Annotated in this window: 56 protein-coding genes (1 of these 56 running past the window's edge); 42 read left to right on the top strand and 14 right to left on the bottom strand. The window is 66.0% G+C overall.

Annotated elements, in window-relative coordinates:
- The 7 genes from GOSPT_RS08100 to GOSPT_RS08070 all read left to right on the top strand — a co-directional run.
- On the top strand, positions 1-43 hold the 3' portion of the coding sequence (locus GOSPT_RS08100; protein ID WP_005204991.1) for a ribonuclease HII. 659 nt of this gene lie to the left of the window's left edge; only the last 43 of its 702 coding nucleotides appear in the window; its start codon lies off the left edge, out of view; its stop codon occupies positions 41-43.
- Entirely contained in the window at positions 40-351 is a 312-nt protein-coding gene (locus GOSPT_RS08095; protein WP_005176689.1) for a DUF2469 domain-containing protein, read from the top strand. The genes GOSPT_RS08100 and GOSPT_RS08095 overlap by 4 nt, the downstream gene beginning before the upstream one ends.
- A 101-nt stretch (positions 352-452) precedes the next feature.
- Positions 453-866: a YraN family protein gene (locus GOSPT_RS08090; RefSeq protein WP_005204989.1), complete on the top strand. Its 414-nt coding sequence runs from the start codon at positions 453-455 to the stop codon at positions 864-866.
- Positions 867-875: 9 nt separating this feature from the next.
- Entirely contained in the window at positions 876-2,387 is a 1,512-nt protein-coding gene (locus GOSPT_RS08085) for a YifB family Mg chelatase-like AAA ATPase (RefSeq protein WP_005204987.1), read from the top strand.
- Positions 2,384-3,532 carry a DNA-processing protein DprA gene (gene dprA / locus GOSPT_RS08080; RefSeq protein ID WP_005204986.1) on the top strand — a complete coding sequence of 383 codons (1,149 nt, stop codon included), beginning with the start codon at positions 2,384-2,386 and terminating at the stop codon, positions 3,530-3,532. The genes GOSPT_RS08085 and dprA overlap by 4 nt, the downstream gene beginning before the upstream one ends.
- 47 nt (positions 3,533-3,579) lie before the next feature.
- On the top strand, positions 3,580-4,443 hold the full coding sequence (locus GOSPT_RS08075; RefSeq protein WP_005204984.1) for a siderophore-interacting protein: 864 nt from the start codon (positions 3,580-3,582) through the stop codon (positions 4,441-4,443).
- A 183-nt stretch (positions 4,444-4,626) separates the two neighbouring features.
- A complete protein-coding gene (locus GOSPT_RS08070; RefSeq protein WP_005204982.1) occupies positions 4,627-5,574 on the top strand; it encodes a tyrosine recombinase XerC in 948 nt (315 codons plus the stop codon).
- Positions 5,575-5,604: 30 nt separating this feature from the next.
- Here the strand turns inward: GOSPT_RS08070 and GOSPT_RS08065 are convergent, their stop codons facing one another.
- The gene (locus GOSPT_RS08065) at positions 5,605-6,201 is read right to left on the bottom strand and encodes a M23 family metallopeptidase (protein ID WP_005204979.1); all 597 of its coding nucleotides are present in this window, start codon (positions 6,199-6,201) and stop codon (positions 5,605-5,607) included.
- Between the two features lie 304 nt (positions 6,202-6,505).
- Here GOSPT_RS08065 and rpsB point away from each other — a divergent pair, with 304 nt between their 5' ends.
- Both rpsB and tsf read left to right on the top strand, forming a co-directional pair.
- Positions 6,506-7,342, top strand: coding sequence for a 30S ribosomal protein S2 (gene rpsB / locus GOSPT_RS08060; RefSeq protein WP_005204976.1), 837 nt, complete (start codon positions 6,506-6,508; stop codon positions 7,340-7,342).
- A gap of 98 nt (positions 7,343-7,440) precedes the next feature.
- Positions 7,441-8,265, top strand: a complete 825-nt coding sequence (gene tsf, locus GOSPT_RS08055) for a translation elongation factor Ts (RefSeq protein WP_005204975.1) — start codon at positions 7,441-7,443, stop codon at positions 8,263-8,265.
- A gap of 136 nt (positions 8,266-8,401) precedes the next feature.
- On the opposite strand, the gene GOSPT_RS08050 is transcribed toward tsf, so the two are convergent.
- Positions 8,402-10,108, bottom strand: a complete 1,707-nt coding sequence (locus tag GOSPT_RS08050; protein WP_005204973.1) for a DHA2 family efflux MFS transporter permease subunit — start codon at positions 10,106-10,108, stop codon at positions 8,402-8,404.
- A gap of 14 nt (positions 10,109-10,122) precedes the next feature.
- The gene (locus GOSPT_RS08045; protein WP_005204971.1) at positions 10,123-11,544 is read right to left on the bottom strand and encodes a condensation domain-containing protein; all 1,422 of its coding nucleotides are present in this window, start codon (positions 11,542-11,544) and stop codon (positions 10,123-10,125) included.
- A gap of 473 nt (positions 11,545-12,017) precedes the next feature.
- On the opposite strand from GOSPT_RS08045, the gene GOSPT_RS08040 reads away from it, so the two are divergent.
- From GOSPT_RS08040 to GOSPT_RS08020, 5 genes are all read left to right on the top strand, one after another.
- On the top strand, positions 12,018-13,076 hold the full coding sequence (locus GOSPT_RS08040) for an alpha/beta hydrolase (protein ID WP_005204970.1): 1,059 nt from the start codon (positions 12,018-12,020) through the stop codon (positions 13,074-13,076).
- Between the two features lie 50 nt (positions 13,077-13,126).
- Positions 13,127-14,074: a glucosyl-3-phosphoglycerate synthase gene (locus GOSPT_RS08035; protein WP_039855207.1), complete on the top strand. Its 948-nt coding sequence runs from the start codon at positions 13,127-13,129 to the stop codon at positions 14,072-14,074.
- Between the two features lie 160 nt (positions 14,075-14,234).
- On the top strand, positions 14,235-14,975 hold the full coding sequence (gene pyrH, locus GOSPT_RS08030; RefSeq protein ID WP_005204968.1) for a UMP kinase: 741 nt from the start codon (positions 14,235-14,237) through the stop codon (positions 14,973-14,975).
- Positions 14,976-15,053: 78 nt separating this feature from the next.
- On the top strand, positions 15,054-15,611 hold the full coding sequence (frr, locus tag GOSPT_RS08025; protein WP_005204967.1) for a ribosome recycling factor: 558 nt from the start codon (positions 15,054-15,056) through the stop codon (positions 15,609-15,611).
- A 20-nt stretch (positions 15,612-15,631) separates the two neighbouring features.
- Positions 15,632-16,534, top strand: a complete 903-nt coding sequence (locus GOSPT_RS08020; protein WP_005204966.1) for a phosphatidate cytidylyltransferase — start codon at positions 15,632-15,634, stop codon at positions 16,532-16,534.
- Between the two features lie 44 nt (positions 16,535-16,578).
- On the opposite strand, the gene GOSPT_RS08015 is transcribed toward GOSPT_RS08020, so the two are convergent.
- On the bottom strand, positions 16,579-17,181 hold the full coding sequence (locus GOSPT_RS08015) for a helix-turn-helix domain-containing protein (RefSeq protein ID WP_005204965.1): 603 nt from the start codon (positions 17,179-17,181) through the stop codon (positions 16,579-16,581).
- Positions 17,182-17,305: 124 nt separating this feature from the next.
- Here GOSPT_RS08015 and GOSPT_RS08010 point away from each other — a divergent pair, with 124 nt between their 5' ends.
- From GOSPT_RS08010 to GOSPT_RS07995, 4 genes are all read left to right on the top strand, one after another.
- Positions 17,306-18,232 carry a metal-dependent hydrolase gene (locus GOSPT_RS08010; protein ID WP_005204964.1) on the top strand — a complete coding sequence of 309 codons (927 nt, stop codon included), beginning with the start codon at positions 17,306-17,308 and terminating at the stop codon, positions 18,230-18,232.
- Positions 18,229-19,314 (top strand): PDR/VanB family oxidoreductase, encoded by a 1,086-nt coding sequence (locus GOSPT_RS08005; protein ID WP_005204961.1) that lies wholly within the window; start codon positions 18,229-18,231, stop codon positions 19,312-19,314. Before GOSPT_RS08010 ends, GOSPT_RS08005 begins: the two co-directional genes overlap by 4 nt.
- 103 nt (positions 19,315-19,417) lie before the next feature.
- Positions 19,418-20,908 (top strand): flavin-containing monooxygenase, encoded by a 1,491-nt coding sequence (locus tag GOSPT_RS08000; RefSeq protein WP_005204959.1) that lies wholly within the window; start codon positions 19,418-19,420, stop codon positions 20,906-20,908.
- Entirely contained in the window at positions 20,905-21,765 is an 861-nt protein-coding gene (locus GOSPT_RS07995) for a short-chain dehydrogenase/reductase (protein WP_005204957.1), read from the top strand. Before GOSPT_RS08000 ends, GOSPT_RS07995 begins: the two co-directional genes overlap by 4 nt.
- 3 nt (positions 21,766-21,768) lie before the next feature.
- Here the strand turns inward: GOSPT_RS07995 and GOSPT_RS07990 are convergent, their stop codons facing one another.
- Complete coding sequence (locus GOSPT_RS07990) at positions 21,769-22,170, bottom strand: LapA family protein (protein WP_005204954.1); 402 nt, start codon at positions 22,168-22,170, stop codon at positions 21,769-21,771.
- 30 nt (positions 22,171-22,200) lie between these two features.
- Between GOSPT_RS07990 and rlmN the strand changes: the two genes are divergently transcribed.
- The gene (gene rlmN / locus GOSPT_RS07985; protein ID WP_005204951.1) at positions 22,201-23,313 is read left to right on the top strand and encodes a dual-specificity RNA methyltransferase RlmN; all 1,113 of its coding nucleotides are present in this window, start codon (positions 22,201-22,203) and stop codon (positions 23,311-23,313) included.
- A gap of 4 nt (positions 23,314-23,317) precedes the next feature.
- Here rlmN and GOSPT_RS07980 read toward each other — a convergent pair whose 3' ends face one another.
- On the bottom strand, positions 23,318-23,590 hold the full coding sequence (locus tag GOSPT_RS07980) for a DUF2631 domain-containing protein (RefSeq protein ID WP_005204949.1): 273 nt from the start codon (positions 23,588-23,590) through the stop codon (positions 23,318-23,320).
- A 142-nt stretch (positions 23,591-23,732) separates the two neighbouring features.
- Between GOSPT_RS07980 and puuE the strand changes: the two genes are divergently transcribed.
- The 6 genes from puuE (at position 23,733) to GOSPT_RS07950 (ending at position 31,250) form a co-directional block, all read left to right on the top strand.
- Positions 23,733-24,698 (top strand): allantoinase PuuE, encoded by a 966-nt coding sequence (gene puuE, locus GOSPT_RS07975; protein WP_005204947.1) that lies wholly within the window; start codon positions 23,733-23,735, stop codon positions 24,696-24,698.
- A gap of 26 nt (positions 24,699-24,724) precedes the next feature.
- A complete protein-coding gene (gene dxr, locus GOSPT_RS07970; protein WP_039855205.1) occupies positions 24,725-25,888 on the top strand; it encodes a 1-deoxy-D-xylulose-5-phosphate reductoisomerase in 1,164 nt (387 codons plus the stop codon).
- Between the two features lie 55 nt (positions 25,889-25,943).
- On the top strand, positions 25,944-27,170 hold the full coding sequence (locus tag GOSPT_RS07965) for a M50 family metallopeptidase (protein ID WP_005204941.1): 1,227 nt from the start codon (positions 25,944-25,946) through the stop codon (positions 27,168-27,170).
- 91 nt (positions 27,171-27,261) lie between these two features.
- The gene (gene ispG, locus GOSPT_RS07960) at positions 27,262-28,446 is read left to right on the top strand and encodes a flavodoxin-dependent (E)-4-hydroxy-3-methylbut-2-enyl-diphosphate synthase (protein ID WP_005204939.1); all 1,185 of its coding nucleotides are present in this window, start codon (positions 27,262-27,264) and stop codon (positions 28,444-28,446) included.
- 82 nt (positions 28,447-28,528) lie between these two features.
- Complete coding sequence (locus GOSPT_RS07955; protein ID WP_005204938.1) at positions 28,529-29,365, top strand: GNAT family N-acetyltransferase; 837 nt, start codon at positions 28,529-28,531, stop codon at positions 29,363-29,365.
- A 49-nt stretch (positions 29,366-29,414) separates the two neighbouring features.
- Complete coding sequence (locus GOSPT_RS07950; protein WP_039855176.1) at positions 29,415-31,250, top strand: penicillin-binding transpeptidase domain-containing protein; 1,836 nt, start codon at positions 29,415-29,417, stop codon at positions 31,248-31,250.
- A 133-nt stretch (positions 31,251-31,383) separates the two neighbouring features.
- Here the strand turns inward: GOSPT_RS07950 and GOSPT_RS07945 are convergent, their stop codons facing one another.
- Genes GOSPT_RS07945 through GOSPT_RS07935 form a run of 3 tightly spaced genes read right to left on the bottom strand, consistent with a single transcriptional unit; the run spans position 31,384 to position 34,261 of the window.
- On the bottom strand, positions 31,384-32,175 hold the full coding sequence (locus GOSPT_RS07945; protein WP_005204935.1) for a heme ABC transporter ATP-binding protein: 792 nt from the start codon (positions 32,173-32,175) through the stop codon (positions 31,384-31,386).
- Entirely contained in the window at positions 32,172-33,251 is a 1,080-nt protein-coding gene (locus tag GOSPT_RS07940) for a FecCD family ABC transporter permease (RefSeq protein ID WP_005204933.1), read from the bottom strand. The genes GOSPT_RS07945 and GOSPT_RS07940 overlap by 4 nt, the downstream gene beginning before the upstream one ends.
- Positions 33,248-34,261: a heme/hemin ABC transporter substrate-binding protein gene (locus GOSPT_RS07935; protein WP_005204931.1), complete on the bottom strand. Its 1,014-nt coding sequence runs from the start codon at positions 34,259-34,261 to the stop codon at positions 33,248-33,250. Before GOSPT_RS07935 ends, GOSPT_RS07940 begins: the two co-directional genes overlap by 4 nt.
- 210 nt (positions 34,262-34,471) lie before the next feature.
- Between GOSPT_RS07935 and GOSPT_RS07930 the strand changes: the two genes are divergently transcribed.
- From GOSPT_RS07930 to GOSPT_RS07910, 4 genes are read left to right on the top strand one after another with little or no spacing between them, the layout of a single operon-like run.
- Complete coding sequence (locus GOSPT_RS07930; RefSeq protein WP_005204930.1) at positions 34,472-34,849, top strand: TA system antitoxin ParD family protein; 378 nt, start codon at positions 34,472-34,474, stop codon at positions 34,847-34,849.
- Positions 34,846-35,436, top strand: a complete 591-nt coding sequence (locus tag GOSPT_RS07925) for an ATPase (protein ID WP_005204928.1) — start codon at positions 34,846-34,848, stop codon at positions 35,434-35,436. The genes GOSPT_RS07930 and GOSPT_RS07925 overlap by 4 nt, the downstream gene beginning before the upstream one ends.
- Positions 35,433-36,296, top strand: a complete 864-nt coding sequence (map, locus tag GOSPT_RS07920) for a type I methionyl aminopeptidase (RefSeq protein WP_039855175.1) — start codon at positions 35,433-35,435, stop codon at positions 36,294-36,296. The genes GOSPT_RS07925 and map overlap by 4 nt, the downstream gene beginning before the upstream one ends.
- A 52-nt stretch (positions 36,297-36,348) precedes the next feature.
- Positions 36,349-37,362, top strand: a complete 1,014-nt coding sequence (locus GOSPT_RS07910) for a hypothetical protein (RefSeq protein WP_083837463.1) — start codon at positions 36,349-36,351, stop codon at positions 37,360-37,362.
- 28 nt (positions 37,363-37,390) lie between these two features.
- Here GOSPT_RS07910 and GOSPT_RS07905 read toward each other — a convergent pair whose 3' ends face one another.
- On the bottom strand, positions 37,391-38,110 hold the full coding sequence (locus GOSPT_RS07905; RefSeq protein ID WP_005204923.1) for an SDR family oxidoreductase: 720 nt from the start codon (positions 38,108-38,110) through the stop codon (positions 37,391-37,393).
- A 143-nt stretch (positions 38,111-38,253) separates the two neighbouring features.
- On the opposite strand from GOSPT_RS07905, the gene GOSPT_RS07900 reads away from it, so the two are divergent.
- The 3 genes from GOSPT_RS07900 (at position 38,254) to GOSPT_RS07890 (ending at position 41,151) form a co-directional block, all read left to right on the top strand.
- Complete coding sequence (locus tag GOSPT_RS07900) at positions 38,254-38,652, top strand: winged helix-turn-helix transcriptional regulator (protein ID WP_005204922.1); 399 nt, start codon at positions 38,254-38,256, stop codon at positions 38,650-38,652.
- Between the two features lie 4 nt (positions 38,653-38,656).
- Positions 38,657-40,216 carry a cobyric acid synthase gene (locus GOSPT_RS07895; RefSeq protein WP_005204921.1) on the top strand — a complete coding sequence of 520 codons (1,560 nt, stop codon included), beginning with the start codon at positions 38,657-38,659 and terminating at the stop codon, positions 40,214-40,216.
- A gap of 98 nt (positions 40,217-40,314) precedes the next feature.
- Complete coding sequence (locus GOSPT_RS07890; protein ID WP_005204920.1) at positions 40,315-41,151, top strand: alpha/beta fold hydrolase; 837 nt, start codon at positions 40,315-40,317, stop codon at positions 41,149-41,151.
- Between the two features lie 75 nt (positions 41,152-41,226).
- On the opposite strand, the gene GOSPT_RS07885 is transcribed toward GOSPT_RS07890, so the two are convergent.
- Both GOSPT_RS07885 and GOSPT_RS07880 read right to left on the bottom strand, forming a co-directional pair.
- Positions 41,227-42,642 carry a mycothione reductase gene (locus GOSPT_RS07885; RefSeq protein ID WP_005204918.1) on the bottom strand — a complete coding sequence of 472 codons (1,416 nt, stop codon included), beginning with the start codon at positions 42,640-42,642 and terminating at the stop codon, positions 41,227-41,229.
- Positions 42,639-43,718 (bottom strand): alpha/beta hydrolase, encoded by a 1,080-nt coding sequence (locus GOSPT_RS07880; protein ID WP_373278534.1) that lies wholly within the window; start codon positions 43,716-43,718, stop codon positions 42,639-42,641. Before GOSPT_RS07880 ends, GOSPT_RS07885 begins: the two co-directional genes overlap by 4 nt.
- A 176-nt stretch (positions 43,719-43,894) precedes the next feature.
- On the opposite strand from GOSPT_RS07880, the gene mqo reads away from it, so the two are divergent.
- Genes mqo through GOSPT_RS07850 form a run of 6 tightly spaced genes read left to right on the top strand, consistent with a single transcriptional unit; the run spans position 43,895 to position 51,713 of the window.
- The gene (gene mqo, locus GOSPT_RS07875) at positions 43,895-45,427 is read left to right on the top strand and encodes a malate dehydrogenase (quinone) (RefSeq protein ID WP_039855196.1); all 1,533 of its coding nucleotides are present in this window, start codon (positions 43,895-43,897) and stop codon (positions 45,425-45,427) included.
- Positions 45,428-45,467: 40 nt separating this feature from the next.
- On the top strand, positions 45,468-45,941 hold the full coding sequence (locus tag GOSPT_RS07870) for a GNAT family N-acetyltransferase (RefSeq protein ID WP_005204912.1): 474 nt from the start codon (positions 45,468-45,470) through the stop codon (positions 45,939-45,941).
- Positions 45,938-47,965, top strand: coding sequence for a VWA domain-containing protein (locus GOSPT_RS07865; RefSeq protein ID WP_005204910.1), 2,028 nt, complete (start codon positions 45,938-45,940; stop codon positions 47,963-47,965). The genes GOSPT_RS07870 and GOSPT_RS07865 overlap by 4 nt, the downstream gene beginning before the upstream one ends.
- A gap of 31 nt (positions 47,966-47,996) precedes the next feature.
- Positions 47,997-48,614, top strand: coding sequence for a cob(I)yrinic acid a,c-diamide adenosyltransferase (gene cobO, locus GOSPT_RS07860; RefSeq protein ID WP_005204908.1), 618 nt, complete (start codon positions 47,997-47,999; stop codon positions 48,612-48,614).
- Between the two features lie 19 nt (positions 48,615-48,633).
- Positions 48,634-50,046, top strand: coding sequence for a cobyrinic acid a,c-diamide synthase CobB (locus tag GOSPT_RS07855; RefSeq protein WP_005204906.1), 1,413 nt, complete (start codon positions 48,634-48,636; stop codon positions 50,044-50,046).
- Positions 50,046-51,713 carry a GAF domain-containing sensor histidine kinase gene (locus GOSPT_RS07850; RefSeq protein WP_005204904.1) on the top strand — a complete coding sequence of 556 codons (1,668 nt, stop codon included), beginning with the start codon at positions 50,046-50,048 and terminating at the stop codon, positions 51,711-51,713. Before GOSPT_RS07855 ends, GOSPT_RS07850 begins: the two co-directional genes overlap by 1 nt.
- A gap of 4 nt (positions 51,714-51,717) precedes the next feature.
- Here the strand turns inward: GOSPT_RS07850 and GOSPT_RS07845 are convergent, their stop codons facing one another.
- The gene (locus tag GOSPT_RS07845; RefSeq protein ID WP_005204902.1) at positions 51,718-52,434 is read right to left on the bottom strand and encodes a response regulator; all 717 of its coding nucleotides are present in this window, start codon (positions 52,432-52,434) and stop codon (positions 51,718-51,720) included.
- Positions 52,435-52,626: 192 nt separating this feature from the next.
- Here GOSPT_RS07845 and GOSPT_RS07840 point away from each other — a divergent pair, with 192 nt between their 5' ends.
- The 4 genes from GOSPT_RS07840 to cobA all read left to right on the top strand — a co-directional run bounded on the left by GOSPT_RS07840 (position 52,627) and on the right by cobA (position 56,865).
- The gene (locus GOSPT_RS07840) at positions 52,627-53,625 is read left to right on the top strand and encodes an acyl-ACP desaturase (protein ID WP_005204900.1); all 999 of its coding nucleotides are present in this window, start codon (positions 52,627-52,629) and stop codon (positions 53,623-53,625) included.
- Positions 53,622-53,963: a hypothetical protein gene (locus GOSPT_RS07835; protein WP_005204898.1), complete on the top strand. Its 342-nt coding sequence runs from the start codon at positions 53,622-53,624 to the stop codon at positions 53,961-53,963. Before GOSPT_RS07840 ends, GOSPT_RS07835 begins: the two co-directional genes overlap by 4 nt.
- A gap of 111 nt (positions 53,964-54,074) precedes the next feature.
- On the top strand, positions 54,075-55,409 hold the full coding sequence (locus GOSPT_RS07830) for a TerD family protein (protein ID WP_005204895.1): 1,335 nt from the start codon (positions 54,075-54,077) through the stop codon (positions 55,407-55,409).
- Positions 55,410-55,509: 100 nt separating this feature from the next.
- Positions 55,510-56,865 (top strand): uroporphyrinogen-III C-methyltransferase, encoded by a 1,356-nt coding sequence (cobA, locus tag GOSPT_RS07825; RefSeq protein WP_231894534.1) that lies wholly within the window; start codon positions 55,510-55,512, stop codon positions 56,863-56,865.
- Here the strand turns inward: cobA and GOSPT_RS24100 are convergent.
- A partial coding sequence (locus GOSPT_RS24100) for a hypothetical protein (RefSeq protein WP_217996114.1) occupies positions 56,842-57,023 on the bottom strand: 182 nt, incomplete at its 5' end. The genes cobA and GOSPT_RS24100 overlap by 24 nt on opposite strands.

The following is a 57,023-nucleotide window of genomic DNA, read 5'->3' as shown; positions in this document are numbered from 1 at the left end:
AGACCTCCCGCCAGAACCCGATCGCGATAGGCTTGCACGATGAGCGCTGAGGATCTCGAGAAGTACGAAACCGAGATGGAGTTGTCCCTGTATCGGGAGTACAAGGACATCGTCGGCCAGTTCACCTACGTGGTGGAGACCGAGCGGCGCTTCTACCTTGCCAATGCCGTGGAGATGGTCCCGCGCAATACCGATGGCGAGGTGTACTTCGAGCTCCGCATGAGCGACGCCTGGGTCTGGGACATGTACCGACCAGCTCGATTCGTCAAGCAGGTGCGGGTGATCACGTTCAAGGACGTCAACATCGAGGAACTCGAGAAGCCCGAGCTGCGGCTGCCAGACGAGCCGTGAGGGTCATGACCGTCTGTCCACAGGTGGCGGTCGCTCCACAACCTAGGCACTGATCCCGGTTCTCTCGCTGTCTCGTCGTCGTCGTCGGCCACTGTTGTGGCATGAGAAGCGAGTCGTCGGAGCGGCGTCCGGATCGGCGGGCCTTCATCGGGCAGCTGGGTGAAGATCTGGCAGCCAGATATGTCATCGGTCTGGGTTGGTCTGTCCTGGAACGGAATTGGCGTTGTCGGTATGGCGAGATCGATCTGATCGCCAACGACAACGATGACTTTGACCCGACGCTGGTCGTCGTCGAGGTCAAGACGAGGGCCAGTCGGGTGTTCGGCGATCCCGCGCAGGCGGTGACCGCCGACAAGTTGTCGCGCCTGCGCCGATTGACACGGATCTGGCTCACCGAGCAGGAGATGTACTGGCCGTCCATCCGATTCGACGTGATCTCGGTACAACTCGATTCACGCTATCCCGATCGCACAGAGTTCGCTGCGTTGCGCCACCACAGTGGCGTATTCGAGTAGGGACGTGCGATGTCGTTGGGGCGTTGTCATTCGGTTGGTCTGAACGCTTTTGAGGCAGGCGTGATCGAGGTGCAGGCATCTCTGAGTCAGGGGTTGCCGGGCTTTTCGTTGTCGGGCAACGTCGATTCGTCGTTGCGAGAGGCGCGCGACCGGGTGCGGGCCGCCATCTCGAATTCGGGGGTCAAGTTCCCCGAGAAGAAGGTGACGGTCAACCTGGCGCCCGCGGAGATGCCCAAGAGCGGGTCGGGACACGATCTGGCCCTTGCAGTTTCGATACTTGCCGCGACGGACGCTGTTCCCACGTCGAGGTTGGGCGGGACGATCTTTCTGGGCGAGCTGGCGCTCGACGGACGTCTCCGTCCGGTGCGCGGCGTGCTTCCGGCGGTGATCGAGGCGCGCAACGCGGGTTTCGCTCGTGCAGTCGTGCCGATCGAGTCGGTTGGTGAGGCGACCCTCGTGCGCGATATCGAGGTCGGCGGCGCGCATTCGCTGTCTGAGGTGGCCTCGTGGCTGCGCGGCGAGTGTGTGCTGGACACGGTGTGTGAGATCAAGGCGCTCCCCGCGGATCCGATCGCCGACATGGCCGATGTGATCGGTCAGAGCGAGGCGCGCCACGTACTCGAAATCGCCGCTGCCGGTGCACATCACGTCATGATGACCGGCCCACCGGGTATCGGGAAGACGATGCTGGCCCGCCGACTTCCGGGCATTCTCCCGCCCCTCGAGGAGGAGGAATCACTGGAGGTCACCGCACTTCACTCGATCGCGGGACGGTTGCGTCCGGGCCAGCCGCTGATCACGTCGCCACCGTTTGTGGCCCCACACCACAGCACCTCGACCACAGCCCTGGTCGGTGGCGGTACCGGCATCGCGCGGCCCGGAGCGGTATCGCTGGCACATCGAGGAATTCTCTTCCTCGATGAGTGTGCCGAGATGGGGCCCAAAGTGCTTGACTCCCTGCGACAACCACTCGAAGAGGGAGAGGTGCGGATCAGTCGTCGCGACGGGGTTGCCACCTATCCGGCGCGCTTCCAGCTGCTTCTCGCCGCGAATCCGTGTGCCTGTGCCCCGGTGCACGACGTCGACTGTGTCTGCAGCGCGGTCGTGCGGCGGCGCTATCTGGGCAAGCTGTCCGGACCGCTGATGGACCGTGTCGATCTGCGGGTGCAGATGGAGCCGCCGGGAAACGCCGCGCTGATGATGGCAGCGGAGGAGTCGAGCGCCGACATCCGGGCAAGGGTGACCGCCGCTCGTTCCGCGGCAATAGAACGCTGGCGTGAACACGGCTGGCGAACCAACTCCGAAGTGCCCGGTTCGGCACTGCGACAACAGTTTCGGCTGTCACCCAAGGCCCTTCGGCCCGTCGACGTCTGTGTTCGGGAGGGGCGCGTAACAACGCGGGGCGTCGATCGGGCTTTGCGGGTCGCGTGGACTTTGGCCGACTTGCGCGGTGGCGACGTACCGACCGAAACCGATGTGGCGCAAGCACTTCTGTACCGAGACCGAGGGGGATTTCGATGACCGTGTACGCCGACACCCACCACAACGATGAGCTGCTGCGTGCGTGGGCCTATCTGAGTGCTGTGGCCGAACCTCCGTGTTCTTCCATCCGACATCTCGTCGACGACATCGGAGCAGAGGCCGCGGCCGACGCCATTCGTCGTCGACGGGTACCGAGCGGTCACGAGGCGGTTCTGGGTCCGACAAGCGCTCGAGCCGAGAGTTGCACTCCCGCCAAGGATCTCGACACCGCGCACGCGGTTGATGCTCGCTTGATCACGTCCGACGACTCCGAATGGCCCGCCTGGTCGTTGCTTCCGTTGACGCGACTCGAGCCGAATGTGCACGGCGACGAACCCATCGCACTCTGGGTGCGCGGCCCAGCGCGCCTCGACGAAGTCGCGGCCGCTTCGATTGCGCTCGTCGGGTCGCGAGCGGCGTCGTCGTACGGCGAGCACGTCACCGGGAAGCTCTCCAGCGAGCTGTGTGCGCAGGGGTGGGCTGTTGTCTCGGGTGGTGCCTATGGCGTCGACGGCGCCGCGCATCGTGCCGCGCTCGCATCGGCAGGCATCACCGTGGCGGTCCTTGCCTGCGGGATCGACCGTGACTATCCGGCGGGACATGCCCGGCTGCTCGCCGAGATCGCGGGCAGCGGAGCCGTGGTGTCCGAGTACGCGCCGGGCACCACGGCCGCACGGCACCGGTTCCTCACGAGAAATCGGTTGGTCGCGGCGCTGTCGTCGGCGACGGTTGTCGTCGAGGCGGGCAAGAGGTCGGGCGCTGCGAACACGGCGGCGTGGGCGCGCGCGATAGACCGACCGGTCGGCGCGATTCCGGGGCCGGTCACATCGGCGACGTCGGTGGGCTGCCATCGCCTGATCGCCGATGGGCTCGGCGTGCTCGTGACCGACGCGGCGTCGGTCATCACACTGGCGGTACCCGACGGAGGCGGCGACCCCGGACGCGGTCGCGACAGGCCCACCGACACGCTGACCGACGACGAAAAGCGGGTCCACGACGCGATTCCCGGTCAGGGGAGTGCAACGATCACCGAGATCTCGTTCGCCGCGGGCCTCGACGTCGGTATCGTTCGTGCTGCGCTCGCGGGACTGGAGATTGCAGGTCTGATCGCCGGCGACGGTGCGGGATGGAGACTCGCGATTTAGGTAACCCTAATTCGAGTGGCGTAAGCTGGAACGCATTAGGAGGTTTCATGGCAAAGCGCGTGAATTCGATGACGGTGCTCCGGCGAGAGCAGATCACACCCCACATGGTGAGGCTCTATCTGGGTGGTGACGGCTTCGGCGATTTCGCCGTGGCACTACCGCCACGGGACGAGCGCGACACCGACATGTACGTGAAGTTGATCTTCATGCCCGACGGTGTCGACTTCCCGGACGACTTCGACCCGAGGGCGTCGCGGTCGCTACCGCCGGAACAGCAGCCCGTGTTGCGCACGTACACCATTCGCACTGTCGACGAGGACGCGCGCGAGATCGCAATCGACTTCGTGGTGCACGGCGACGAGGGCATCGCCGGTCCCTGGGCCGCGACGGTTGCTCCCGGTTCCACCGTGCACTTCCTCGGTCCGGGTAGTGGCTACCGCCCCGACAACGACGCCGCATGGCACCTGCTGGCCGCGGACGAAGCAGGCCTTCCCGCGCTGGCCGCGGCCGTCGAGTCGTTGCCCGAGGGTGCGATCGCGAAAGCGTTCATCGAGGTCGCAGGCCCCGACGATGAGGTTCCGCTCGACGTACCGTCCGGCGTGCAGATCACCTGGGTCCATCGCGGCGGTCCTGCGGGCGAGGTGTCCGACGACCGCGCGGGTGACAACGCCCCGCTGATCGCGGCGGTGCGCGAGACCGACTGGCTCGACGGCGAACCGCACGTCTTCATCCACGGCGAGGCGCAGGCCGTCATGCACAACCTGCGCGGCTATGTGCGCAAGGAGCGTGGCGTGAGCGCAGCGAGGGCGTCGATTTCCGGCTACTGGCGACGGGGCCGTACGGAAGAGGGTTTCCGGCAGTGGAAGTCCGATCTGCGTGCCGAGGAGGAGGGCGCGGGCGTCAACGGTTGAAGAGCGACGGCCGGTCGGGTGGCCGGACGGCTGCCCCGCCTGCGTGGCAGCCGTTGACGCAGGGGTCAGAGCCCCGAACGCCAAGGCGACGATCTGACCCCGTGACGATCTGACCCCGTGACAATCTGACAACGACGCGCGTGTGCGGTTGCGTATACGCGCGTCGTTCGTTGTCATCGATCGATGACCATGTCCGTGCTCGACGACTTCGCCGACCATCTGCGACACGAGCGCGGCCGCAGTGAGCACACCATCCGCGCGTACCTGTCGGATGTGCGAGGCCTGATCGCGTTCGCGGGCGCCAGAGGAGTTCCCGTCGGCGACATCGATCTGGCACTACTGAGGTCCTGGCTGGCCGAACACACTCGGCGCGGCGCGGCCCGAACCACCGTCGCGCGTCAGGTGTCGTCGGCAAAGACGTTCTGCGCCTGGGCCTCCAGAGAACAGATACTCGGCGACGATCCGTCGACCCGACTGCAGGCACCCAAAGCACATCGCACACTGCCACCGATCCTCGCGCCCGACGAGGCGGCCGCCGCGATTGCCGCTGCGGGGAAGCAGAGCCCCGCATCGGAGACCGATGCCGACGGAGGCGAAGAAGCCGTGTCGCTTGGCGAGAGCGACGAGCCCCTTGCGCTGCGAGACATCGCGATTCTGGAGTTGTTGTACGCCACGGGGATTCGCGTTGGCGAGTTGTGCGGGCTGAACATCGCGGACATCGATGGCCACCGCCGGGTGGTGCGCGTGATCGGGAAGGGCAACAAAGAGCGCACGGTGCCCTACGGGGCGCCCGCGGCGAAAGCCGTGGCCCGCTGGCTCCGCGACGGACGACCGTCGTTGGTGGGTCCACGATCAGGAGAAGCACTGTTGCTCGGTGCGCGCGGCGGACGCCTCGATCAGCGCATGGCTCGCAGCGTCGTGCACCGGGCCGTCGAGGCCGCGGGCGGGCCGTCGATGGGGCCCCACGGTCTCCGACATTCCGCCGCGACCCACCTCCTCGAGGGCGGGGCCGATCTCCGTGTGGTGCAGGAACTCCTCGGCCACGCGTCGTTGGCGACGACGCAGCTCTACACGCACGTCAGCGTCGAACGTCTGCGTGCGGCCCACCGTCAGGCGCATCCGCGGGCGTGATCCGGGAGAATCCCGAAAAGCCTTGGCGCGTCAGCCGTCGAGCGGTTTGAGGCGCACCCGTACCGCGCCGAGTAGTCCGAGCGGGTCGACGTAGTCGGCGCTGCGCCCCGCGCCGCGTCGTGCGCCCCAATGCACGCAGGCGGTCGTCGGACATCCGGGGTGTCCGCCAAGCGCTGTCCCAATGGATGCCCCGCGACTCACACGATCTCCGCGCCGAACCGTGGGGCGGACCGGCTCGTAGGTGGTGATCAGGCCGTCGGCATGCTGGATCGACACCGTCGACTTGCCGCCGACCTCGCCCGCGAACCGGACCACCCCGTCGCCTGCCGCGAGAACCGGCGTGCCCTCGACGACGGCGAGGTCGACGCCACGGTGGCCCGCGTGCCACCGCTGATCCGGCTCGTCGAATCCGGTGACCACCGTCGGCTTGGGAGCGAGCGGCGCGGTGTAGGTGGGCGGACGGGCGGCGGCAAGCGATGGAACGCCCAGCAGAAGTGCGCTGGTCAGGGCGATGTCGGTGAGGACGACGAGCAGTCGTCGAACAATCGGGAGGCGCCCGGTTAGGTCGTCGGAGTGTGAGTTGGTCGGCTCGTCGTCGGTGGTCGTGTCGACTCTGTGGGTGTCCATGCCGACTCTGACGCGCGCGCGACGCGGAAAGCTCCCTTGCCGCGAAAGAATTCTTCAAAGGTGGGCCGTGCAGGAGGCGTTTTGGGTTCTGAACTGCGGCGGCGTAAGCTGATGGGGCATCTCATCCGCGGATGAGGTGACTTCGCGCGCCTGCATCAGGCAATGCACCACGGCGACCACGGTCGCGTGTGAGAGCCGACAAACTCGCGCGGGCGGTCCCGGACACCCGGGTCCGCGCGACGCAGGCGCCAGGATCGTCATCACCCGATGGCGATGTCAACTGCACACAAAGGACAGAAGACTCATGGCTGTCGTAACCATGAAGCAGCTGCTCGACAGCGGCGCACACTTCGGGCATCAGACCCGCCGTTGGAACCCGAAGATGAAGCGATTCATCTTCACCGACCGCAACGGCATCTACATCATCGATCTGCAGCAGACGCTGACCTACATCGACAAGGCCTACGAGTTCGTGAAGGAGACCGTCGCCCACGGCGGCACCATCCTGTTCGTCGGCACCAAGAAGCAGGCTCAGGAGTCGATCGCCGCTGAGGCCACCCGCGTCGGCATGCCCTACGTGAACCAGCGCTGGCTCGGCGGCATGCTCACCAACTTCCAGACCGTCCACAAGCGTCTGCAGCGTCTCAAGGAACTCGAGACCATGGAGCAGACCGGCGGTTTCGAGGGTCGCACCAAGAAAGAAATCCTGATGCTGACCCGCGAGAAGAACAAGCTCGAGCGGACACTCGGCGGTATCCGGGATATGGCCAAGGTGCCTTCTGCCATTTGGGTGGTGGACACCAACAAGGAGCACATTGCTGTCGGTGAGGCACGCAAGCTCAACATCCCGGTCATCGCGATCCTCGACACCAACTGCGATCCCGACCTCGTCGACTACCCGATCCCGGGTAACGACGACGCGATCCGCAGTGCTGCACTGCTCACCCGCGTCGTGGCTTCGGCCGTCGCCGAGGGTGTTCAGGCTCGCGCAGGCCAGGCATCCTCGGACGCCAAGCCCGACGCCGCCGCAGGCGAGCCGCTCGCCGAGTGGGAGCAGGAACTGCTGACCCAGGCTGCCGCACCGGCAGCAGAGGTTGCTGCCGAGGCTCCCGCCGCAACGGAGCCGCCCGCTACCGCCTGACGCGCGTAGCCGATAGCCACCGGCGGGTGCTCGCAGGATCCCTCCGGATTCTGCGAGCACCCGCACCGTTTAACCCACTTGAAGGAGGCTCGCCAACGATGGCGAACTACACCGCAGCCGATGTGAAGCGTCTCCGTGAGCTCACCGGTTCAGGCATGTTGGACTGCAAGAAGGCCCTCGAGAACAACGACGGCGACTTCGACAAGGCTGTCGAGGAACTCCGTATCAAGGGTGCCAAGGACGTGGGCAAGCGCGCAGAGCGCTCCACCGCCGAAGGCCTCGTCGCCGCCAAGGGTGGCGCGATGATCGAGCTCAACTCCGAGACAGACTTCGTCGCGAAGAACGCCGAGTTCCAGGCGCTCGCCGACCAGGTTCTCGATTCCGCTCTGGTCGCAAAGACCAGCGACATCGAGGAGCTCAAGGCAGCCAAGCTCGGTGACGGCACCGTCGCCGATGCCGTGCAGGCGCTCTCGGCCAAGATCGGCGAGAAGCTCGAACTGCGTCGTGTCGTCTACTACGACGGACCTGTCGCCGTGTACCTGCACAAGCGTGCATCCGACCTGCCTCCCGCCGTCGGCGTTCTCGTGTCCTACGACGGCGACGGCGATGCCGCTGCCGAGGCCGCGCGCAATGCCGCACAGCAGGTTGCCGCTCTCAAGGCGCGTTACGCCACTCGCGACGAGGTCCCCGCTGACGTCGTCGAGAACGAGCGTCGTATCGCCGAGGAGACCGCCAAGGCAGAAGGCAAGCCGGAGAAGGCTCTGCCGAAGATCGTCGAAGGCCGTCTGACCGGATTCTTCAAGGATTCGGTCCTCATCGACCAGCCGTTCGTGAAGGACTCCAAGAAGACCGTCAAGAACGTTCTCGACGAGGCGGGCGCCACCGTCAAGGCGTTCACCCGCTTCGAGGTCGGCCAGTCCTAAAGCACTGGCGCCAACTGAAGGCGTAAGGCACGACCACCACCGCCCGCATCCGAAATCGGATGCGGGCGTCGGGTTTCGTGAGCCGTCCTGCTTGTTGGTTGCGGCAGTCTTTTGGTTGCTACCCGACTGCTGGGCGCTACTGCGGCTGTTGGTCGCCACTGCGACGCCCGAGCGCGAGCGACAGTACAGCGATCACACAGCCGAGGATCGCGAGCACCCAGAGGGTCGCGCGGAATGCGCCCATGAAACTCTGTGCCGCGACGTGCCGGCCCGCTGTCTTGAGTTCCGGCGCCGCCTGCCTTGCGACAGTGGCGGCCACGCCCTGCTGGGCAGACCCCGACGTCGAGCAACCCGGTGCGGGAGTTTCGGGATGCGCCGAGCTCAGTTGAGCCGACGCGCAGTCGGCGAAACGGTCGGCCACCGCACCGCGGAACATCGGGTCGACGTCGGTGTTCTCGAGCGCTGCAGACAATCCGGCGCGCGCGGCGGGAACCGCCTCGACCGACTGGGCCGAGACCTGACCGAAGAAGAAGATCGTGACCACAGCCAGTCCGATCGAGGCGCCGATCTGCTGCACCGTCGGTACACAGCCCGACGCGGAGCCGATGTTCTGGTCGTTCGTGTCGGAGAGGATCGCCGTCTGCAGTGGAGCGATGAAGAATCCCGTGCCGATACCGCCGACGACGAGCGGCGCGATGACGGCCGCCACCGACAAGGACGCGGTCTGTGGCTCCAATTCTGCTGCGAGCCAGGCGAGTCCCGCCGACAAGATCAGGACACCGAGGCACAGTGTGCGTGCCGGCCCGAGCCGACGAACCACAAGCGGCGAACCGACGGAACCCGCGGCCGCCCCGATCGCGAATGGAAGTGCGAGCAGCCCGGTGCGCAACGCCGAATAGCCGAGGCCGAACTGGGTCGCGACCGACACCGTGAAAAAGAACCCCGCGAAGACGCTGAAGAACAGCAGCGAGAGAAGCAGCCCCACGGAGAATCGTCGAGACGCGAAGAGATCGAGTCGGAGCAGGGGAGCGCCTCCGCTGCGGAGCAGACGACGTTCGACGACGACGAACAGGCCCAACAGGACCACTGCCGCACCCATCATGGCCCACAGACGCGGTGGCCAGTTCTGCTCGCGGCCCACCGCCAGCGGGTAGAGCAGCAGGAACAGGCCGGCGGTCGACAGCGCCACACCGACCAGATCGAGCCGCGGCGGGTCGGCGTCGCGCATCTGCGGAAGTCGACGGCCCGCGAGCACGCATGCCACGATGCCGATCGGAACATTGACGAAGAAGATCGCGCGCCATCCCCAACCGAACAGATCCCCGGTCACCAGGAGTCCGCCGAGGACCGGTCCCAACATGGCGGCCAGTCCCGCGACCGCGCCGTAGATGCCGAAGACCGCGCCGTGGCGCGACTTGGGGAACAACGCAGCGATCAGCGCCAACGTCTGTGCCGACATCAGCGCTGCGCTCATGCCCTGGGCGCCGCGGCAGATGATCAGCTCGAGCGGGCTGCGGGCCAGGCCGCACAGCACGGACGTGACCGTGAACGCGACCATCGCGAAGATGAACATGCGACGTCGACCGAGGCGACCACCCAGCGTCGCAGCAGTCAGGAGCGTGCATGCGAAGGCCAGCGTGTACACGCTCAGGACGAACAACTGCTCCGACGTCGACGCGCCGAGGTCGACGGTGAGGTCGGGGAGCGCGATGTTGACGATCGTCGTGTCCAGCATCTGCATGAACACGCCGAGGAGGCACCCTGCCAGCGCGAGCCACGCGGCCCGTGTCGGTGTGTCGGGTGCCGCATTCGACGACACCACAGGGGTGGTGTTGGCAGCCACGCGGCTACGACCGATCAGTTCGCGGCGGCTGGTTCGGGCCGGTAATCGCCCTGGTCGGCCACTGCTCGCATGATCTTCTTGACCTTCTCGGTGTAGAGCGCGAGCGAGTCGCGGCCCTCGTCGGTGTCGGGGAACAGGAAGGTCATCGACGTCTGATCGTTGAACCTGTTGACCCACATGAAGACCTCTTCGCTACTGCCGCGATTGCCGTAGAGACAGCCGTTGATGGCATCGAAGAGGTCGACTCCGGGAAGCTTGCGGACGTCGATGTAGGAGAACATCGGCACCGTCCACCCCACGGGGATGTCGACGGCGTCGTCGTCGGAGACCAACTGCGCCACCCGGTGCAGCGACACGTCGGTCAGATCCTTGCCAGCCTTGTAGCTCTGTCCTGCCAGGGCTGCGACATCGGTGAAGTTGGCACCGGGCGCGACCGCGATCGGCACGGGAATGAGGCTGGTGAACCATCCGACGGAGTTCAGTTCGGGACCGACGGCACGGGTGCTCTTCGGTGTCATCGCGAGATACTCTGCGGCACCGGTGAACTCGCAGTACGCAATGGCGGCCACCGCGAGGAGCCCCGCGGTCATGTTGGCGCCGTTCTCCTTGCAGATCTTCTCGAATCGTTGAGCGGCCGACTCGTCGAAGACGCTCTCCGTCAGATGCCCACTGCGTGTATAGCCCTCGGATTCCGTGCCCAGCGGCAGTGGGAAGTGTGGTAGTTCGCCATCATTGTTCCGGATCAATTCGATCCACCGGCGCACCTCGGGTGACTGCGCGGTCAGGTCGCGAGAGACGCTGCGCTCATGCTCGCAGTAACGGAGATAGCTACCTATCTCGGGAACCGGGTTCTTGAGTCCGAATGCTTCATTGGAATACAGGGTGATCAGTTCGACGCATGTCAGCGCCTGCGAAATACCGTCGGTATTGAGATGGTCGACGGCTGCGTAGAGGGTAAAGCCGCCATCCCATTCGATTGTTCCGAATGTGAAACAGTTCCAGTGAAATGGACCCGGTGTGATGTCCGAAATGAGAGCCCGGATCTCTTCTGCCGTCCCGACGGTGCCGTGGTCGGTCGCCGACAGCTCGACGATCTCGGGATCGACGACGTGCCGGGCGATCGATCCGTCCTTCTCCGCCGAGAACCAGGAGAGGTAGGTGTCGTGTCTGCGCAGGAACGTCGTGACCGCACGCTCGAGTGCGCCTCGATCAAGAGGCGTCTGGAAGTCGAAGGCTTCCAGACAAAGTCGCGAGAAACGGAATCCGGCGGACTCGTTGCGCAGTGCGGCTTTAAGGTATTCCTCTTGCTGATGTGACGCGGGTACCGGATGAACTGGTGCCTGTGCTCCTGCGGCGATTGCCTCGGGGGAGAGTGTCCAGCTCGTCACCGTTCCTACGCGGGGCTGCCACTCATCGATCAGGCCGAACTTGACCATCAGGTAATACCTCAATTCACTCTGGCGGTGGATGAGTGTGGACCCCGATTTCCCCTCACCTCACGACGGAAAATGACACGTCATGCAATATTGCAGCGACGGTACCGTAACAGGCTAATTGCCGCAATTGGCGGGGTGGCCTCGCGCGGGCAGTGAAAACCGTTGTCAGTCAAGTGAACTGAAGTGGGTCAAAAGACCAACACGTACATTTTCGCGACCGTGGGTATTGGGTCAAAAGACCAACTTTCCGGTCTTTCTTCAATTGGTGGACAACCAGTTATCGCGTACGGCACACTGCCGCATCGGGGGTCCTTCGCCGCTTATTTCGTGATCACAGATGTTCCGACTGCGAAGCGGGTGTCACGCGCGGGGCGAGGTGAAAGTCGGGTCGTGTCGATTCGAGTCGCGAGCGTGTGCATGGCCGGCGGCGATGGTCGCGGTACGTGCCAGATGGTGAATGTGGGGAGATTCGAGTGAAGTCAGCAAGGCTGAACGCCGACGTGGCGGCGTGTCGTGACAGGGCGCGCAGCAGACGCGCCCTGCGCACATGTGTCGTCGCGATCGCATCCGCGGCGTGTGCGCTCAGTGGCGCCGTTGTCGCGGGGCCGGAGGCGTCGGCCGAGCAGGGCGGAGCCCGCATCGTGTCGGAGAACGTCGTTGCTCCGACTGAGATCGACGTCGAGGTGGCTTCACCTGCGATGCGACGTCCGGTTCCGGTGAAAGTCATTCCCGCACGTAGCGGCGCGGCAGCTCCCACGCTCTACCTACTCAACGGTGCCGCGGGCGGCGAAGGTGGCAGCAGTTGGTTCGACCAGACCGATATCCGGACTTTCTTTGCGCACGAGGATGTGAACGTGGTCGTGCCGATGGGTGGTGCGGCGAGTTACTTCACCGATTGGCAGCGCACCGATCCCAAGCTGGGTGTGCAGAAATGGGCCACCTTCCTCACCGAGGAGCTTCCCTCGGTCGTCGACAAGCGGTTCAACGGCAACGGGCGCAATGCCATCGCCGGGATCTCCATGGCCGGTACATCGGTGTTCCAGCTGTCATTGCACGCGCCGACGCTGTATCGCGCACTCGGGTCGTTCAGCGGTTGTGCCCAGACCAGCGATCCGGCAGGCCAGGCGGCGGTTCGGTTGGTCGTGGAAGGCCGCGGTGGCGGCAACACGGTGAACATGTGGGGTCCGCCGACGGCTCCGGCGTGGCGCGACAACGATCCCTACCTGCACGTCGAGCAGTTCCGGGGCAAGTCCGTCTACGTCTCCAACGGTTCGGGGGTGCCCGGTCGCTACGACACGATCAACGGTCCCGGCATCGACGGCAACGGGCAGAAGCTCGCCGAGCAGGTCGCTGTCGGCGCGGTCATCGAGACGGCAACCGATCAGTGTTCGCGGAACCTGGAGCGGCGGATGCGCGAGTTGGGCGTACCCGCGACCTTCCACTTCTATGAGGGCGGTACCCACGCCTGGCCGTACTGGCAGGACGAGCTGCACCGGGCATGGCCGCAGTTCAAGGCGGCGCTGACGCGATGAGCGGGCAGCACTCGGTCAACGCGGCGTCGAATGCCGACGCTGCGTCGTCGATGACGATTTCGACGTCGGAGGGGTCGGCCACCTGGCTGGAGTCCAACACGTGGGAACGTCCTGATTTCTCGGTCGAGGAACTCGTCGAAGCGAAAGCCGGGCGGACGATCTCCGTCGTCCTGCCTGCCCTCAACGAAGAACGGACGGTCGGCAGCGTCGTCGAAGCCATCCTGCCGCTGGTCGGCACGTTGGTCGACGAACTCGTGGTGGTCGACTCCGGGTCCACCGATTCGACGATCGAGGTCGCGCGTGCGGCCGGAGCAAGGGTGGAGACGCGGGAGTCCGCACTCGAGGGCATCCCGGTTGCCGACGGGAAGGGTGAGGTGCTGTGGCGTTCGTTGGCGACGACGACCGGCGACCTCGTCGCGTTCGTCGACAGCGACCTCGTCGACCCGGATCCGACGTATGTGCCCAAGCTGGTCGGACCGCTCCTCACCACGCCCGACCTGCAGCTGGTGAAGGGCTACTACCGGCGTCCCCTCATGGGCGTCGACGGGGTCGATCCGTCGGGCGGGGGACGGGTCACCGAGCTCACCGTGCGGCCGCTGATCGCGGCATTGTGTCCGCAACTGTGCGGGTTGATACAGCCGCTCGCGGGTGAGTACGCCGCGACACGAGAACTGCTGACCTCCATCCCGTTCGCCCCCGGTTACGGAGTCGAGATCGGAATCGTGCTCGACACCCTTGCCCGCCACGGCATCGATGCCATCGGTCAGGTCAACCTCGGGCTGCGGATACATCGCAATCGTCCCCTTCACGAACTGGGGCCGATGTCCCGTCAGATCGTCGCAGCATTCCTGTCGCGAGTGGGTATCGCGGATTCCGGGAGCCCACTTGTCGCGTTCGTGATGGAGGGCGACGGTGTGCACAGTCCACGTCGGTCGTATCCGGTCCTCGACGACAGGCCTGCGTTGCGGAGCCTGTTCGCGGCCGCTCATCGGCGCTGAGCTGCTCGTTCACCTCCACGTCACTCTGTGTTGACCTGTCGTGCCCGCGTCGGCAGGGTCCGAGTCGCGCTCGACCGGAGTGCCGATCGGCGACCGCGATCACGAGGACCGCGACGTCCCCATAAGATGGACGAGGCGAACCGACGAGTTGAGGATGTTGATGAGCGAAACCCCCGAGTCCCAGGAATCCGCACGACCGGGCTACCACCGCGTACTGCTGAAGCTCGGCGGCGAGATGTTCGGGGGTGGTCAGGTCGGTCTCGATCCCGACGTGCTGAGCACCGTCGCAGATCAGATCGCCGAGGTGGTCACTTCGGGCGTCCAGGTCGCAGTCGTCATCGGCGGAGGCAACTTCTTCCGAGGTGCCGAACTCCAGCAACGCGGCCTCGACCGTGCCCGATCCGACTACATGGGCATGTTGGGTACGGTGATGAACTGCCTCGCGCTTCAGGACTTCCTGGAGAAGCGCGGGATCAGCACCCGCGTGCAGACGGCGATCACGATGGGCCAGGTCGCTGAGCCCTACCTCCCGCTGCGTGCCCAGCGCCACCTCGAAAAGGGTCGCGTCGTGATCTTCGGTGCCGGCATGGGTATGCCGTACTTCTCGACGGACACGACCGCTGCTCAGCGTGCGCTGGAGATCAAGGCAGAGGTCGTGCTCATGGCGAAGGCTGTCGACGGCGTGTACAGCGACGACCCGCGCACCAACCCCGACGCGACGCTGTATCGCGAGGTCACCCACCGCGAGGTACTCGACAAGGAGCTCAAGGTCGCCGACGCGACCGCGTTCAGTCTCTGTATGGACAACAAGATGCCGATGCTCGTGTTCAATCTCTTGGAGAAGGGAAACATCGCGCGTGCGGTGGCCGGCGAGCGTATTGGCACACTGGTCAGCACATAGGCCGACGGGGCCAACCCCCGACGCGGCGAGCGCGGTACGGACGAGAACCGGCAACAACGACGAGGACCAGGAATCGACATGATTGACGACGCATTGTTCGACGCCGAGGAGAAGATGGAGAAGGCTGTCGGCGTGGCGCGCGAGGACATGGGGTCCATTCGGACCGGTCGCGCGAATCCCTCGATGTTCAACAAGATCCACATCGAGTACTACGGCGCTTTGACCCCCGTCACCCAGGTCGCGTCGATCACGACGCCGGAAGCCCGATTGGTCGTCATCAAGCCGTACGAGCCGTCGAGTCTGCGTGACATCGAGACCGCGATCCGCAATTCCGACCTCGGCGTGAACCCGACCAACGACGGAAACCTGATCCGCGTCGCCATTCCGCAGCTCACCGAGGACCGCCGCAAGGAGCTCGTGAAGCAGGCGAAGGGCAAGGGCGAGGACGCCAAGGTCGCGATCCGCAACATCCGCCGCAAAACCGTCGACGAGCTCAAGCGCATCCAGAAAGACGGCGAGGCGGGCGAGGACGAGGTGTCGCGCGCCGAGAAGGAGCTCGACAAGACGACCGCAGGCTATGTGCACCAGGTCGACGAGCTGGTCAAGCACAAGGAATCCGAATTGCTCGAGGTGTGACCGAGGAGCCGACACATCCCATGTCCGACGATTCAGCGACGAATCACGACGACGACGGCAGTACGGCCAAGGCGGAGGAGACGACGACCGAGGCGGAGCCGAAGAAGTCGCGCGCGGGGCGTGATCTCCCGGCAGCCCTCGGGGTTGGGTTTTCCCTTGGTATCGGGATCATTCTGATCCTGCTGTTCGCGCCGAAACTCTGGTATGTCGTCGTCGCGGTGGCGTTCGCGATCGCGACGTGGGAGGTGGCCAAGCGCCTGCGTGACGGCGGTTACGACGTTGCGTTGCCGCCGCTGCTCGTCGGCGGGCAGGCGATCATCTGGTCGAGCTGGCCGTGGGGGACGACCGGCGTCCTGGTGGCGTTCGTGGGCACGCTCCTGGTGCTGATGGTGTGGATGTTGTTGGCGCAGGGCATCAATCACGCGCCGGTGAACTATCTGAAGAACCTGTCGGTGAGCGTGCTGGTGCTCGCCTGGCTACCTCTGCTGGCGTCGTTCGGCGCGATGATGGTCGTCCAGGACCACGGCGCCGCTCGCGTCGCCACCCTGATGGTTGTCGTGGTCTGCTCCGACGTCGGCGGTTACGCGGCCGGCGTGCTCTTCGGCAAGCATCCCATGGCACCGGCAATCAGCCCGAAGAAGTCGTGGGAGGGCCTCGGGGGTTCGCTGGTTGTGGGCACTGCGGGTGCGATCGGCTGTGTGGTGGGGCTGCTCGACAGCCAGTGGTGGATCGGACTGATCCTCGGGCCTGTTCTCGTGGTCTGCGCGACGCTCGGCGATCTCGTCGAGTCCCAGATCAAACGCGACCTCGGCATCAAGGACATGGGCACGCTGTTGCCGGGTCACGGCGGGATCATGGATCGCCTCGACTCGCTGCTTCCCTCGGCATTCATCGTGTGGTGCGTGCTCACCGCACTGCTCTGACCGCCTTCGCCGCGACGTCGTGTCAGTGGTCCCATGGGGGCCTTTCAGCCCGGGCCGGCGATCGCGAGTAGGTGGTCGCGCGCGAATTTCTCGACGTCGTCGTAGTTCGCCAGCGGCACGCGCACCTCGGGCGTCAGCAGGATGGAATGTGTGATGCGCACCAGGATCTCCGCGCGTGACGCCAACTCGTCGTCGTCGAGCGCGACGTCAGGGGTGCGCAGGATGTCGGCGGTTGCCTCCACGGCGGCCGCGAGGATGAACGATCCGTTGAGCGTCAACTGTTCGAGCACCGACGCGGGCTCGAGTTCGAGGAGCCGATTCCACACCGGGTTGCCCCGTACGGTCGTCACCGTGGTGGCGAATGCGGTGACCACCCTGTCGGCGTAGGTATCCGCTGCGTCGGCTGCGGCGCGTACGTCGGCGAACAGGCGCGTCGCCTCGCGGATCAGGACCGCGGTCAGGACCTCGTTGCGCCCGCCGATCCGGCGGTAGACGGTGACACGTCCGACACCCGCTCGCTTGGCGATGTCGTCAACCGTTGCACGACGGATGCCGATATCGGCGAAGACGTCGAGCGCGGCGTCGAGGATCGGGTCGGATGCGGCGTCGACGCCCGCCCCCGCGGCGAACAGACCGAACACGGACATGGTGTCAGCGTAAACGACATTTGGCTATTGAAACACTGAATCAAAATGTGTTTCACTGTTCGCGTCAGGGAGGTGACGTGACTCACGCAGGCGTCGCCCCGAGTTGGCACGACGAGGAGGGGCCGTGACGCACGCACAGCCACAGGAGCAGGCGCAGGAGCAGGCACACCGGGCGCGCACACACGAGTACGACGAGGAAGCGTTGGCGATCAACGCACGTCCCGTTCGGTTCGACTGGAGCGGAGTGCCACTGGAGTACATACCCGGCGAGCCGTACGCGACGCACTTCTGGAACGTCATGCACCTGGCCCTGCCCGAGGGTGAACGGGCCATGGCCGACGTGTTCGCGCAGGCACTTGTGTTGATCGACGACCCTCGACTACGGGAGGAGGTCGTCGGATTCGTCGGTCAGGAGGCCACGCACGCGTCGTCGCACGAGGGGTTCCGAAAGTACCTGATCGCCAACGGGGTCGAGATCGGGCCGGTCATGGCACGCATCGAGTTCGCGGTCGAGAAGATCTTCGGCGATCACGGGATCACCGACGGCCGCGCGAGCAGGGCGTGGCTGTCGGAGCGTCTCGGAATCTACGCGGCAGCAGAGCATTTCACCGCGGTGGTGGGTGAGTGGCTGCTCGACAACACGGCCTTCGACGACGTCGGCGTCGACCCAACCATGCTCGATCTACTCCGGTGGCACGGTGCGGAAGAACTCGAGCATCGAAACGTCGCGTTCGATGCATTCCAGTACGTCGACGGCGGCTACTTCCGTCGTGCTCGCACCGCGCTGATCGCCTCGACAGGGCTTGCCGCACTGTGGTTTTCGACTGCGGCGTACCTCTACCGCAACGACGCGACCATTGCTCGACGCCGTCCGTGGCCCGTGGCATTCGCGCTTGCGGCACGTCGGCACATGATTCCCGGAATCTCGTTCCTGTTCGAGCAGATCTACCTGTACCTCCGCCCGGGGTTCCATCCGTCGAGCATGGGCGATATCGACAAAGCCGTTCGCTACCTGGCGATCTCACCTGCGGCGCGGGCGGCGGAGCAGTGAACTATCTTCCGCCACCCACCACAGACGTAGACAATCCGACGCCGGTCCTGCGTGAGATCCACCGGTTGGCGCGGGGCTATTCTCGTGTGTTCGCGCAGGCGCGTCTCGCCGACCGACTCTCGCGTCCCAATCCGGTGCGGCGGGTCGGATTCGACATGCGACTCGACGTGGTCGAGAGTGTCGAGGCGGTCGACGGGGTGCGACTCATCACGCTCGCCCGACCTGACCGATCAGCCCTGCCCATGTGGAGCCCCGGCGCACACATCGACGTGTTCACCCCGTCCGACCGTCAACGCCACTACTCGCTCACCGGCGATCCCGCCGACACCAACACCTATCGAATCGCGGTGCGGCGCATACCCGATGGAGTCGGCTCGGCGGAGATGCACGTGCTGCGAGCTGACGATCAGTTACGAATCCGGGGACCGCGCAACGCATTCAACTTCGCCGCCACCGCACAGTGTCTCTTCGTTGCGGGCGGGATCGGCATCACCCCGATCCTCGCGATGGTCCGCGAAGCACACGCGCGCGGCCTCGACTGGCACCTCGTCTACACGGGCAGGTCGCGGGCGACGATGCCGTTCCTCAACGAGCTGCTCGCGCTCGATCGCGACCGGGTGCGTATTCACGCCGACGACGTCGACGGCCCGCCCGACATGGCCGACCTCCTCGGCGTGGGCATCGGGAGCGGCAGCGACACCGCGCCGATCTACCTGTGCGGACCGTCGAGCATGCTCGCCGCGGCGCGACGCCTCGTGGTGGAGCACGCCCCCGGACGTGAGCTACACAGCGAAAGGTTCAGTCCGCCACCGGTTGTCGACGGCTGGCCGTTCCGGATCGACTTCGCCTCGGGCGGCTCGGTCGGTGTGGCCGCAGACGAGAGCGCCCTCGCGGCGATCCGCCGTGTGCGACCCGACGTGCGCTACTCATGCCAGCAGGGCTTCTGCGGGGCGTGTCGCGTGCGGGTGCTCGCCGGTGCCGTCGAGCACCACGACCGCGTGCTGATCGGTGACGAACGCGACGATTCGATGATGATCTGCGTCTCGCGCGCAGCAGACGACCACGTTGTCGTCGACCTCTAGGAGGAACCACACAGTGCACGATTCAGCCCGACAACAGCCTGTCCACCACGATTCAGGCCGGCAAGCCCCAACCCAACACGATCCGGCCAGGCGGCACTTCCGCGTGGCGATCATCGGCGCGGGATTCGGCGGCATCGGCGCCGCGATTCGATGCTTGCAGAACGGATTCGACGACCTCGTCGTGTTCGAGCGCGCCGCAGCCGTCGGTGGAACCTGGGAGGTCAACACGTATCCCGGTGCGCAGTGCGACATCCCGTCGGTTCTGTACTCGTTCTCGTTCGCACCCAACCCGGACTGGACGCGCCTGTATCCGTTGCAGCGTGAGATCCAGGCGTACATCGCCCGGTGCGCCGCGGACTTCGGCGTCACACCCCACATCCGGTGCGGTCACGACGTCACCGATGCGTCGTGGGACGACCTCGCGCAGGTGTGGCGACTGACGGTCAACGGATCGTCGTTCACCGCTGATGTCCTCGTCGGCGCGACGGGTCCGTTCAGCGAGCCGTCCCGTCCCGACATTCCCGGACTCGACGACTTCGACGGCGACGTCTTCCACTCCGCGCAGTGGGATCACGACTGGTCGCCGACCGGCAAGCGGGTGGCCGTCATCGGAACCGGCGCATCCGCGGTGCAATTCGTGCCTCAGATGCAGCCACAGGTAGCGCATCTGACCCTGTTCCAGCGCACGCCCACGTGGATACTCCCGCATCCGGATCGGCCGATTTCGCAGCGCGTACGGACCATGTTCGCGCGGGTACCGGCCACCCAACGTGCACTGCGCGGAGCCTGCTCGCTCGTGCAGGAAATGATGGTGCCCGGCCTGGTGAGCTATCCTGCGCTACTGAAACCTGCTGCAGCACTGGGCCGGTGGCATCTGCGTCGGCAGGTGGCCGACGAGACGCTGCGGGCGGAGTTGACTCCGACATACTCCTTCGGGTGCAAGCGACCGACCTTCTCCAACAGGTACTACCCGGCGTTGACCGCACCGAACGCTGCGGTGGTCTCCGAGGCGATAGTCGGGGTACGGGCCGAGGGCATCGAGACGGCCGACGGTCGCGTCCACGAGGTCGACACCATCCTCCTCGGTACCGGCTTCAAACTCGCGGCGGGGGAGGGCTTCTCGCGCATCCACGGTGCGGACGGCCGCAGCCTGTCGCAGGTGTGGGGCAACGGCGAGATGAAGGCGTACCGCGGCACGAGCGTCGCGGGGTTCCCGAATCTCTTCATGATCCTCGGACCCAACTCGGTGGTCTATACCTCGCAGGTGGTCACCATCGAAGCGCAGGTCGACTATCTGATCGACGCTCTGAAGACCATGCGCCGGAGGGGAATCCGCAGTTTCGATGTCACACAGTCGGCCCAGGCCCGGTTTGTGAACGAGGTCGATAAAGGCCTCGAGGACTCCGTGTGGAACACCGGTGGCTGCTCGAGCTACTACCTCAGTCCGTCGGGGCGCAACTTCACGTTCTGGCCGGGTTACGTCTTCACCTTCAGGCGGGCGATGAAACACGTGAACTGGGATGACTTCGACGTCCGAACGGGCGTATCACATCGACACGGGGCGTCGCCGACGCGTGAGGCGGTGTTCGGATGAGTTGCACGGACATTCGGGGTTCGGTGGTGCTCGTCACCGGTGCGGCACAGGGCATCGGCTTGCGCACCGCGCACCGCCTCGTCGACTCCGGAGCGCAGGTGGTGCTGACCGATGTCGACGCTGCCGCATTGGAATCCGCGAGTACCGGTTTCCCCAACGACTCCGCCCACGCGGTGGAAGCTGATGTGCGCCAATTGGATTCGATGGCCGCCGCCGTCGACAAGGCAGTCGGCAGGTTCGGCCGTCTCGACCACGTTGTCGCCAACGCAGGTATCACGCCACCGACGGCGACGCTACGCGGGGTCGACCCGGCAGCCTTCGACCGCGTCGTCGACGTCAACCTGCGCGGAGTGTTCAACACCGTGCGCGCATGCATGGAGCCGGTGATCGCCGCACGTGGACACATGCAGCTGATTGCCTCGTGCGCGGCCTTCGCTCCCGGGATGGGAGGGTCGGCATACATGATCACCAAATCGGGGGTGGAACAACTCGGGCGTGCGTTGCGCATCGAACTGTCGGCGTACGGCGCCTCCGCGGGCATCGCGTACTTCGGCATCGTCGAGACCGATATGACGCGGGCGACGCTCGACGACGACCCGATCGGAAAGGAGATCGGCGGTCAACTGCCGTGGCCGCTGAATCGTCGGATCACAGCGGACGACGCCGCCACAGTCCTGGTCGACGCAATCCATTCACGAAGGGGACAGGTCGTCGCACCCCGGCAGTGGTCGGTGTACTCGGCACTTCGAGGACTCATCAATCCGCTGCTCGACGAGAAGCTCACACGCGACGCGTCGATTCATCGGATCGTCAGGCACCTCGACGACGCCGTCGCGCCGAGATCAGAGGGTGCGTGAGGTTCACGCCGCCGGTGGCGGATCCGTCGCGACCTTGGCCTTCTTCAGCGTCCGGTTGAGCTGGTACATCCGCGCGCCTCCCGCCATCGCGACGATCAACGCGCCTGCGATCGCCGCGATCAGCAGGCTGACGCCGACAGGCAGGTTGACCTCCCAGAACAGGATGTCGATGCGTTGCGATTCCAGGTTCTGCAGGATGAAGACCAGCAGCAGGATCGTGATGATCGCCCCGACTACCAGGCCTGTGAAGGCAGCGCGCGTACGCGTGTGCTCGACCTTCTCGATTTTGGTCCGCAACTCCTGCCGTTCGGCCAATAGAGCCTGATGCTCGGTCGGGTCGACGGTTGGCGTCACGTCGGGTTCGGTCACGTCGTGGTTGGCCCTGCGCTTGTCGCCGTGGTTCATACACCCATGATGACATGCGACAATGGATTCATGACGTCATTGCCGCTCGTGTTCACCGCGCCCAAGAAGGGACTTCCGCCGACGCACTTCGCTGATCTCGATGTCGACGGTCGGCGCGCGGTCATCACTGATCTCGGCCTGCCGAAATTCCGTGCAGACCAGTTGGCTCGGCAGTACTACTCGCGGCTCAATGGCGACGTCGAGGAGATGACCGATCTTCCGGCTTCTGCGCGCGCCGCTGTCGCGGAGGCGCTGTTTCCGCAGCTGCTCACGCCTGTTCGTCATATCGCCTGCGACGACGGCAGCACACGCAAAACCCTGTGGCGCCTGCACGACGGCACCCTGCTCGAGAGCGTCCTGATGCGATACAGCGATCGCAATACCCTGTGCATCTCCAGCCAGGCTGGATGCGGAATGGCCTGCCCGTTCTGCGCGACCGGGCAGGGCGGACTCGACCGCAACCTGTCGACCGGTGAGATCGTCGATCAGGTGCGGGTGGCAGCGCGAGCGTTGCGCGACGGCGAGTTCGGCGATGCAGGCAGGCTCTCGAACGTGGTCTTCATGGGCATGGGTGAGCCCCTGGCCAACTACAAGCGCGTCGTCTCCGCTGTCCGACAGATCACCGCGCCGAGTCCGGAGGGACTTGGAATCTCTGCACGCTCGGTGACCGTGTCGACCGTCGGCCTCGCGCCCGCGATTCGACGCCTCGCCGACGAGGGATTGTCGGTGACGCTTGCGGTGTCTCTGCACACCCCGGACGACGAACTGCGCGACACCCTTGTGCCGGTCAACAATCGCTGGTCGGTGCAGGAAGTTCTCGACGCCGCCAGGTATTACGCCGACACCACCGGCCGTCGGGTCTCGATCGAGTACGCCTTGATCCGCGACGTCAACGATCAGCCGTGGCGAGCCGACATGTTGGGCAGCAAGCTACACAAGGCACTCGGGTCGCTGGTGCACGTGAACCTGATCCCGCTCAACCCGACGCCCGGCTCGCAGTGGGATGCGAGCCCGAAGGACGTCGAACGGGAGTTCGTTCGACGCGTGCGCGCGCAGGGGGTCTCGTGCACCGTGCGCGACACACGTGGGCAGGAGATCGCCGCGGCGTGCGGCCAACTCGCTGCCGAGGAGACGAGCGGTTAGACGCTCAGCTCCACTTCTTCTTCTTGAACATCTTGTAGAGCAGGATGCACGCGAGCGCGACCGCGATGACGATCAGGTAGATGTCCTCGACGTGGCCGACCTGGTTGCCGATCAGCATGAACAGCAGCGCTGCGACGCAGAACCAGCCTGCGGCGTACATCGACTTCGTCGCGGTGCCGTGCCAGCCGAACCGCGCCGAGGGTGCATCCTCGGGCTCGTGCTTCCAGCCGGTGTCGATCTGCTTGTGCTGCTCGTGCTCGACCTCGGTGCTTGCCACGGTGGCTCCTCACTGCGAAACAACTGACACTTCTGCCCAACTACAGATGTCCGACGACGATCAGTAGTAGTTCACGATGAGCATAGCGGCCGCGTCGTTGCCCCGTCGCACGGCCACGCGCGATCTGGGAGAGAATGCCGGGATGCTCCCGACGACACGCTCGCTGACCGACTACCGCACCGAGAACTACCCCCGCGACATGATCGGGTACGGACGTACCACCCCCGATCCGCAGTGGCCGGGCGACGCGAAGATCGCGGTGCAGTTCGTCCTCAACTACGAGGAGGGCAGCGAGAACAACGTCCTCGAGAATGACCGCGGCAGCGAGACCTTTCTCTCCGAGATGGTCGGTGCGCAGTCGTTTCCCAATCGGCACATGAGCATGGAGTCGCTCTACGAGTACGGCTCGCGCGCGGGGGTGTGGCGCATCCTGCGCACGTTTTCTCGACGCGGATTGCCGCTGACGATCTTCGCCGTCGCACAGGCGATGGCGCGCAATCCGGAGGTCGCGGCGGCATTCGTCGAGCGCGGCGACGAGATCGCGTGTCACGGGTATCGCTGGCTGAACTACCAGATGGTCGACGAGCACGTCGAGCGCGAGCACATGCGCGCGGCAATCGAGCTGCTGACCGAGATCACCGGGTCGCGCCCGCTCGGTTGGTACACCGGCAGAGACTCACCGAAGACGCGCGATCTGGTCGTCGAGTACGGGGGATTCGCCTACGACTCCGACAGCTACGCCGACGACCTGCCGTACTGGGTCAAGGTGCCCAGGCGCACCGCTGGTGTGATCGAGGACGTCGACCATCTCGTCGTGCCCTACACGATGGACACCAACGACATGCGGTTCGCGTCGCCCGGCGGTTTTCCCTCCGGCGAGCAGTTCTACGCACAGCTGCGTGACGCCTTCGACGTGCTCTATCGCGAGGGACTCGACGGATCACCCAAGATGTTGTCGGTAGGCCTGCACTGTCGGGTCGTCGGACGTCCGGCACGGTTGGCCGCGCTCGAGCGTTTCCTCGACCACGTGCAGTCTCACGACGGCGTCTGGATACCTCGACGCATCGAGATCGCCGAACACTGGCGAAAGGTCCACCCGCCTGCCTGAGTTGCCCGGTGAGTGACAATGGTCCGGTGAGCACACGCGTACTGATTCTCGGCTCGACCGGCTCGATAGGGGTTCAGGCCCTCGAGGTGATCGCCGAGCATCCCGACCGATTCGAGGTGGTCGGTCTCGGTGCAGGCGGCGGCAACCTCGACCTTCTGGCCGAGCAGGCGCGCTCGACCGGCCTGACAGCGGATCGGATCGCCGTCGCCGACCCGGTCGCCGCGGAGAAGCTCGCAGCTGAACTGGGCGACGGCGTCCTCGGTGGGGCGGAGGCCATGTGCAGGCTCGTCGAGAGCGTCGACGCCGACGTCGTGCTCAATGCGATCGTCGGATCGATCGGGCTGCGGCCCAGTCTCGCCACGCTGGAGTCCGGCGCTCGGTTGGCGCTCGCGAACAAGGAGTCGCTTGTCGCGGGCGGGTCACTGGTTCTCGACGCCGCATCCCCGGGGCAAATCGTCCCCGTCGACTCCGAGCATTCGGCGATCGCACAGTGTCTGCGAGCGGGGGCAGCCGACGAGGTGTCGCGGCTGGTGCTGACCGCATCCGGTGGGCCCTTCCGTGGGTGGACCAGCGAGCAACTCGTCGACGTCACGCCTGAGCAGGCCGGTAAGCATCCGACCTGGTCGATGGGTCCGCTCATCACGTTGAACTCCGCGACGCTGGTCAACAAGGCGCTCGAGGTGATCGAGGCACACCTGCTGTTCGACGTCGACTACGACCGGATCGACGTCACGGTGCACCCGCAGTCGATCGTGCACTCGATGGTGACCTTCATCGACGGCGCGACCATCGCCAAGGCGTCTCCGCCGTCGATGAAGCTGCCGATCGCGCTGGCGCTCGGCTGGCCCGACCGTGTTCCCGGCTCGTCGAGTCCCTGTGACTTCTCGACGGCGTCATCGTGGACGTTCGAACCGGTCGACAACGCCGTGTTCCCCGCGATCGAGCTCGCCAGGGAGGCCGGGCGCGCGGGCGGAAGCCTCACCGCGGTGTACAACGCCGCCAATGAAGCGGCCGCCGCCGGGTTCTTCGCGGGACGCATCAGCTTTCCGCGCATCGTCGAGATCATCGCCGATGTGCTCGCCGTCGCAGATGAATGGCGTGCGCAGCCGGGTACTGTGGAGGAGATCCTTGCCGCCGACGCATGGGCACGAGAGCGCGCTGCGCAGTTCGTCGCACACGCTTCCGCGTGAGAAGGAGACCAGCCCGTAGATCCTGCTGCGGGGACGTCGAATTGGAGTTGAGTACGTGAGTTTCGCGATCGGCGTCGTGCTGTTTGCGGTTGCGCTGGTGTTGTCGGTCGCCTGGCACGAATGCGGTCACATGTGGGCCGCGCAGGCCACGGGCATGAAGGTCCGACGCTACTTCGTCGGATTCGGCCCGACGCTGTGGTCGACCAAGCGTGGCGAAACCGAATACGGCATCAAGTTGATTCCCGCGGGCGGTTTCTGCGACATCGCGGGCATGACTCCCTACGACAAGCTCGACGACGACGAGCGCGACCGTGCCATGTACCGCCAGAAGCCGTGGAAGCGGTTCGTGGTGTTGCTCGCGGGTCCGGCGCAGAACATCATCCTCGGCCTGGTCCTCGTGTTCATCGTGGCGGTCGCGTTCGGCCTGCCCAAGATCGGTCCCGACGCCAACAACGCACCCGTCTACGTCGACAAAGCGACGTGCGTGGCACCGAGCACCGACGCCAAGGGCGAGCCGGTGGCCTGTTCGGGACCCAGCCCCGCCGCGCAGGCAGGGCTCCGGTCGGGCGATCAGGTCGTCGCGATCAACGGGCATCGAGTCGACAACAACGCCGACCTGATCACGACCACGTGGAAGACCTCCGGCACCGCACAGCTCGAGGTCCTACGTGATGGCCAGACCGTGACGGTCGACGTGCCCGTCACCCAGGTGCAGCGGATGAAGAAGGCCGACGACGGGTCGCTGGAGCCGATCACCGTCGGCGCCATCGGTGTGCAGCTCAATACGCCTCCGGAGCCGGTCAACCACTACAACGTCGCGACAGCGGTACCGGGGACGTTCTCGTTCACCGGCCAGCTGCTCGTCGAGACGTTCAAGGCGTTGGTCTCGCTGCCGTCGAAGGTCAGCGGGCTGTGGGCCGCGGTGACCGGCGGTGAACGTGCAACCGATTCCCCGGTGAGTGTCTACGGGGCATCGGTGATGGGCGGGCAGACCGTCGAACACGGGCAGTGGAGCGTCTTCCTGCTACTGCTGATCAGCGTCAATCTGTTCCTCGGGCTGTTCAATTTGGTCCCGCTACTACCCTTGGATGGTGGGCACATGGCGATCGTCGGCTACGAAAAGGGCCGCGATACCGTGCGCCGGTGGTTCGGCAGGGCGCCTGGGGGCGTCGTCGACTACTACAAACTGATGCCGATCACTTACGCGGTGGTCATCGTGATGGCCGGGTTCATGGTCCTGACCTTGACCGCCGACATCGTCAACCCGATCAAGATCTTCTGATGCGCGGCCCCGTCAGCCCAGATGCGACGGCCGCGAGCGGCCCCGATTCGACGGCCGCGCAGACAACCGAATCCGCTTCGAGGAGTACGAGATGAACGCACCTGCCACGGGTGGGGCCACCGCCATCGGTCTCGGTATGCCCGCGGGACCGCCCCCGGTACTGGCGCCGCGTCGCAAGACCCGTCAGATCCACGTCGGGTCGGTGGGCGTCGGCAGCGACTATCCGGTGTCGGTGCAGTCGATGACCACCACCAAGACGCACGACATCAACGCGACGTTGCAGCAGATCGCCGAACTGACGGCGTCGGGATGCGACATCGTCCGTGTGGCGTGTCCGCGGCAGGAGGACGCCGAGGCGCTGCCGATCATCGCGAAGAAGTCGAAGATCCCGGTGATCGCCGACATCCACTTCCAGCCGAAGTACATCTTCGCTGCGATCGACGCCGGGTGCGCGGCGGTCCGTGTGAACCCCGGCAACATCAAGGAGTTCGACGGTCGTGTCAAAGAGGTCGCGAAGGCGGCCGGCGACGCGGGTATCCCGATCCGGATCGGTGTGAACGCGGGATCGCTGGACAAGCGCATCATGCAGAAGTACGGCAAGGCGACACCCGAGGCGTTGGTCGAGTCTGCGCTGTGGGAGGCGGGACTGTTCGAGGAACACGGGTTCGGCGACATCAAGATCTCGGTCAAGCACAATGACCCGGTCATCATGGTCGAGGCGTACCGGCAGCTCGCGGCGCAGTGCGACTATCCGCTGCACCTCGGGGTGACCGAGGCGGGTCCGGCATTCCAGGGGACGATTAAGTCGGCGGTGGCGTTCGGATCGCTGCTCAGCCAGGGCATCGGCGACACCATCCGGGTATCGCTGTCGGCACCGCCCGCCGAGGAGATCAAGGTGGGCGACGCGATCCTGCAGTCGCTCAATTTGCGCCCACGCAAGCTCGAAATCGTGTCGTGCCCCTCGTGCGGCCGCGCGCAGGTCGACGTCTACAAGTTGGCCGAGGCTGTGACCGCCGGGCTCGAGGGTATGGAGGTTCCGCTGCGCGTGGCCGTGATGGGCTGCGTCGTCAACGGTCCGGGCGAGGCCCGCGAAGCCGATCTCGGCGTCGCCTCAGGCAACGGCAAGGGCCAGATCTTCGTCAAGGGCGAGGTCATCAAAACGGTTCCCGAAGCCGAAATCGTGGAGACGCTGATCGAAGAAGCGCTGCGGATTGCAGAGGAATCGGGAGAAACTGGTGAGGGTGCGGTGGGATCACCTACCGTGACCGTTTCCTGACGACAGTCGGCTGGCCCTGCTCTATTGGCGACCGGGTCGGCACGTCGTCGGAACGTAACCCCCGGGTCGATGGAGGAATGACGTGCTGAGGCTGTTGGGCGACAAACCGCTCGGCGCACGCGACGCCCCCGTGGTGGCGCGCGTCCTCAATGCCGATCCGGTCGCCAGTTGCATGGTTGCTGCCCGCTTCGAGACGCACGGTATCGACCCGAGGCTCCTCGGCGGCGAACTGTGGACCGCCGACGATCCCGCCACGTCGCTGTGCTTTTCGGGCGCCAACCTCATCCCGCTGCTCGGTACGAGCGCCGACATGACCTACTTTGCCGAGCGCGCCCTGTCGAGTTCGCGGGTCTGTTCGTCGATCGTCGGCGACTCCGAACACGTGCTCGCCATGTGGGATCGGCTGTGCTCTGCGTGGGGTCCCGCTCGCGAGGTCCGACCGGCGCAGCCGCTGCTCGCGCTGTCGGGTCCGCCGCTGGTTGCACCCGATCCGGGCGTGCGCCTGGTCACCCTCGACGATCTCGACGTCTACCTTCCCGCTGCCGTGGAAATGTTTATCGGGGAGGTCGGGGTCGACCCCTGCGCGGGGGATGGTGGCCGGTCGTATCGTCGACGTCTGGCCGCGTTGATCTCGGCGCAGCGGGTGTTCGCACGTTTCGACGGCTCCGCGGTGGTGTTCAAAGCCGAGATCGGTTCTCTCTCACGCCGAGTCGGCCAGATCCAGGGAGTCTGGGTCGATCCGACGCGGCGCGGACAGGGATTCGGTGCGGGTGGCACTGCCGCGGTCGCCGCGGCGGTGCAGGCACAGGGCCGGATCCCGAGTCTGTATGTGAACAGCTTCAACCTTCCCGCACGGTCGGTCTATCAGCGGATCGGATTCACCGAGGTCGGCACGTTCGCCACCGTCCTCGTCGACTAGGGCGAGCCTCCCCGGCGGGTGGTCCTCGCGGCCCTATCATCAGCTACCGATGGTGCTTTTGAGACGTCGCGTCGCTTCCCTGATTCCCGTGGCGATCAGTGCTGCGCTCATCGTCGGGGCCACCGCCTGTACCTCGGCGGACGACGGTCCGCGTCAGGCGGCACAGCACTTTCTCGAGGAGTTCGGCAAGCGAGATGTCGACGCCGCCGCGGCGCTGACCGACAATCCCGGTCAGGCTGCGCAGGGACTCGGGGGCGCATGGTCGGGATTGGGTGCCACCTCGATGACCGCGGAGGCCGGTCGTGCCGACATCAACGGCGACACCGCCGACATCGACGTCACCTATCGCTGGAAGTTGCCGCGCGGTCGCGAATGGACCTATCCGGCCACGGTCAAGATGGGGCGGAGCGATTCCGGCTGGTCGGTCCGCTGGACGTCGACCGACGTACACCCGGATCTCGGTGCGAATCAACGCTTGTCGATGCGGATCGTCGAGGCGCCGCGAGCGACGGTCAACGAGGCCGATGGCTCGCAGGTGATGGTCAACGGAACGGTCGTCGGCGTCAACTTCGACGCGAAGAAGGCTGCGGAGCAGGGGTCCGTCGCCGATTCGGTGACCCGGCTGACCGCTGCGCTCAACGCGACGGGCATGTCGCTCAATGCACAGAAGATCGCCGAGGATTCGACGGCCACAGACGGCGAGTACCCGATCACGCGCCTCGACCAAGCCCAGTTCGACCGTCTCCGTGACCAATTGGCGATTCCCGGAGTCGTCACCAATGAGCAGGCCGAGCTCGTCTCCAAGGACCCGGGTTTCGCGCCCGCACTGCTGTCTCAGGTCAAGAAGGTCGTCGACAGCGAGGTCGACGGCAACGTCGGCTGGCGGGTCGTCACGGTCAACCCCAACGGACTCGACGCGGACGTCCTGACCGACCACGCGGCCACACCGGCGCCGTCGATCTCGTTGAGTCTGTCGCGCGCCGTCCAAGACGCCGCACAGCGGGCAGTCAACGCCACCAACCGTTTTCAGATCGCGATGGTCGTGATTCAGCCGTCGACCGGACGCATTCTCGGAGTGGCGCAGAACCAAGCCGCCGATACGAGCGGACCCATCGCCACCACCGGGCTCTACCCGCCCGGTTCGACGTTCAAGATGGTCACCGCGACCACGGCGATCAGACGCAATCTGGCACAACCGGATTCGCTCGTTCCGTGCCCGGGTGAGATCGAGATCGGCCCGCGAACCATTCCGAACTACGACAGATTCTCGCTCGGCACCGTGACGATGCTGAAAGCGTTTGCGGCGTCGTGTAATACGACGTTCGCCCATCTGGCCAGCATGATGGGGCCGTCGGACCTCGCCAACACGGCAGCGGCGATGGGCGTGGGGGAGCAGTACAAGATTGCAGGCCTCGACGCCGTGTCGGGGTCTGTCCCGATCGCCAACGAGCTCGTGGCCCGTAGCGAGGACGGCTTCGGTCAGGGCAAGGTCTTGGTCAGCCCGCTGGGCCTGAGCCTGGTGGCGGCGACCGTCGCCAACGACGGCAAACGTCCTGTCCCGCAACTCATCCTCGGCAAGCCCACCACGGTGACCGGACCGACGCCCGCCCTCGAACCCGGCGTCGTGGACAAGCTCCGCCCCATGATGCGTGCGGTGGTCACCGAGGGAACGGGCACGACGATCGCCGAACAGGGCGAGATCTACGGCAAGACCGGTGAAGCCGAATTCGACGGTGGATCGCACGCCTGGTTCGCGGGCTACCGCGGCGACCTCGCCTTCGCGACACTCGTCGTCCGCGGCGCCGACTCGAACAACGCAGTCGCGGTGACGCGCGACTTCTTCAACTTCCTGCCGCCGGGCTACGCGACGGCCACCCGCCCCTAGACGCGCTACCCAGTCGGCAGGCTCGAGCGCCCAGTCGGCGTGCTCGAGCGCCCAGTCGACGCTGCGCGGCATGGCGAGTGGGCGCTTCTGAATGCCGACTGTGCGCTTCTGAGCGCCCAGTGGGTACCCGCGCTCAGCGGCGCCGCGGGATGATCACCGGTTGGCCGGTCTCGGGGTGGTCCCAGATCTCGACGGGGTGGTCGTAGGTCTCCGACAGTCGGTCCGCGGTCATCACGTCGCGCACCGAGCCGACCGCCAGCAGATGGCCCTCCTTCATCAGGGCCACGCGGTCGGCGTAGGCGGCGGCGAGTGAAAGGTCGTGGACCACAAGCAAAATGGCGGCGCCGTTGTCGCGGTGGCTGCGCAAGATGTCGAGGACGCCCTCTTGATGGTGGATGTCGAGGGCCGCGGTCGGTTCGTCGAGAAGCATGATCGGGGTCGATTGTGCGAGCGCACGACCCAGCGAGACGCGCGCCTGCTGGCCTCCGGAGAGCTGTCCGAATGAGCGCTCGGCGATGTCGTCGAGATGGCACAGGCGCATCGACTCGGCGATGATCCGCGGTGAGTCGGCGGCCTGCGGAGTACGCAGCCACGGATACCGACCCATTTCGACGACCTCCGCGACCGTGAACGGCGTATCCGGACGATTCTGCTGGGTCACCAGCGAGCGTGCCCGCGCCAGATCCCGTGCGTGCATTCCGCCGATGTCGACGCCGCCGACCGTCACACGGCCCGCCTGCGGAGTTCGCAGACCCGCCATCACCGACAGCAGCGTCGACTTACCGCATCCGTTGGGGCCGACCAGCACGACGAGTTCGCCAGGCGCGACCTCCAGGGTGACGTCGCGGACCACGGTTCGCCCGCCGAGCTCGACGTCGATGTGCTCGCCGAGCAGCCCGGCCGGTGTCGGGGTGTCAGCGCTCACCAGCCGGCTCCCGCATTCCGACTCCGGCGTAGGAGCAGGAAGAAGACCGGCCCGCCGACGATCGAGGTGAACAGGCCGAGCGGCAGGCTCGCGGGAGGCATCACGGTCCGGGCCGCGAGATCGGCGGCAGCGAGGACCAGTGCGCCGCCGATGACGCTGGTGGGCAACAAGATCGAATGTCTTGGTCCGACGATCAGCCGCATGAGGTGCGGCACGATCAGTCCGACGAACATCACGATGCCGGTGAACGCGACGGCGGCCGCGGTCAGGATGGCCACCAAGACGATGACCTGCCGACGCACCACTTCGACGTTCACGCCGAGCGACGCGGCCTGCACCTCGCCGAGCGCGAGCAGATCGAGCTTGTGCACCAACAGAAACGACGCCGCGACGGCCGCGACGACGAGCGGCAGCGCCACCCACACCGGCCCCCAGCCGATGCCCTCGAGTGAGCCGAGTTGCCAGAACACGATCTGCTCGCGGGCCGTCGTCGACGCGATGAATGTGAGGTAGGCGATGACGCCGAGTGCGAAAGCGTTGACGGCGATCCCGGTGAGTACCAACATGATCGGCGACGACGAGCCGTCGCGCAGCGAGAGTACGTACACCGCTGCGGAGGTGGCGAGCGCGAAGACGAAAGCGACAGCGGCGAGTGCCCACCCGTTCACGCCGACGCCTCCGACGACGATCATCAGTGCCGCGCCGACGGCGGCTCCCGACGACACTCCGACGACGCCGGGCTCGGCGAGGGGGTTTGCCAGGACGCCCTGCATGAGACACCCGCCCGCACCGAGCGCGGCACCGACGATGAGGCCCATGACAATTCGGGGGAAGCGGACGTTCCAGAGCGTGTACTCACCGATGTCGGCCGGAAGCGGTCCGATCGACACGTGAAGGTGGTGTGCGAGGCTGCCGAGGACTTCGACGGGTGACACGCTGACCTGCCCGACGGCCGCCGACGTGATCACCACCAGGACGGTCAACACCAGGAGCGCCACGATCACGACGACACCCGATGCGCGGCCGCCGTGGGTGGTGAGATGTCGCGATCGCGACGGTGAGCGCTGCAGGGTCATACGTAGATGGCCCGGGCGAGCGCGCCGAGCACCTTCCCGGTGTCGGGTCCGAACGAGAGCATCTCGGTCTCGTCCATCTGGACGACACGATGCGCTTTGCCCGCACTGGTCTGCGAGACACCGGGGAGCGCGAGGACGCCGTCGAGTCCGCCGACCGAGTCGGCCCCCTGGGTCATCACGAGGATCACATCGGGGTTCGCGGTGAGCAGTGCTTCCGTGGTGACCTGGGTGAACCCGGGCTTGAGCCCCGATGCGGTCCCGGCGTCGGTGCCGCCGAGCGCTGCGATCAGATCATCGGCCCCCGATTGCGGTCCGGACATGAGCACCAGTCGTGGGCCGCGGATGTAGAGAAACGCCATGCGCGGATTGCCCGACGGATTGGGCACCGCTGCTCGGGCGTCGGCGATCTCCTTCTCGGTCCGCGTCACGAGTTGCTCACCGGCCTGCCGGACACCGAGGGCGGCGGCGACGTCGCGGATGAGGGCGGGGGTGGTGGCAATCGTTCGAGTGGAGGTGAACGCGACAACCGGGATGCCGGAGTTGCGGATCTGGTCGACGGCGCCGGGCGGTGTCGTGTCCTCGTCGACGAGCACCACGGTGGGGTTCAGCGCGAGAACCGCCTCGGCGCTGAGCGTGTGCCCGTTGGTCGTGACGAGGGGGAGTATCGACGCCGACGGAAACGTCGTCGACGTGTCGCGGCCGACCACCCGCGATCCGAGACCAAGCGAGAACACGGTGTTGGCAAGCGTTCCGTTGCGATCGATCGCGATGATGCGGCTGGTGTCGGCAACCGTCACCCTGCCGTGTCCGACGGAGTCGACAGTCGTGGGCAGTGTGGCGCTCGGGGTCGTGGTGACCGGCACGACGTCGGGGTCGGGGAGCGTCGCCGTCGATGGACCGTTGCGTAGATGTGCGGTCGCGGCAACCGAACTGCTCGTCGACTGCTGGATGGGTACGGTGCTACATCCCGCAATAAGCGCGACCAGCGCTCCCAGCAACACCGCGAGCACCCGTGAAGACCTCAATCGCCCGCGACCTCCCGCTTTCCCCGACATGTCATTCGTGCCACCTGGGGCAATGCGTCGGCTTAGTCTCACCTTAGTCGTCGCATCGACTGGGGCGTCCGACGGATCTGGCTCTCGACCAGCTCTGGCCGTAGCAGATTGCTACACTGGGTAGAGGTTCGTGGTCAGGACGAGACTTCGAGGTCAGGAGGAGACATGGCGAACGTCGCCGACAAGGTAACTCGTTTCTCGTCGGAGCTCGTCGACGCCGCGGCGTCGGAGGGTCGACGCGAACAGCGCTCTGCGCGACAGCAACTCGAGCACTGGGTGCGGGTCGGTCGTGAGGTGTCCGACCAGCGGCAGGTCGCCCGCCGTCGAGTCGAGGCCGCACTCGCCGGACGGCTCCCGCTCGGCGATCTGTCGATCGAGGAGGGGGCGGTGTTCAACGCGGAGATCGCCGCATCGCTCGAGGAGTCGCTCGCCACCGGCAATCACGTCGCCGATCGTGCGGCTCGCGGTCTCGCGACGGTCGCACTCGACGACCAGGGCCGCGTCGTGAAGCATCTGCCTGACGGTACGCAGATCGTTCTGTGAAGCGGCTCGACCTCGTCGTCGGGCCGAACGGTGCTGGTAAGACGACGTTCGTCGAGCAGCGCCTCGCGCCGCTCCTACCGGGCAGCGTGTTCGTCAATGCCGACGTGATCGCCCGCGAGCGCTGGCCCGACGCCCCCGAGGCGCACTCCTATGAGGCAGCCCGGATCGCCTCGACGATCCGCGAGACGCTGATCGAGCAGGGCGAGTCGTTCGTCGCCGAGACCGTCTTCTCTCATCCGTCGAAGCTGCACCTGATCACCCGTGCGCGACGATCGGGCTACGTCGTGGTCCTCCACGTCGTACTCGTTCCCGTCGATCTGTCGGTGGCACGTGTCGCCGAACGGGTCGTCGAAGGCGGGCATTTCGTGCCGGAGGACAAGATCCGCGGCAGGTATACGCGGCTGTGGGCTCTGGTGTCTGCCGCGATCGGCATGGTCGATCACGCGACCGTGTACGACAACTCGGCTCCCGACATCACGCGGATCGTCGCGCGCTTCGTCGACGGCGACCACGCGGGCACCGCGCAGTGGCCGTCGTGGGCGCCCCACGAACTGGTCGAGATCACGGAGCCTAGTCTGGAGGTATGACCGTGCGCACTGCTCTTCGACCAGGAAAGCCGACACCCCTCCGTCAGGTGCCCGACTCCATCGAGCGTCCCGAATATGTGTGGAAGCCGACCGTCAACGAGGGCCACGAGCCGTGGGTGCAGAGCCCCGAGGTCATCGAGAAGGTTCGTGTGGCGTCGAAGATCGCCGCCAACGCGCTCGCCGAGGCGGGCAAGGCTGTGGCCCCCGGTGTCACGACCGACGAACTCGACCGAATTGCACACGAGTACATGATCGACCACGGTGCATACCCATCGACGTTGGGCTACAAAGACTTTCCCAAGTCGTGCTGCACATCTCTCAACGAGGTCATCTGTCACGGCATCCCCGATTCGACGGTCATCGAAGACGGCGACATCGTGAACATCGACGTGACCGCGTACATCGACGGCGCGCACGGCGACACCAATGCGACGTTCCTGGCGGGCGATGTCTCGCAGGAGGTGCGGGATCTGGTGGAGCGCACCAGAATCGCCACCGAGCGAGCGATCAAGGCGGTCAAGCCCGGTCGCGAGCTCAACGTCATCGGACGGGTGATCGAGGCCTACGCCAACAGGTTCGGCTACACCGTCGTTCGTGATTTCACCGGACACGGGATCGGCGAGACGTTCCACAACGGGCTCGTCGTGCTGCACTACGACCAGCCCAACGTCGACACCGTGATCGAACCCGGCATGGTGTTCACGATCGAACCGATGATCAACCTCGGCGGCCTGCCGTGGGAGATGTGGGACGACGGCTGGACCGTCGTCACCGCAGACAAGAAGTGGACCGCACAGTTCGAGCACACGCTCGTCGTCACCGACGACGGCGCCGAGGTTCTGACGATTCCCGACGCGTAGTGTTTCGCCCGGATCAGGCGATGGCGCTTGTGATGGTGTGAGGAGTCGAGACGTGGGCCAGCCCCCATGCGGTCAACCGCAATACGGTCCACCGCAGGATGGTCAACCGCAATACGGTCAACCGCAATACGGCCAAACCCCATACGGCCAGCCGCAATACGGCCATCCCCAGTTCGGTCAAACCCCGTACGGCCAGCCGCAACACAGCCAACCCCAGTTCGGTCATCCCCAGAACGCTCAAACCCCCTTCGGCGCGACCGTTGCGGGCTATCCCGGGTACCCCGGCCAGCCCGGCAATCCGTACGCCCCGCAGCAGGGCGGCACTCCGCCCGGGCCGCAGCGTCGGACGGGGAAGGGATGGTGGATCGCGGCCGGCGCGGTTGCGGTGATCGTCGTGGTGATGATCGTTGCTGTGGTTTTGGTATTCACACTCGGCGGCGAGCGCGGGAAGCCGATGCCGACGGCCACAGCCGCCGCGTTGCTCCTACCTCAGTCCGATTTCCCCGCTGCGGGAGGCACTTTCGCCGATTCGAATGGCGAGTCAGGCGAGAAGGACAAAACCGACTACTCGCTCACCGTGGACAAGCCGGAATGCAAACGATTGGCCTACGGTAGTTCCGCCAGTGGCGACGGTGCCGCGCGGATGCAGACACTCGGCGATCTCGCGTCAGGGTCGTTGGCCAGCTACTCGGCATCAGTCGAGAAGTCTGCGGATCCCCAGTTGACGTCCGACCTCGAGCAACTCAGGAGCACCTGCGAGACCTTCACGGCGACGGTGACGGGCTTCGGTACCAGCACGGAAGTCCACATCAACGTCACACCACTGACGATCTCCGGCATCAACGGTTCCTACCATGCGATGACCATCACAAGCTCGGCCGACGATGTTCAGTCCACACTCAAGTTTGCTTCGGCGATGGTGATCGGCGTCGAGCGCGGTGTGGTGTTCATCGAGCAGTACGACGTGTTCGGCACCTCCACCGCGTCGACAACGAGTTCGGAAACCACCGGAAACCTCGCGACGATGTTCAACAAGCAGCGCTCGATCATCGCCGACGCCCACTGACTGCGTGTGGGACGCTGGTGTGCGCCGATCAGGCGCTGCGCGCCCCGCCTTCGACGTGGATGGTCTCCCCGGAGACGAATCCTGCGGTGAGCAACCATTCGGCGGCGTCGACGATGTCGTCGACGGTGCCGACGCGCCCGGCGAGATTGCCTCCCGCGACGCCGTCGAAGAACGCGCTTCGGTCGGCGTCGGGCATCGCGTCCCAGGTTCCGGAGTCGATGATTCCGGGCGAGATCGCGTTCACGCGAATGGGTTTCAGTTCATTGGCCAGATGGCTGACCGCGAACGAGACCGCTCCGTTCGTGATGCCCATGACCGAGTAGCCCGGCGCGGGCTTCCATGCGGCAACACCGGAGAACAGGGTGATCGATCCGCTCGGCGGTATCTGCGGCGCAAAATGCTTGGCCAGTAACATCGGTCCGATCACTTTGGCGTCGAACGCCCTGGCCGTCGCATCGTGATCGAGTTCGGCGACGGGCACATTGTGATGTGCCGCTGCGGTACTCACGATGTGGTCGACGGCCCCGAGTTCGGCGGCGGCTGCGGCGATCGACTGTTCGTCGGTGACGTCCAACGCGATCCCGCGTGCGTCGCGCAGCTCTGCAGCCGCCTTCTCGGCGGAATCGATGTCACGCGCGCCGATGATCACCGACGCTCCGGCGGCGTCGGCTCGGCGTGCGATCGCCAGACCGAGGTTCTTGGCACCGCCGACGACGAGGACGGTGGTTCCGGACAGTTGTGCGCTCATGGCGTGGTCCCTTCAGATCGGTAAGCTGAACACCGACAACGGTATGGATTTGATACCGGTATCTTCAACGAAATCGTCGACGACCAGCGCAGATCGAGGCGTCTAGCGGTGCCGGGAGCGCGAACTGCGGTGAGAGGAAAGAGATGGCCAAGGCGTACGACGTGATGGCAGCGACGTGTCCGAGTCGGGTTGTGCTGCACCGGATCGGGGCGCGCTGGACGGTGTTCGTCGTCACCGCGCTCTCCGACGGCCCGATGCGGTTCAGTGCGCTCAAGGCGCATATCGAGGGCATCACCCCGAAGGTGTTGACGGAAACCCTGCGCGCCCTGAACTACGACGGACTCGTCGACCGTCTCGACTTCGGTGGTCAGCCGCCGCATGTGGAGTACCAGCTCACCGATCTCGGTCGGTCGCTGTTGGTGCCGCTGGCGGCCGTGCGGGCATGGGCGGAGGATCACGTCCCCGATGTCGAGGACGCGCACCGACGCTTCGACGACGATCTCGCGCCGAGGCGGACCGACGGGAGCGCCCCGATAGGGTGAGCCGGTGAGGGAGTTACGCGGAGCGCTCCTCGTCGGGGGTACGAGTTCCGACGCGGGCAAGAGCCTCGTCGTGGCCGGACTGTGTCGAGCGCTCGTGCGCGAGGGCGTGCGCGTCGCGCCGTTCAAGGCGCAGAACATGTCCAACAATTCGGTCGTCACGCTCGATGGCGGTGAGATCGGTCGTGCGCAGGCGTTGCAGGCCACGGCATGCGGACTCGCACCGTCGACTCGATTCAACCCGGTGCTGCTGAAACCGGGAAGCGACCGACGTTCGCATGTCGTGGTCCGTGGCAGACCTGCGGGCGATGTGGGAGCCCGTGACTACCTCACCCGCCGAGCGGAGCTGCGTGAGGTGGTCGCCGACGAACTCGCCTCTCTGCGTGCAGAATTCGACGTCGTCATGTGTGAAGGCGCCGGATCGGTCGCCGAGATCAACCTCCGCGACTCCGACATCGCCAACATGGGTCTCGCGCGATCGGCAGACCTACCGGTGATTCTCGTGTCCGATATCGACCGCGGCGGATCGCTCGCGCACCTGTTCGGCACCACCGCACTCCTTGATCCCGACGACCAGGCGTTGATCGCCGGGTACGTGATCAACAAGTTCCGCGGCGATCAGTCGATCCTCGATCCCGGCCTGGACACCCTGAGCGCGCTGACCGGTCGCCCGACGCTGGGCGTGCTCCCGTTTGTCGACGATCTGTGGATCGACGCCGAGGACTCGTTGGCCGCGCCGGTGGGACGCAGGGTCGGTCCGCCCGAAGCCGCAGGCGCACGCAGTGAGGGTTCGGGCGCGTCCGAGCGGCTGACGGTCGCCGCCATCCGGTTGCCACGCATCTCGAACTCCACCGACGTCGAGGCGCTTGCCTGCGAACCGGGTGTCGATGTCACCTGGGTCGCCGACCCGACGTCGGTGCGCACCGCCGACCTGGTCGTCGTACCGGGAACGCGCGCGACGGTGTCCGACCTCGCGTGGCTTCGTGAACGCCGACTCGACGTCGCGCTGTCCGAACGCGCGGCACGGCATGGCGCGATCCTCGGTATTTGCGGTGGCTTCCAGATGTTGGGCAGACGGATCGTCGACCCGGTCGAATCAGCCGGTACGGCCGTCGTCGACGGTCTCGGTCTGCTCGACGTCGACGTCCGATTCGAGCCCGAGAAGGTGCTGCGCACGGCGACCGGCGTCGTCGACGGCGTCGAGGTCACCGGGTACGAGATCCATCACGGCAGGGTCGTCGACTCGTCGGAGGCGTCGTGGATCGACGATGCCCTGCAGGGGCCGGAGGGTGCCCGCCGCGGCGCGGTCCGGGGCACGCATTGGCACGGGCTGTTGGCGTCGAATGAGTTCCGGCGCAACTACCTGCGCGAGGTCGCCGCAGGCGCGGGTAAGTATTTTGAACCGGCAGGTGATACCGACGTCGCCGCGATCCGGGGCAGGCAGCTCGATCTCATGGCAGATCTGGTGACAGCGCACCTCGATATGGCCGCGATCTGCGACATCATCGGCGGCGGCGCAACGCGACGAGCGCCGACGATTGCCCACTACCTGGACGGGCACCGGTGAACGTCGGGGGCAGCGGGTCCGGAAGCAGTGAGATTTGCAACCTGTGACCCGGCTCAACCCGGTGATTCATCGGCGGTCCCGCCGCTAGGGTTGGTGGAGTGGAAACTGAGCGGCGCGAGATCACAGTCGGCGACCTGACCTTCGACGTCCGCGTCGGCGGTCCTGACCGCGGCCCGTGGGTGCTGCTGTTGCATGGCTTCCCGGTGAACAGCTCCTGCTACGACGACGTCGCCGACCGCCTGCACGAGTCGGGCCTGCGGACCATCCAGGTCGATCAGCGCGGCTACAGCCCCGGCGCGCGTCCCGAGGGAGTCGAGGCCTACCGGCTCGAGGCACTCGTCGACGACGCACTCGGCGTACTCGATGCGCTCGACGTGCCGTACGCGATTCTCGTCGGTCACGACTGGGGTGGAATCGTCGCCTGGCACCTCGCAGGTAAGCACCCCGACCGGTTCACCGGCCTGGTCGTGGCGAGCACGGGCCATCCGTCGGCGATGCGTGATGCGATCAAAGACCCGGACGCCGTCGACGATCAGCGCGAGAAGTCGGCGTACATCAAGGATTTCATCGCCGAGGGTGCCGAGGAGATGCTCCTGGCGCGTGACGGGGTGCTGCTGCGTCGCGCAGGTGTGACGGCCGAAGAACTGGCACCGCTGCTCGAACCGGGGGCGCTCACGGCGGGACTCAACTGGTATCGCGCCAATTTCACCGGCGACGTCGCCGCGACGCTCTCGTGCCCGCCGATCGAGATCCCCACCACCTTGGTGTGGAGCGACGGCGACACCGCCCTCGGCCGGGCGCAGGCGCAGGGGAGTGGCCGCTACGTCTACGGCGACTACCGGTTCTGTGAACTGCCCGGCATCGACCACTGGATTCCGCAGAAGGCCGCGAAGGAGTTGGCCAGCGAGATCGCGCTGCGCTCGGCGGTGTTCTGACAAACCTCGCTGCGCTCGGTGGTGTTCTGACAAACCTCGCTGCGCTCGGTGGTGTTCTGACGAGATTTTCTCGCCTCAGAACTCCAAGCCGAGCAGCGCGTTCTCCAGAACCTCCGGCATGGCCGGGTGAATCCAGTACTGACCGCGCGCCATCTCTTCGACGCCGAGGCCGAAGCTCATCGCCTGGATCGCAGGCTGGATGAGCGTCGGCGCCTGTGGGCCGATGATGTGGACTCCGAGCAAGCGGTGGGTCGCGCGGTCGGCGATGACCTTGCATGCGCTGGTCGTGTCCTCCATCGCCCAGCCGTATGCGACGTCGCCGAACTCCTGCACCTTGACCGCGATGTTGTGGCCGCCGTCGCGTGCTTCGAACTCGGTCATGCCCACCGCCGCAACCTGCGGGTGGGTGAACACAGCCGCGGGCACCACGTCGTGCTGGAAGGTGTCGAGATCTGGTGCGTCCCAACCCTTGAGCAGATTGGTGGCCACCACGCGTTCCTCGTGATTGGCCACATGCTTGAGCTGGAACGGCGAACTCACGTCGCCGAGTGCCCACACCCCACGCGCACCGGTACGACCGTGCGAATCCACGTCGACCCGACCGTCGTCGGTCAGGTCGAGGCCGATCGTCTCGATGCCGAGTCGGTCTCCGTTGGATACTCGCCCGGTCGCCACGAGAAGGACGTCGGCTTCGACGATCTCGTCGTCGCCGAGGGTGAGTCGGACCCCGCCGTCTGCAAGATTCTCGGCCGAGACCAGGTCGCGCTCGAGCCGAACGTCCCACTTGGCGCTCGCGATGTCGGTGAACCGTGTCGACAGCTCGGCGTCGAGTTTGCGGAGCAGCCTCGGACCGCGCGCCAGGATCGTGACCTGTGTGCCGAGCGAGCCGAAGACGTGCGCGAATTCGGCTGCGATGTAACCACTTCCGAGGATGATCATGCGTCGCGGAAGGTCGGGGAGTCGCATCACGTCGTTGTTCGTGTGGTAGGTGACGCCCGACTCGGTGATGCCCGCCGGTATCACCGGACGTGAACCCGCCGCGATCACCACCTCGCGGGCGAGTACCAACGCGTCGGCGGTCACGAGTCGGTACAGCCCGTCGTCGTCGCGGCCGTCGAATTCGACGTGCGAGTCGTACACGGTGATGTTGTCGCATTCGAGTTCGCGGTACTGCAGCCCGCCGGTCGAGATGGGATCGATCCGCCCGAACACCCTGTCGCGAATCGCCGGCCAGTCGACGCCCTCGACCCGGGAATGAACGCCGAAACGGTCACCGTCGGAGGCGATGTCGGCGATCTCTGCGGGGTAGACGAACATCTTCGTCGGGATGCACCCGACATTGAGGCAGGTGCCGCCGTAGATGCCCTCCTCGAAGATGGCAATCTGCTTCTCGGCGAAGCGGTCGTCGGGAATCGAGTTACCGCTTCCGCTCCCGATGATGGCGAGATCGACTGTCTGCGTGGCTGATCGGGTGTCGTGTGATGCGGTCACGATGCGCTCCTCGCGGGAGAGGGGTCGACGATGGTGTCGAGCCACCGATCGACCTCGGTGTAGGCCTGTGTGCGCGCCGACTCGACGGACAGAAACACGTCGTGGCGTGCACCGGCGATGGGGGCGATCGTGACGTGACCGCCGAGGCTGCCGCTCCACTGCGCGATCTGCGTGACGTCGAGAACGACGTCGGCCGCATCGACGGCGGGTGAATACTTCTTGGCGAACTTCGTTGCGTCCGAGCGCAATACGAGCGTCGGCACTCCGACGTCGATGCCGTGATGAAGGTGGCGTTGACCCGAGCGGACCGCGTTGAGGAATCCGAACGTGACAGGGAAGCCGCCGAGTGGCTTCTTCGTGAGGTCGTATGCCCACTCTCCGTGGGAGTCGACATGCAGGCTCTCTCCGTACGCCGCCGAGAGTTCGCGGGTGAGTGTCTCGAACGGCCGCACGGCTGCAAGGGTTTTGATGAGCATTGTCACCGGGTAGGTGCGCAGCACGGGCTTGCCCTGCAGGTCGAGCCACGGACTGTTGAGCAGCTGCCCGGACACGCGTGCGTGGCGCTCGGGCGATGTGGCGCGGAGCCGATCGAGCCACAGCGGGGTGATCAACCCGCCTGTCGAGTGCGCGGCGACCAGGACCGGCGTGTCAGGGGTGAAGTCGTCGGCGATGGCGTCGAGTGCGAGTCCGAGCTCGAGGTCGTAGGCCGCGAGGTCGCGGACGAAATGCGGAGTCTGCCCGTCGAGCAGGGACCGTCCACATTTGCGTAGATCCAGCGCGTAGAACGCGTACCCGCGGTCGTGGAAGTGATCGGCGAGGGGCTCGTGAAAGAAGTAGTCGGTGAATCCGTGGACGTAGAGGACGGCGCCCTTGGTTGCGGCCGCCGGGGCGGTCGGCTTGCGAACCAGGGTCGCGGTGATGGAACCCTCGCCGTCCGGGTCGGGACCGAGGTCAAACGTCCGCACCTCGTAGTGGTCGAGGAAACCGTCGGGTTGCCAACCGGAATCGCGGTCAGCGGAACCGTCTTGCACCGAGGAGGTCGACTGCCGAGCGGCCGACTCTGGGGACACAGTCACGATTTCCACTGTAAAGGCGCGTGCGACGCGCGCACGCAAGTGTCATCCGGCCCACACTTGGCGGAGGCGATTCGGGCGCACACACACTCATGGGGAACAATGGTCGACGTGGACGAGGATTCGTCCTCCGCAACACAAGACAGTGTTGTCGAGTGGAGTCTGAAGTGGGGTCCGAGTTGTCTGAATCGGTGATCAAGACGGACGTTGCGCTCGTGGGCGCCGGCATCATGAGTGCCACCCTCGGTGCGCTGCTGCGGCAGGTGCAGCCTGACTGGACGATCAGCCTCTTCGAACGGCTCGATGCCGCGGCCGGAGAGAGCAGTGACCCGTGGAACAACGCGGGCACCGGCCACTCGGCGTTGTGCGAGCTCAACTACACCCCGAAGACCGCAGACGGTGGCGTCGACATCACCAAGGCGATCGCCATCAACGAGCAGTTCCAGGTCTCTCGACAGTTCTGGGCCTACGCGGTCGACAACGACATCATCTCCCGCCCTTCGGAGTTCATCAATCCGATTCCGCACGTGAGCTTCACTCACGGCGACGCGGGCGTCGACTACCTCCGCAAGCGCTACGACGCGCTCTCGAAGGAGGTTCTCTTCGAGGGCATGGAGTACATCACCGATCCGGGCGAGTTCAGCGCGCGACTCCCACTGATGTCGCAGGGTCGTGACTTCTCCGATCCGGTCGCGTTGAACTGGTTCACCGAGGGCACCGACGTCGACTTCGGTTCGCTCACCCAGAAGCTCCTCAACTTTGTGGGCAAGGGTGGCGACATCTACTTCGGTCACTCCGTGACCAACCTGAGCAAGCAGTCCGACGGAAGCTGGATCGTCAAGGTACGCAACGTCCGTACCGGCGAGAAGTGGACCGTGCACGCCAAGTTCGTGTTCGTCGGCGCGGGCGGCGGTGCGCTGCACCTGCTCCAGAAGTCCGGCATCAAGGAAGCCAAGGGCTTCGGCGGCTTCCCGGTCTCGGGCGAGTTCTTCCGCTGCAACAATCCCGAGCTCATCGAAGAGCACCACGCCAAGGTGTACGGCCAGGCTGCCGTCGGCGCGCCGCCGATGTCGGTGCCGCACCTCGACACCCGTGTCATCAACCATCGCCAGGGTCTGCTGTTCGGGCCGTACGCCGGATGGTCGCCGAAGTTCCTCAAGAGCGGCAAGATGACGGACCTGCTGAGCACCGTCAAGCCCGGCAACGTGCTGCCGATGCTCTCGATCGCACCGCAGGAATTCGGTCTGCTCAAGTACCTCATCGGCGAGCTCGCCGCGAGCTCCGCCGACCGCGTCGACACCCTGCGGGAGTTCGTGCCCCGCGCCATCGGCGACGACTGGGAGCTGATCACCGCAGGTCAGCGCGTGCAGGTTATCCGTAAGAACAAAGATGGTGTCGGCGGAAAGCTCGAGTTCGGCACGGCAGTCGTCGCTGCCGGAGACGGCACGCTCGCTGGTTTGCTCGGCGCGTCGCCCGGTGCGTCGACGGCGGTTCCGGCGATGCTCTCGGTGCTCGAGCAGTGCTTCCCGGCCGACTTCGAGCGCTGGACGCCGAAGCTCACCGAGATGATCCCGTCGTTCGGCAAGAAGCTCTCCGACAACGCCGACCTGTTCCACCAGGTCTGGGATTGGACCAGCAACAGTCTCGAACTGCGTCGCAATACCGTCGATGCTCCGGCCGACGCCGACGTCGAGCCCGCGCCGGCAGGCTGAGTTGTGACGTGCGTGCTGTCGGTGTGATAGTCACGACACCATGACCTCTGGGCAGCTTCATCGCAGTTACACGGCCGACCTCGACGTCGAGACGCTGTACAACATCCTGCGATTGCGCGTCGACGTCTTCGTCGTCGAGCAGTCCTGTCCGTACCCGGAGCTCGACGGTTGGGATCTCGAACCCGCCACCCGCCAGCTCTGGGTGTCCGACGACGAGGGGCGTGTGGTCGCGACGTTGCGGCTCCTGGAGGATTCCGGGGCGCCCGGTGACGGCGAGCTGTATCGGATCGGGCGCGTGTGCACCGACCGTTCTCGCAGAGGCGAGGGCATGACCGCGCGTCTCATCGAGACAGCGCTCGCCGAGGTCGGTGAGCATCCGTGCCGTATCGAGGCGCAGAGCTATCTCATCGACATGTACGCGAAGTTCGGTTTCGTCGTCGACAGCGAGGAGTACCTGGAGGACGGCATCCCGCACGTCTCGATGATCCGGCATGCCAGAAACGTGCGCTCATGAGCGGCAGGCACGCTGTCGCCGCTCCGGCGAGCACCGCCGCCATACCCGCCCGGTATCCGTTCAGCGCGGTCGTCGGGCAGGAGCGGCTGAAGTTGGCGTTGATCCTGTGTGCGGTGTCGCCGGGTATCGGTGGTGTGCTGATCCGCGGCGAGAAGGGGACAGCGAAATCGACCATCGTGCGCGGACTCGGACCACTGATCGCACATGAGGGCTCGGCACACGAGGGTGTCAGCGCGTCGTCGGCGGGCAGGGTCGTCGAACTCCCCATCGGTGCCACCGAGGATCGCGTCGTCGGCTCGTTGGATCTGACGGCCGTACTGCGCGACGGCGAGGCCGTGTTCACGCCTGGCCTGCTTGCCCGTGCCGACGGGGGAGTGCTCTACATCGACGAGGTCAACCTTCTGGCCGACCACCTCGTCGACGTGCTGCTCGACGCCGCGGCCAGCGGACGGGTGACCATCGAACGCGACGGCGTCTCACATACCCAGGCGGCCGACTTCGTACTCGTCGGAACGATGAATCCCGAAGAGGGAGAACTGCGTCCGCAACTGCTCGACCGATTCGGGCTGGCCGTCGACGTCACCGCGGCGCGTGAGGTCGACGAGCGTGTCGAGGTCGTTCGACGCCGGATGGACTTCGACGCCGACCCCGATCGCTTCGTCGAACGGTACGCCGACGACGAGCGGGTACTCTCCGACCGGATCGCCGCCGCGCGCGGGTCCGTGGGGAGCGTCGAGATCAGCGAACGAGAACTACGACGCATCGCAGGCATCTGCGCACACCTCGACGTCGACGGCCTACGCGGCGACATCGTCGTCGCGCGCACCGCGGCCGCACACGCGGCACTGCGCGGGGCCACGTCGGTGACCGAGGAGGATGTGCGCGTCGGCGTCGAACTCGCTCTGCCGCATCGTCGTCGACGAGATCCCTTCGACGAGTCGGGCATGTCCGAGCAGCAACTCGACGACGCGCTGTCGGCAGGCGACGACGCCGCGGGTCCACCGGACGAGCCGGAGCCCGACCCGGATGGGCCCGACGGTGCTCCCGCGCCCGAGCGGCGCGAGGAGTTCGACGGGTCCCCCGCTGACTCAGATCCCGCTGGCCCACAACAGGATTCCAGTGACGAGCCGGTCGAGCAGGAAGTGTCCGGGCAGTCGCAGCAGCCGCCGCGCGGCCAGATGTTCGGCACCGCGGCGTCGAGCTCCGGTGTGCGCATGCGTCGCCTGCGGGCCGACGGCGTCGGCGATGGCGATCCGGGTAAGCGCTCACGCGCACGGAGTCGTCGTGGACACACCGTGTCCGACACCGACTTCGCGCACGGTGGGCCCATTCATCTCTTCGGGACAGTGCTGCGCGCCGCAGGTCGCTCGGTGGCCACCTCCGAGGTATCGACGATGCCCGAGAGGTTATCGGTCGCACCGGTCGATCTTCGTGGGGCACAACGCATCGGGCAGGAGGGCAATCTGGTGGTGTTCGTCGTCGACCTGAGCGGGTCGATGACGGCACGCAGGCGACTGGCCGCCGTGAGCCGCCTATGCGTTGACCTGCTGCGCGATTCGTACACCCGGCGCGATCGGGTCGCGGTGATCGTGGCGCGCGGATCGCGTGCAGAACTTGCCGTGCCGCCGACGAAATCCGTCGATATTGCTGTGCGACGGCTCGCCGACATCAGAACCGGTGGCCGAACCCCGTTGGCGGAAGGGCTGATCGAGGCACAGCGTGTCATCGAGCGTGCCCGCCGTGCCGAGCCCCGACGTCGACCGCTGCTCGTGGTGCTGACCGACGGCAGGGCCACCGCGGGACCCGACGCTGCGGGGCGCGCATCCGTTGCGGCGCAGCGAATTCGGCGCGACGGTATCGACAGTGTCGTCGTCGATTGTGAGCAGGGCGTGGTCCGGCTCGGACTCGCCGCGGATCTTGCCGTGCGCCTCGGAGCGCAGATGATGCGGATGGACGACCTGTCGGTGGCGGCGTTGTCGGTTCCCGTGACCGACCGGCGCCCGTCGCGCGCGTCGGCCGCCTGATCCGAATCCGCGCGAGAGTAGGAGAGTTACTGTGCCCCAGGGTGTTCCGCAGACGGTCCCCGACGATGGGTTGACCACGCGGCAGCGTCGACAACAGCCGGTACTCGCCGTGCACACCGGTGACGGCAAAGGAAAGTCGACGGCGGCGTTCGGGATGGCCATGCGCGCATGGAACGCCGGCCTGCGGGTGGCGGTCTTTCAGTTCGTCAAGAGCGCCAAATGGCGTGTGGGAGAAGAGTCGGCGATGGCCGCGCTCGGCGAGATCCACAACGAACAGGGCATCGGCGGGCCCGTCGAATGGCACAAGATGGGGCAGGGCTGGTCGTGGCTGCGCGCCAATGCCGACGTCGCCGACGACCACGCCGCGGCTGCACGGTCCGGTTGGGACGAGATCGCCCGTCGTCTCGCCGAGGAGCAGCACGATTTCTACGTGCTCGACGAGTTCACCTACCCCCTCGACTGGGGATGGATCGACACCGACGAGGTGGTGCGCACACTCGTCGACCGACCCGGTCGCCAACACGTGGTGATCACCGGACGTCGTGCTCCCGCCGCGCTGGTCGACGCCGCCGACCTGGTGACCGAGATGCGCAAGGTCGCACACCCGATGGATGCTGGACGCAAGGGCCAGAAGGGAATCGAGTGGTGAGCCGCGTGGCGAGGGCGACATGACGTCGATCCCCGCAGTGGTCGTGGCCGCGCCATCGTCGGGTAGCGGTAAGACCACCGTGAGTACCGGGTTGATCGGCGCGCTACGCAGGGCGGGGCGTCGCGTCGCGCCGTTCAAGGTCGGCCCCGACTACATCGATCCCGGCTATCACGCGGTCGCCGCGGGACGTGTCGGTCGCAACCTCGATCCCAACCTGGTCGGAGCCGACCTGATCGGGCCCCTGTTCGCGGCCGGAGTTGCCGACGCCGACATCGCGGTCATCGAGGGAGTCATGGGACTCTTCGACGGCAGGATCACCGCCGACGATGCCGCCGAGATGGACCCGATCGGTATGGGTTCGACCGCGCATGTCGCCACACTGCTGAACGCACCGGTCGTTCTCGTCGTAGACGCCGCGGGTCACAGTCAGTCGCTAGCCGCACTGCTCCACGGCTTCGTCGGCTACGAGCCGTCGGTGCGGATCGCAGGTGTCGTGCTCAACCGGGTGGGCTCCCCGCGACACGAGGCGGTGCTGCGACAGGCGTGTGCGCGAGTCGGGATGCCCGTCCTCGGGGTCTTGCGTCGGGACTCGCGCCTTCAGGTGCCCTCTCGCCACCTGGGGCTGATCCCCGCCGCGGAGAGGTCGGTCGAGGCCGTCGAAGCTGTCGACGCGATGTCGGAGATGGTCGGCGCAGCACTGGATCTCGAGGCGATCGTCGCGCTCGCGGAATCGGGAGGCGCCACGCTGTCGGAGCCGTGGTCGGCGGTCGACGCCATCGCAGACGCGGGAGGGGGCGCGCAATGCGCAGGTCACCACTCTGGCAATCCCGTCGTCGCGATCGCTGCGGGTGCCGCGTTCACCTTCGGGTACGCCGAGCACGCGGAGCTGTTACGCGCGGCAGGCGCCGAGGTCGTCGAGTTCGATCCGCTCATCGACCGATTGCCCGAGCGCACAGCAGGACTCGTCGTCGGAGGTGGATTCCCCGAGGAACACGCAGACAAACTGGCGGCCAATCATGAACTGCGAGAAGACATCGCGGCGCTGAACCGCGCAGGCGGACCCATTCACGGTGAGTGCGCGGGTCTGCTGTACCTCACGCGGGAACTCGACGGGTATCCGATGACCGGCGTCATCGATGCGGTCGGCCGATTCGGCCCCTCGCTCACCCTCGGATATCGCGACGCCGTGGCGGTGTCGGATTCGGCGCTCTACCGGGCGGGTGAACGGGTCACCGGTCACGAATTCCACCGCAGCGTCGTCGAACTCGACGCGGGTTCGCCTGCGTGGGCGTGGCGTGACCATCACGGCGCGCCGGGTGTGCACGGCGTGGCGACGTCGAATGTCCACGCGTCGTATCTGCACGTCCACCCGGCGGCGGTGCCGGCGTCCATCGCGCGGTTTGTGCACGCCTGCGAGTCGAAGGAGATGTGATGGCGGGGAGCAAGGTTGCGCAGGTGCTCGAGATCCTGCGCGAACACGGCGTCAACGATCCGGCGATCCTGCGTGATCTGCTCGAGGCCGTGCTCGTTGTCGGGCAAGGACTTGATCTCGACGAAGCCCTCCAGCGGATCGTCGAGGTCGCCGTCGGAGTCGTCGACGCTCGCTACGGCGCGTTGGGTGTGCGCGGTCCCGACGGAGGGTTGTCGGAGTTCGTGTACACGGGGATCACTCCGGAAGAGCGGTCGGTGATGGGGTCGCTGCCGGTCGGCAAGGGCGTGCTCGGGGTCCTGATCAACGACCCCAACATCCTGCGCATCCCGGATCTGGCGAAACACCCTGCGTCGGTGGGCTTTCCGCCGAACCATCCGCCGATGACGACGTTCCTCGGTGCTCCGATCATCATCCGCGGCTCCAACTTCGGCCGCATCTACCTGACCGAGAAGCGTGGCGCCGACGAGTTCTCGGCGCTCGACGAGGCGCTGATCGCGGTGCTCGCGGTAGCCGCCGGAATCGCCGTGGACAATGCGCAGTTGTTCGAGAGCTCACGCACGAGGCAGCGGTGGATGCAGGTGCTGGTGCGTCGTGGCTCCGAGCCGCTCTCGGGAATTGCGTTGGAGGACACGCTGTCTCGGATGTGTACAGATGTGGCGGACCTGGTCGGTGCCACGGACGTCCTCATCCTGAGCGACGAGACCGACAGCGGCGACGACATCGTGCTCAGCGGTCACACCGGCGGCCCGCTCAAGATCGATCCCGCGGACTTCTCGGCGCCGGCGGGGACGGGGATGTCGATCGTGCCGATAGCCGATCTCTCGCCCGCTCTCGGCCGACGCGGCGCCCGCTGGGCGACGGTGCAGCCGCTGGCGCGCGCCTCGGGGGCGTTCGGATGGATCGTGATCACGCATGCCGACGAGCCGGTGTGGGAGCCCGAGGAGGCGTCGGGTCTCGCCGGAGTCTCCGAAGTAGCGTCGTTGGCGATGGTGTACGCGGAGCAACAGCAGGTCGCGCGCGACCTCGAGGTGCTCTCCGACCGCCACAGAATCGCCCGCGACCTGCATGACCACGTCATCCAGCGACTGTTCGCGATCGGTATGTCGATACAGACCATGCTCGCGGCAGGTGGCACCGGTTCGGTGGGACGATTCGACGACGCCGCGCGTGCCGAGCGGCTCGAACAGGTGATGACCGACCTCGACCGCACAATCGCGCAGATCCGCACCTCGATCTTCGACCTGCAGACCGTCTCCGGACACCACGACACCGCGACGTTGCGGCGTCGTGTCCTCGACATCGTGTCCGAACTCTCGGTCCACGCGCCGATCGCGCCGAGCGTGCAATTCGACGGCCCCGTCGACACGGTTGTCCCCGACACGCTGGGGCCACACATCGATGCCGTGCTGCGCGAGGGACTGTCGAATGCGCTGCGCCACGCACACGCCGAGCACATCTCGGTGTCGGTGAGTGCCGACGACGTGCTGTCGGTGGAGATCACCGACGACGGGGTGGGCATCGGTACCGACGTCACCTATCGGGGCCTGGAGAACCTCACGCGCCGCGCAGAGGAATGCGACGGAACCTTCACCGTCGTCACCAATCCTCGTGTGGCACCGGGCCGTTCGTCGGGGACGACGCTGACCTGGTCGGTGCCGCTCGCCTAGTGGCTCAGGCCTTGCCGTCGCGGATCTTGGTCGCCATCACCGCGACCTGGGTGCGTCGTTGCATGTCGAGCTTGGCGAGGATACGTGAGACGTAGTTCTTGATCGTCTTCTCCGCCAAGAACATTCGCTGCGCGATCTGACGGTTCGTCAGCCCGTCGCCGATGAGGTTGAACACCTCGCGCTCCTGATGGGTGAGTTCTGCGAGAGGGTCGGACGGCTTGTTCTTCCCGTCGCGCAGCTTGGCGAGCAGTGCTGCGGTCGAACGGTCGTCGAGCAGGGAGCCGCCCCGTCCGACGGTGCGCACCGCCGCGATCAGGTTATGGCCGAGGATCTGCTTGAGCACGAAGCCGGATGCACCCGCGAGGACCGCGGCGAGCAGTGCGTCGTCGTCGGCGTAACTGGTGAGCATGAGGCAGCGGATCTCGGGTTCGGCGGCACGCACATCGCGGCACAATTCGACGCCGTTGCCGTCGGGGAGCCGGACGTCGAGGACCGCGACATCGGGTTTGGCGGCGAGAATGCCGACGCGACCCTCGCCGACCGATGCGGCCTCGCCGACCACCTCGATGTCGTCGGCGGTGCTGAGCAGGTCACGCAGACCTCGACGCACCAACTCGTGGTCGTCGACGAGAAAGACGCGAACGCTCGACGCGTCCGGCGAGGGAGGAACCGATGCCGTGGGATCTGACGCTGCGGGAGCCGGCTGACCTTCGGAATGCATGCACCGAAATTACCGCAGGTCGCACTCGAGCACGCGACGTCGGTCCCCATCCACTCGGGACTTTGGTCTCACTCACGCCCCCTGCGTCACACGCGAGAGTGGGTATCTGTCGGGGGAGGTCGGTGGTCGGGCCGAGCGCAATCCGACGACGCACCGCCACGCGCGGCGTCGACGACGAGACGAGGAGAGACAGTGACGAGCCTCATCGGGCCAGCAACCAGCGACACCGGAATGACCGGATCGGATCTGCTGCGGGAGTTGCTTCCCGTGTGCGAGACCGAGGTCGAGCGGCACATGAAGATGACCAAGGACTGGCATCCACACGACTACGTGCCCTGGGACGAGGGGCGCAACTTCGCTGCTCTCAGCGGCGTCGACTGGGATCCGGAGCAGTCGCAGCTCTCCGATGTCGCGAAGGCTGCGATGATCACCAATCTGCTGACCGAGGACAACCTGCCGTCGTATCACCGGGTGATCGCGGAGAACTTCTCCCTGGACGACGCCTGGGGTTTCTGGGTGGGGCGCTGGACCGCCGAGGAGATGCGCCACTCGACGGTGATGCGCGACTACCTCGTCGTGACCCGCGGCGTCGACCCGGTGGAACTCGAAGAGACCCGCATGGCGCACATGACATCGGGATTCAATCCGCTTCCCGAGGACGACGGTCAGCGTGACCACAGCTTCGACATGCTGTTCGCGGTGAGCTACGTCAGCTTCCAGGAACTCGCGACGCGCGTGAGCCACCGCAACACGGGCAAGGCATGCGGCGACCCCATCGCCGACCGCATGCTGCAGCGGGTGGCCGCCGACGAAAACCTGCACATGCTCTTCTACCGCAACGTCGTTGCCGGCGCCCTCGACCTGGTTCCGGATCAGGCGATGTGCGCGATCTACAGCATCGTGTCGAATTTCCAGATGCCCGGCGCGACGATGCCCAACTTCCGACGCAATGCGGTGTTGATCGCCAAGGGTGGCATCTACGATCTGCCGCAACACCTTTCGGAAGTCGTCATGCCGGTGCTGCGCAAGTGGCGGATCTTCGAGCGCGACGACTTCGGCCCGCTGGGTGAGATGTACCGGGAGAAGCTGGCCGACTATCTCGAAGAGATGAACGTCAAGGTCGAGAAGTTCGAGCGCGCCCGCGAACGCGCACTCGAGCGCGAGGCCAAGAAGGCGAGGGCAGGGGCGTGACCGTGATCGACAACAGGCTGGCACTGGCGATCTCGCCTGCGGACGATGCCGGGGCACGGGACTGCGACGGATGTTGCGGCGCGTGCGAGCGTGAGACTCCGGAGCAGCGCGACGTCCCCGAGGGCTTCGACGAAGCGATCATGATGGCCGAGGCCGCCACGTTGCACAACCCGACCCGTTGGAATGAGATCCGCACCCACGCAACGGATTCCGCTGCAGGGGAGTACTGTTCGTCGATCCTCCTCGGTGCGTTGCTGCAGTCCGCGGCACACCGACTCGGGGTGCCCGCCGCGGACGTGTGGTCCTACGTCCGGCGCGTCGGTGAGCTGCCTTTGTAAGGTCGGCGGGTTCTGCACTGTGAGCAGATCCGACGATCAGGGCGTGGCGATCACGAAGAGCGGCGCCATCCCCCTCCGAGCGCTCGTCCGGCGGGCAGTACGGTCGCTGGTGTGAGCTCCCCACTGATCAAAGGGTCCAAGACAGCGCTGGCAGATCGCACCTATCGGATCCGCATCCGCAGCAGCGGGCCGACGATCGACGTATCGGCGGTGCTGCTGGGCGCCAACGGCCGGGTCCGTACTGATGACGATTTCGTCTTCTTCAACAATCCGCAGGCTCCGGGCGTGCGTCTGGTGTCCGACGATGAGATCGACGTCGACCTCGGTGCCGTGGCGGCTGACGTCGACCGCATCGTCATCGTGGGCAGCACCGAAGCCCAGGGCACAACGTTCGGCCAGAGCGGCCAGTTCAGCGCGGCGGTGACATCGGCGTCGCAAGACCTCTCCTTCATGCCCGGTGCGCTCACCAGCGAGACCGTGGTGCAGATCGCGGCCTTCTACCGCCGTGGGACGGACTGGAAACTCGACGCCATCGGCCAAGGTTACGACCGCGGGCTGGCCGCACTGGCCACCGAGTTCGGGATCTCCGTCGATGAGCCCGTCGGAGGCACGGCGAGTCCCACAACAGCACCGAGCGTCCCAGCCGCTGCGAATGCCCCGTCCGCACCCGCGCCCACTCCGCAGCCGCCCGCCGCGCCGGCCATCAACATGACGAAAGTGTCGGTGTCGCTGACCAAGGACAGCGCGGACAAGACCGCGCGCATCGACCTGCGTAAGAGCAAGGGCGATCCGAACTGGGTGCTGACCGTGGGTCTCGAATGGGATGGCCGCGGCGCGACATATGACCGCAAGGGACATGTGAAGCGTTACGGCACAGGCGATCTGGACGTCTACTTCTTCTGTCGCAATGAGGAGACCAACGAGTTCGTCGTCATCAGTGGCGAAGCCGGACACCAGGGCGACCTCGGCGTGTGGCCGTTCATGCATCACCTCGGCGACAGCCTCGGTCCCGGGGCAGGCAACAAGCCTGCCACCGAACAGGTTCGGGTGCGCCCGACGGAGAATGGCGATTTGCTGGTCAACGTCTATCAGAGCGTCGACAACGGAACCGGTGCCATCGACGAGTTCGGCAGGCCCCGCGTCGCGATCCGGTACGGGCGTGCCGGTCACGACGGTCTGCCCGGACCCGACGCCGACGAAATCCTTGTCTACGTCGGCAACAGTGCCGATTCCTACTGGGCCACCGTTGCCCATATCGACGTGCTCGACGGAGTTCTCACCGTCGACGGCGAAACCCGTTACAGCGCACACAAGAGCGAAGCCATGCCCGGACTCAGCAGCACCGGTGCGTGGGTGCAAGAGCCATCGGGCGGACCCGTCGGCCGGAGCAAAGCCAAAAACCACGGGCAGGGTCTGACCCTGTACAGCGGACTCTGTCAGAAGTAGACGGTATTCACCTGACCGGCAGAGCCGGGATTCGCCTGACCGGCAGAGCCGAGTCCACCTGACCGGCCAAGCGGTCAACGCATCGGTAGGATCGGCATCCATGTCAGTCGATGCGTCCGCAGGCCATGGTGGCGTCAACGATAAAGACAGTGGCGTCAACGATAGAGACAACGGTGGCGACAACGTCCACTATCTCGCCGGGCTCGATCTGCACGGCCGCAAGGTGGTTGTCGTCGGCGGTGGGTCGGTTGCGCAGCGTCGACTCCCGAATCTGGTGGCCGCCGGCGCACAGGTCGAGGTTGTGGCGCTTGACCCGACGCCCGCCGTCGAGTCGTTTCCCGGGGTCGTCGTGCACAAACGTGCTTACGTCGACGGCGATCTCGACGGAGCCTGGTACGCGATGGCGTGTACCGACGATCCCGACGTGAATGCAGCCGTGGTCGCGGAGGCGGAGCGTCGGCACACGTTCTGTGTGCGGGCCGACGAAGCGCGGTGGGGAAGTGCTGTCACCCCGGCCTCCGGTCGCCACCGCGACGTGCAGTTCGGGGTACTGGCCGGTGGCGATCACCGGCTGTCGGCGGCGTTGCGCGCCGCGATCTCGCGGGCACTGGCCGACGGCTCACTCGACGTCGACGAGCAACCGCACCCGCCGGGCGTCGCGCTCGTCGGTGGTGGCCCTGGCGACCCCGACCTGATCACCGTGCGCGGACTCAAACTGCTGATGGCTGCCGACGTCGTCGTCGCGGATCGGTTGGCGCCGCCGGAGCTCTTGGCCTCGCTCGGTCCGCAAGTGGAGATCATCGACGCCGCGAAGGTGCCCTACGGGCGGGCGATGAAGCAGGAGGCCATCAACGACGTCCTCACCTCGAAGGCGAAAGAGGGCAAGTTCGTCGTGCGATTCAAGGGCGGCGACCCGTATGTCTACGGTCGCGGCTTCGAAGAGTTGCAGGCGTGCGTGGCCGCGGGCGTGCCGGTGACCGTGGTCCCCGGCATCACCAGCCCGATCTCCGTGCCGAGTTCCGCAGGCATCCCCGTGACCCATCGAGGTGTGACCCACGAGGTGGTGATCGCCTCTGGGCACGTCCGGCCCGGGCACCCCGATTCGCTGATCGACTGGTCGGTGCTCGCACAGCTACGCGGAACGCTGGTGCTGATGATGGCTGTCGAACGAGTCGACGTCTTCGCCGACGCGCTCCTGGCAGGCGGCAAGCCCGGCGACACCCCCGTCGCGATGATCGAGAACGGATCACTGCCGACCCAACGCCTCATCCGCACCGACCTCTCCCATGCAGGCGAGACCGCCTCGCGCGAAGGGCTCAAGCCCCCCGCGATCGTCGTGATCGGCGACGTCGCGGGATTCGACGATGCGGATGCCGTTGCGGCGTTCGGTGATCTCGACGGAGCTCGATCAGCGGCCGGAGGCGAGGCTCGATCAGCGGGGGACGGAGCTCGATAGGCGGCAGGCGTCGAGAGGGCGCCGCATCCAGTCGAGTGGGCGTCGCATCCCGTCGAGTGGGCGTCGCATCCCGTCGAGTGGGCGCCGCATCCAGTCGAGAGGGCGTCGCATCCCGTCGAGTGGGCGTCGCATCCCGTCGAGTGGGCGCAGCATCCCGT

The sequence above is a fragment of the Gordonia sputi NBRC 100414 genome, assembly GCF_000248055.1.
GTDB classification, from domain to species: Bacteria; Actinomycetota; Actinomycetes; order Mycobacteriales; family Mycobacteriaceae; genus Gordonia; species Gordonia sputi.
Note: the sequence above shows the minus strand (reverse complement) of the source record. Positions and strands in the feature narration are given on the sequence as shown.

Bases quoted from the DNA above. Each gene is read 5' to 3' on its own strand.
- GOSPT_RS08035 (WP_039855207.1), top strand. From the start codon at position 13,127: ATGACGATTTCGACGTCGGAGGGGTCGGCCACCTGGCTGGAGTCCAAC.
- puuE (WP_005204947.1), top strand. From the start codon at position 23,733: ATGCTCCCGACGACACGCTCGCTGACCGACTACCGCACCGAGAACTAC.
- GOSPT_RS07995 (WP_005204957.1), top strand. From the start codon at position 20,905: ATGAGTTGCACGGACATTCGGGGTTCGGTGGTGCTCGTCACCGGTGCG.
- dprA (WP_005204986.1), top strand. From the start codon at position 2,384: ATGACCGTGTACGCCGACACCCACCACAACGATGAGCTGCTGCGTGCG.
- map (WP_039855175.1), top strand. From the start codon at position 35,433: ATGACCGTGCGCACTGCTCTTCGACCAGGAAAGCCGACACCCCTCCGT.
- pyrH (WP_005204968.1), top strand. From the start codon at position 14,235: ATGAGCGAAACCCCCGAGTCCCAGGAATCCGCACGACCGGGCTACCAC.
- GOSPT_RS07905 (WP_005204923.1), bottom strand. From the start codon at position 38,110: ATGAGCGCACAACTGTCCGGAACCACCGTCCTCGTCGTCGGCGGTGCC.
- rpsB (WP_005204976.1), top strand. From the start codon at position 6,506: ATGGCTGTCGTAACCATGAAGCAGCTGCTCGACAGCGGCGCACACTTC.
- GOSPT_RS07940 (WP_005204933.1), bottom strand. From the start codon at position 33,251: ATGACCCTGCAGCGCTCACCGTCGCGATCGCGACATCTCACCACCCAC.
- GOSPT_RS07865 (WP_005204910.1), top strand. From the start codon at position 45,938: ATGAGCGGCAGGCACGCTGTCGCCGCTCCGGCGAGCACCGCCGCCATA.
- GOSPT_RS08095 (WP_005176689.1), top strand. From the start codon at position 40: ATGAGCGCTGAGGATCTCGAGAAGTACGAAACCGAGATGGAGTTGTCC.
- GOSPT_RS08020 (WP_005204966.1), top strand. From the start codon at position 15,632: ATGTCCGACGATTCAGCGACGAATCACGACGACGACGGCAGTACGGCC.
- GOSPT_RS07990 (WP_005204954.1), bottom strand. From the start codon at position 22,170: ATGAACCACGGCGACAAGCGCAGGGCCAACCACGACGTGACCGAACCC.
- GOSPT_RS07930 (WP_005204930.1), top strand. From the start codon at position 34,472: ATGGCGAACGTCGCCGACAAGGTAACTCGTTTCTCGTCGGAGCTCGTC.
- GOSPT_RS08085 (WP_005204987.1), top strand. From the start codon at position 876: ATGTCGTTGGGGCGTTGTCATTCGGTTGGTCTGAACGCTTTTGAGGCA.
- GOSPT_RS08065 (WP_005204979.1), bottom strand. From the start codon at position 6,201: ATGGACACCCACAGAGTCGACACGACCACCGACGACGAGCCGACCAAC.
- GOSPT_RS08075 (WP_005204984.1), top strand. From the start codon at position 3,580: ATGGCAAAGCGCGTGAATTCGATGACGGTGCTCCGGCGAGAGCAGATC.
- GOSPT_RS08090 (WP_005204989.1), top strand. From the start codon at position 453: ATGAGAAGCGAGTCGTCGGAGCGGCGTCCGGATCGGCGGGCCTTCATC.
- GOSPT_RS08045 (WP_005204971.1), bottom strand. From the start codon at position 11,544: ATGGTCAAGTTCGGCCTGATCGATGAGTGGCAGCCCCGCGTAGGAACG.
- GOSPT_RS07855 (WP_005204906.1), top strand. From the start codon at position 48,634: ATGACGTCGATCCCCGCAGTGGTCGTGGCCGCGCCATCGTCGGGTAGC.
- frr (WP_005204967.1), top strand. From the start codon at position 15,054: ATGATTGACGACGCATTGTTCGACGCCGAGGAGAAGATGGAGAAGGCT.
- GOSPT_RS08015 (WP_005204965.1), bottom strand. From the start codon at position 17,181: ATGTCCGTGTTCGGTCTGTTCGCCGCGGGGGCGGGCGTCGACGCCGCA.
- cobA (WP_231894534.1), top strand. From the start codon at position 55,510: ATGTCAGTCGATGCGTCCGCAGGCCATGGTGGCGTCAACGATAAAGAC.
- GOSPT_RS07900 (WP_005204922.1), top strand. From the start codon at position 38,254: ATGGCCAAGGCGTACGACGTGATGGCAGCGACGTGTCCGAGTCGGGTT.
- GOSPT_RS08070 (WP_005204982.1), top strand. From the start codon at position 4,627: ATGACCATGTCCGTGCTCGACGACTTCGCCGACCATCTGCGACACGAG.
- ispG (WP_005204939.1), top strand. From the start codon at position 27,262: ATGAACGCACCTGCCACGGGTGGGGCCACCGCCATCGGTCTCGGTATG.
- GOSPT_RS07850 (WP_005204904.1), top strand. From the start codon at position 50,046: ATGGCGGGGAGCAAGGTTGCGCAGGTGCTCGAGATCCTGCGCGAACAC.
- GOSPT_RS07845 (WP_005204902.1), bottom strand. From the start codon at position 52,434: ATGCATTCCGAAGGTCAGCCGGCTCCCGCAGCGTCAGATCCCACGGCA.
- GOSPT_RS07870 (WP_005204912.1), top strand. From the start codon at position 45,468: ATGACCTCTGGGCAGCTTCATCGCAGTTACACGGCCGACCTCGACGTC.
- rlmN (WP_005204951.1), top strand. From the start codon at position 22,201: ATGACGTCATTGCCGCTCGTGTTCACCGCGCCCAAGAAGGGACTTCCG.
- tsf (WP_005204975.1), top strand. From the start codon at position 7,441: ATGGCGAACTACACCGCAGCCGATGTGAAGCGTCTCCGTGAGCTCACC.
- GOSPT_RS07950 (WP_039855176.1), top strand. From the start codon at position 29,415: ATGGTGCTTTTGAGACGTCGCGTCGCTTCCCTGATTCCCGTGGCGATC.